Source organism: Haloferula sp. (assembly GCF_049672945.1).
Lineage (GTDB): Bacteria > Verrucomicrobiota > Verrucomicrobiia > Verrucomicrobiales > Akkermansiaceae > Haloferula.
Genome location: NZ_JBATWY010000088.1, coordinates 1 through 57,671, shown reverse-complemented (window position 1 = coordinate 57,671; position 57,671 = coordinate 1). Strand labels below are relative to the sequence as shown.

Annotated in this window: 47 protein-coding genes (1 of these 47 running past the window's edge); 34 read left to right on the top strand and 13 right to left on the bottom strand. The window is 58.5% G+C overall.

The features are described from left to right. The 6 genes from ureC to WBG04_RS07605 all read left to right on the top strand — a co-directional run. Nucleotides 1-1,438, top strand: partial view of an urease subunit alpha gene (gene ureC, locus WBG04_RS07630; RefSeq protein ID WP_424313808.1) — the 3' portion only. Its footprint begins 326 nt before the window's first position; the window shows 1,438 of its 1,764 coding nt (coding positions 327-1,764); its start codon lies off the left edge, out of view; its stop codon occupies nt 1,436-1,438. A 53-nt stretch (nt 1,439-1,491) separates the two neighbouring features. Further along, complete coding sequence (locus WBG04_RS07625) at nt 1,492-2,028, top strand: urease accessory protein UreE (protein WP_424313807.1); 537 nt, start codon at nt 1,492-1,494, stop codon at nt 2,026-2,028. Further along, nucleotides 2,025-2,771, top strand: coding sequence for an urease accessory protein UreF (locus WBG04_RS07620; RefSeq protein WP_424313806.1), 747 nt, complete (start codon nt 2,025-2,027; stop codon nt 2,769-2,771). The genes WBG04_RS07625 and WBG04_RS07620 overlap by 4 nt, the downstream gene beginning before the upstream one ends. Nucleotides 2,772-2,885: 114 nt before the next feature. Beyond that, on the top strand, nt 2,886-3,497 hold the full coding sequence (ureG, locus tag WBG04_RS07615) for an urease accessory protein UreG (protein WP_424313805.1): 612 nt from the start codon (nt 2,886-2,888) through the stop codon (nt 3,495-3,497). Between the two features lie 80 nt (nt 3,498-3,577). Beyond that, the gene (locus WBG04_RS07610; protein WP_424313804.1) at nt 3,578-4,405 is read left to right on the top strand and encodes an urease accessory protein UreD; all 828 of its coding nucleotides are present in this window, start codon (nt 3,578-3,580) and stop codon (nt 4,403-4,405) included. Nucleotides 4,406-4,440: 35 nt separating this feature from the next. Further along, on the top strand, nt 4,441-4,665 hold the full coding sequence (locus tag WBG04_RS07605; RefSeq protein ID WP_424313803.1) for a hypothetical protein: 225 nt from the start codon (nt 4,441-4,443) through the stop codon (nt 4,663-4,665). Nucleotides 4,666-4,849: 184 nt separating this feature from the next. Here the strand turns inward: WBG04_RS07605 and WBG04_RS07600 are convergent, their stop codons facing one another. Further along, nucleotides 4,850-5,380, bottom strand: a complete 531-nt coding sequence (locus WBG04_RS07600; protein ID WP_424313802.1) for a phospholipase D-like domain-containing protein — start codon at nt 5,378-5,380, stop codon at nt 4,850-4,852. A gap of 273 nt (nt 5,381-5,653) precedes the next feature. Here WBG04_RS07600 and WBG04_RS07595 point away from each other — a divergent pair, with 273 nt between their 5' ends. From WBG04_RS07595 to WBG04_RS07530, 14 genes are all read left to right on the top strand, one after another. Beyond that, on the top strand, nt 5,654-6,385 hold the full coding sequence (locus WBG04_RS07595) for a PEP-CTERM sorting domain-containing protein (RefSeq protein WP_424313801.1): 732 nt from the start codon (nt 5,654-5,656) through the stop codon (nt 6,383-6,385). Between the two features lie 340 nt (nt 6,386-6,725). Then, a complete protein-coding gene (gene leuA, locus WBG04_RS07590) occupies nt 6,726-8,438 on the top strand; it encodes a 2-isopropylmalate synthase (RefSeq protein ID WP_424313800.1) in 1,713 nt (570 codons plus the stop codon). A 446-nt stretch (nt 8,439-8,884) separates the two neighbouring features. Next, on the top strand, nt 8,885-11,233 hold the full coding sequence (locus WBG04_RS07585) for a DEAD/DEAH box helicase family protein (protein ID WP_424313799.1): 2,349 nt from the start codon (nt 8,885-8,887) through the stop codon (nt 11,231-11,233). 6 nt (nt 11,234-11,239) lie between these two features. Beyond that, entirely contained in the window at nt 11,240-12,253 is a 1,014-nt protein-coding gene (locus WBG04_RS07580; protein WP_424313798.1) for a type I restriction-modification system subunit M, read from the top strand. Then, a complete protein-coding gene (locus tag WBG04_RS07575) occupies nt 12,243-12,746 on the top strand; it encodes an N-6 DNA methylase (RefSeq protein ID WP_424313797.1) in 504 nt (167 codons plus the stop codon). Before WBG04_RS07580 ends, WBG04_RS07575 begins: the two co-directional genes overlap by 11 nt. After that, the gene (locus WBG04_RS07570) at nt 12,743-13,975 is read left to right on the top strand and encodes a restriction endonuclease subunit S (protein ID WP_424313796.1); all 1,233 of its coding nucleotides are present in this window, start codon (nt 12,743-12,745) and stop codon (nt 13,973-13,975) included. Before WBG04_RS07575 ends, WBG04_RS07570 begins: the two co-directional genes overlap by 4 nt. A 72-nt stretch (nt 13,976-14,047) precedes the next feature. Next, nucleotides 14,048-15,229 carry a hypothetical protein gene (locus tag WBG04_RS07565; RefSeq protein WP_424313795.1) on the top strand — a complete coding sequence of 394 codons (1,182 nt, stop codon included), beginning with the start codon at nt 14,048-14,050 and terminating at the stop codon, nt 15,227-15,229. Beyond that, nucleotides 15,226-16,095, top strand: a complete 870-nt coding sequence (locus WBG04_RS07560; protein ID WP_424313794.1) for an ATP-binding protein — start codon at nt 15,226-15,228, stop codon at nt 16,093-16,095. The genes WBG04_RS07565 and WBG04_RS07560 overlap by 4 nt, the downstream gene beginning before the upstream one ends. 13 nt (nt 16,096-16,108) lie before the next feature. Next, nucleotides 16,109-16,453 (top strand): STAS-like domain-containing protein, encoded by a 345-nt coding sequence (locus WBG04_RS07555; protein WP_424313793.1) that lies wholly within the window; start codon nt 16,109-16,111, stop codon nt 16,451-16,453. Continuing rightward, nucleotides 16,453-17,082 carry a hypothetical protein gene (locus WBG04_RS07550; protein ID WP_424313792.1) on the top strand — a complete coding sequence of 210 codons (630 nt, stop codon included), beginning with the start codon at nt 16,453-16,455 and terminating at the stop codon, nt 17,080-17,082. The genes WBG04_RS07555 and WBG04_RS07550 overlap by 1 nt, the downstream gene beginning before the upstream one ends. 17 nt (nt 17,083-17,099) lie before the next feature. After that, on the top strand, nt 17,100-17,324 hold the full coding sequence (locus WBG04_RS07545) for a hypothetical protein (RefSeq protein ID WP_424313791.1): 225 nt from the start codon (nt 17,100-17,102) through the stop codon (nt 17,322-17,324). A gap of 96 nt (nt 17,325-17,420) precedes the next feature. Beyond that, a complete protein-coding gene (locus WBG04_RS07540) occupies nt 17,421-17,663 on the top strand; it encodes an AbrB/MazE/SpoVT family DNA-binding domain-containing protein (RefSeq protein ID WP_424313790.1) in 243 nt (80 codons plus the stop codon). After that, complete coding sequence (locus WBG04_RS07535; protein ID WP_424313789.1) at nt 17,663-18,079, top strand: PIN domain-containing protein; 417 nt, start codon at nt 17,663-17,665, stop codon at nt 18,077-18,079. Before WBG04_RS07540 ends, WBG04_RS07535 begins: the two co-directional genes overlap by 1 nt. A 93-nt stretch (nt 18,080-18,172) precedes the next feature. Then, the gene (locus tag WBG04_RS07530; protein ID WP_424313788.1) at nt 18,173-19,237 is read left to right on the top strand and encodes an acyltransferase family protein; all 1,065 of its coding nucleotides are present in this window, start codon (nt 18,173-18,175) and stop codon (nt 19,235-19,237) included. Here the strand turns inward: WBG04_RS07530 and WBG04_RS07525 are convergent. The 8 genes from WBG04_RS07525 to WBG04_RS07490 all read right to left on the bottom strand — a co-directional run bounded on the left by WBG04_RS07525 (nt 19,234) and on the right by WBG04_RS07490 (nt 24,937). After that, complete coding sequence (locus tag WBG04_RS07525; RefSeq protein WP_424313787.1) at nt 19,234-20,142, bottom strand: MBOAT family protein; 909 nt, start codon at nt 20,140-20,142, stop codon at nt 19,234-19,236. The genes WBG04_RS07530 and WBG04_RS07525 overlap by 4 nt on opposite strands. After that, on the bottom strand, nt 20,139-20,579 hold the full coding sequence (locus WBG04_RS07520; RefSeq protein WP_424313786.1) for a hypothetical protein: 441 nt from the start codon (nt 20,577-20,579) through the stop codon (nt 20,139-20,141). The genes WBG04_RS07525 and WBG04_RS07520 overlap by 4 nt, the downstream gene beginning before the upstream one ends. Next, on the bottom strand, nt 20,576-20,980 hold the full coding sequence (locus WBG04_RS07515) for a hypothetical protein (protein WP_424313785.1): 405 nt from the start codon (nt 20,978-20,980) through the stop codon (nt 20,576-20,578). The genes WBG04_RS07520 and WBG04_RS07515 overlap by 4 nt, the downstream gene beginning before the upstream one ends. Nucleotides 20,981-21,002: 22 nt before the next feature. Then, on the bottom strand, nt 21,003-21,458 hold the full coding sequence (locus WBG04_RS07510) for a thiol-disulfide oxidoreductase DCC family protein (protein ID WP_424313784.1): 456 nt from the start codon (nt 21,456-21,458) through the stop codon (nt 21,003-21,005). Between the two features lie 163 nt (nt 21,459-21,621). Then, nucleotides 21,622-22,752 (bottom strand): ATP-binding protein, encoded by a 1,131-nt coding sequence (locus WBG04_RS07505; protein WP_424313783.1) that lies wholly within the window; start codon nt 22,750-22,752, stop codon nt 21,622-21,624. Nucleotides 22,753-22,926: 174 nt separating this feature from the next. After that, on the bottom strand, nt 22,927-23,376 hold the full coding sequence (locus WBG04_RS07500) for a DUF4405 domain-containing protein (protein WP_424313782.1): 450 nt from the start codon (nt 23,374-23,376) through the stop codon (nt 22,927-22,929). A 77-nt stretch (nt 23,377-23,453) separates the two neighbouring features. Further along, on the bottom strand, nt 23,454-24,170 hold the full coding sequence (locus WBG04_RS07495) for a uracil-DNA glycosylase family protein (protein ID WP_424313781.1): 717 nt from the start codon (nt 24,168-24,170) through the stop codon (nt 23,454-23,456). Next, nucleotides 24,167-24,937 (bottom strand): hypothetical protein, encoded by a 771-nt coding sequence (locus WBG04_RS07490; protein ID WP_424313780.1) that lies wholly within the window; start codon nt 24,935-24,937, stop codon nt 24,167-24,169. The genes WBG04_RS07495 and WBG04_RS07490 overlap by 4 nt, the downstream gene beginning before the upstream one ends. 216 nt (nt 24,938-25,153) lie before the next feature. Here WBG04_RS07490 and WBG04_RS07485 point away from each other — a divergent pair, with 216 nt between their 5' ends. The 4 genes from WBG04_RS07485 (at nt 25,154) to WBG04_RS07470 (ending at nt 30,988) form a co-directional block, all read left to right on the top strand. Then, nucleotides 25,154-27,583 carry a helicase HerA domain-containing protein gene (locus tag WBG04_RS07485; RefSeq protein WP_424313779.1) on the top strand — a complete coding sequence of 810 codons (2,430 nt, stop codon included), beginning with the start codon at nt 25,154-25,156 and terminating at the stop codon, nt 27,581-27,583. 167 nt (nt 27,584-27,750) lie between these two features. Continuing rightward, a complete protein-coding gene (locus WBG04_RS07480; RefSeq protein ID WP_424313778.1) occupies nt 27,751-30,132 on the top strand; it encodes a choice-of-anchor Q domain-containing protein in 2,382 nt (793 codons plus the stop codon). Nucleotides 30,133-30,387: 255 nt separating this feature from the next. Next, nucleotides 30,388-30,654: a hypothetical protein gene (locus tag WBG04_RS07475; protein WP_424313777.1), complete on the top strand. Its 267-nt coding sequence runs from the start codon at nt 30,388-30,390 to the stop codon at nt 30,652-30,654. Next, nucleotides 30,626-30,988, top strand: a complete 363-nt coding sequence (locus WBG04_RS07470; protein ID WP_424313776.1) for a type II toxin-antitoxin system PemK/MazF family toxin — start codon at nt 30,626-30,628, stop codon at nt 30,986-30,988. The genes WBG04_RS07475 and WBG04_RS07470 overlap by 29 nt, the downstream gene beginning before the upstream one ends. 48 nt (nt 30,989-31,036) lie before the next feature. On the opposite strand, the gene WBG04_RS07465 is transcribed toward WBG04_RS07470, so the two are convergent. Continuing rightward, complete coding sequence (locus WBG04_RS07465; protein ID WP_424313775.1) at nt 31,037-31,237, bottom strand: hypothetical protein; 201 nt, start codon at nt 31,235-31,237, stop codon at nt 31,037-31,039. A 323-nt stretch (nt 31,238-31,560) separates the two neighbouring features. Between WBG04_RS07465 and WBG04_RS07460 the strand changes: the two genes are divergently transcribed. The 5 genes from WBG04_RS07460 (at nt 31,561) to WBG04_RS07440 (ending at nt 37,193) form a co-directional block, all read left to right on the top strand. Further along, nucleotides 31,561-32,916, top strand: coding sequence for a hypothetical protein (locus WBG04_RS07460; protein ID WP_424313774.1), 1,356 nt, complete (start codon nt 31,561-31,563; stop codon nt 32,914-32,916). A gap of 168 nt (nt 32,917-33,084) precedes the next feature. Then, entirely contained in the window at nt 33,085-33,732 is a 648-nt protein-coding gene (locus WBG04_RS07455) for a PEP-CTERM sorting domain-containing protein (RefSeq protein WP_424313773.1), read from the top strand. 518 nt (nt 33,733-34,250) lie between these two features. Further along, nucleotides 34,251-35,057, top strand: a complete 807-nt coding sequence (locus tag WBG04_RS07450; RefSeq protein ID WP_424313772.1) for a PEP-CTERM sorting domain-containing protein — start codon at nt 34,251-34,253, stop codon at nt 35,055-35,057. 323 nt (nt 35,058-35,380) lie between these two features. Further along, complete coding sequence (locus WBG04_RS07445) at nt 35,381-36,214, top strand: hypothetical protein (RefSeq protein ID WP_424313771.1); 834 nt, start codon at nt 35,381-35,383, stop codon at nt 36,212-36,214. 100 nt (nt 36,215-36,314) lie between these two features. Then, a complete protein-coding gene (locus WBG04_RS07440; protein WP_424313770.1) occupies nt 36,315-37,193 on the top strand; it encodes a glycoside hydrolase family 16 protein in 879 nt (292 codons plus the stop codon). Here WBG04_RS07440 and WBG04_RS07435 read toward each other — a convergent pair. Continuing rightward, nucleotides 37,190-41,827 (bottom strand): PQQ-dependent sugar dehydrogenase, encoded by a 4,638-nt coding sequence (locus tag WBG04_RS07435; protein WP_424313769.1) that lies wholly within the window; start codon nt 41,825-41,827, stop codon nt 37,190-37,192. The two genes, WBG04_RS07440 and WBG04_RS07435, sit on opposite strands and share 4 nt — an antisense overlap. 378 nt (nt 41,828-42,205) lie before the next feature. Between WBG04_RS07435 and WBG04_RS07430 the strand changes: the two genes are divergently transcribed. From WBG04_RS07430 to WBG04_RS07410, 5 genes are all read left to right on the top strand, one after another. Further along, on the top strand, nt 42,206-44,419 hold the full coding sequence (locus WBG04_RS07430; RefSeq protein WP_424313768.1) for a histidine kinase: 2,214 nt from the start codon (nt 42,206-42,208) through the stop codon (nt 44,417-44,419). After that, nucleotides 44,416-45,045 (top strand): response regulator, encoded by a 630-nt coding sequence (locus WBG04_RS07425; protein WP_424313767.1) that lies wholly within the window; start codon nt 44,416-44,418, stop codon nt 45,043-45,045. Before WBG04_RS07430 ends, WBG04_RS07425 begins: the two co-directional genes overlap by 4 nt. A 144-nt stretch (nt 45,046-45,189) precedes the next feature. Beyond that, complete coding sequence (locus WBG04_RS07420) at nt 45,190-47,244, top strand: carbohydrate-binding protein (RefSeq protein WP_424313766.1); 2,055 nt, start codon at nt 45,190-45,192, stop codon at nt 47,242-47,244. A 338-nt stretch (nt 47,245-47,582) separates the two neighbouring features. Further along, complete coding sequence (locus tag WBG04_RS07415; protein WP_424313765.1) at nt 47,583-50,921, top strand: hypothetical protein; 3,339 nt, start codon at nt 47,583-47,585, stop codon at nt 50,919-50,921. 167 nt (nt 50,922-51,088) lie between these two features. Then, nucleotides 51,089-52,195: a lactonase family protein gene (locus tag WBG04_RS07410; protein WP_424313764.1), complete on the top strand. Its 1,107-nt coding sequence runs from the start codon at nt 51,089-51,091 to the stop codon at nt 52,193-52,195. Nucleotides 52,196-52,231: 36 nt separating this feature from the next. Here the strand turns inward: WBG04_RS07410 and WBG04_RS07405 are convergent, their stop codons facing one another. Beyond that, entirely contained in the window at nt 52,232-56,596 is a 4,365-nt protein-coding gene (locus WBG04_RS07405; protein ID WP_424313763.1) for a PVC-type heme-binding CxxCH protein, read from the bottom strand. Between the two features lie 132 nt (nt 56,597-56,728). Beyond that, nucleotides 56,729-57,628 (bottom strand): hypothetical protein, encoded by a 900-nt coding sequence (locus WBG04_RS07400; protein WP_424313761.1) that lies wholly within the window; start codon nt 57,626-57,628, stop codon nt 56,729-56,731. Nucleotides 57,629-57,671: the final 43 nt, after the last annotated feature.

Genomic DNA, 57,671 nt, shown 5'->3' with positions numbered 1-57,671 from the left:
CATTCAGGACGGCATCGGATCCATCTACCCCGATCCCGAAACCGGCCAGCTCAATCCGATGATCGTCGGCGCCGGCACCGATGTCATCGCCGGCGAAGGAAACATCGTCACCGCCGGCGGCATCGACTCCCACATCCACTTCATCTGCCCCCAGCAAATCGAGCACGCCCTCGCTTCCGGCGTCACCACCATGCTCGGCGGCGGCACCGGCCCATCGACCGGCACCAACGCGACCACCGTCACGCCCGGTCCCTGGTACATGCACCGCATGCTGGAAGCCGCCGACGCCTACCCGATGAACCTCGGTTTCCTCGGCAAAGGCAACGCCTCCACCGAAGCCCCGCTCGAAGAACAGATCCTCGCCGGTGCGATCGGCCTGAAGCTCCACGAAGACTGGGGCACCACCCCCGCTGCCATCGACACCTGCCTCACCGTCGCCGACAAATTCGACGTCCAGGTCGCCATCCACACCGACACCCTGAACGAGTCCGGCTTCGTCGAAGACACCCTCAAAGCCATCGGCGGCCGTACCATTCACACCTACCACTCCGAAGGCGCCGGCGGTGGCCATGCCCCCGACATCATCAAAGTCTGCTCCCACCCGAACATCCTCCCTTCGTCCACCAACCCGACGCGACCTTTCACCGTCAACACCCTCGACGAGCACCTCGACATGCTGATGGTCTGCCATCACCTCGACTCGAAGATCCCCGAGGACGTCGCCTTCGCCGAAAGCCGGATCCGCCCGCAGACGATCGCCGCCGAAGACATCCTCCACGACCTCGGAGCCATGTCGATGATCTCGTCCGACTCCCAAGCCATGGGCCGTGTCGGCGAAGTCGTCACCCGCACCTGGCAGACCGCGCACAAAATGAAGGTCCAGTTCGGCAAACTCGAATCCGAAGACCATCCCGCCGCCGACAACTTCCGCGCGCTCCGCTACGTCGCCAAATACACCATCAACCCTGCTCTCGCTCACGGCATCGCCCACGAAGTCGGCTCGATCAGTATCGGAAAACTCGCCGATCTCGTCCTCTGGAAGCCCGCCTTCTTCGGCGTCAAACCCGAGCTCATCCTCAAGGGCGGCATGCTCAACTGCGCCAACATGGGCGACCCCAACGCCTCCATCCCGACTCCGCAGCCGACCTTCTACCGCGAGCAATTCGGTGCCCACGGCGCCGCCCGCACCAGCACCTGCCTGACCTTCGTCTCCCAAGCCTCCCTCGACGACGGCATCGCCGCAAAGGTCAACTGTCAGAAGCAGTTCGTCGCCGTCAAAAACTGCCGCAGCGTCACCAAATCGGACCTCCTTTTCAACGACGCCCAACCCGACATCGAAGTCGACCCCGAGACCTACACCGTCAAAGCCGACGGCAAAATCCTCACCTGCGAACCGATGGCCGAGCTCCCCATGGCCCAACGCTACTTCCTCTTCTGAACAAGCCGTGGCATGACCGTCCCGGTCATGATCAATCACCTAATTCCAAACCCATGCTCATCACCACGCTCCCAGACAAAGTCGACGACTCCCTCCCCGAGATCACCATCGACCTCGACCGCCACACCCTGCTCAAACGCCGCTGGCGCGCCACCGCCTCCGATGGCACCGAGCTCGCCCTCGACCTTGAGGAACCCGTCACCCACGACACCACCATCGCCGTCACCGACAGCGCCCGCTACGTCGTCAAGCAGCGCCCGGAAGCCGTCCTCATCATCCCGCTCCCCGAGAACACCGACGACGCCGCCCGTCTCGGTTGGTTCTTTGGCAACCAGCACCTCCCGGTCGAAGTCCGCCCCGACTGCCTCCTCGTCGAAGACCTCCCGACCCTCGCCGACGCCATTCACCGCAACCACATCGCTCACCACCACGGCAACGAAGTCTTCCAAGCCGACCCTCACTCACGCTCCGCCGGCCACGGCCATGGCCATGCCCCTTCCCACAACCACGACGAGCACGTCCATTCCCATGGTGGCCACGAACACTCCCACGGCGTGGCGGCGGATTCCATCCGCCAAGCCAAACCATGAGTCATTTCAAACCAGCGAGCCTCGATGAACCGGCGTGGCGGATAAAACCCGCCGCCACTAGCTGGCTCCCCGCGCTCCTTCAACTTTCCGACTCGACCCTTCCTGTCGGAGCCTACGCGCATTCCTTCGGACTCGAAGGCCTCGTCCAAATGGGTGCCGTCTCTGACATCGGCGACCTTGAGCGCTTCCTCACACGAGAAATGCTCAGCACCCTCACCGAAGTCGAACTCCCCCTCATCCGCCATTCCCGCACCGCCCTCGAGAACAAGGACCTCGCCACCCTCACCCGCCTCGACCATTTGGCATTAGCCACCCGCCCCACCGCCGAGCTCCGATCCTCCTCCACCCGCATGGGCCGCCAACTCCTCAAGCTCGCCCCCCAGCTCCTCGGCGAAGAACTCACCAAGTCCCCCGCCTGGCAACTCGTCCTCGACTCCCTCCCCCACCGCCAGACCGCGACGGCAACTGCCATACTTCATCACTTCCGTGAAGTCCCACCCAACGCCGGCCTCCACGCCACCACCTGGCAGACCCTCTCCGGACTCGCCCAGGCCGGCCTCAAGCTCCTCCACCTCGGCCCCGCCGGCATCCAGGGCATCCTCGCCCGCTGTGCCGATGCCATCCCCAACGCCGTCGCCGCCTCCCTTTCCATCCCCGAGGAAGCCATCGGCTCCTACACCCCCCTCTGGGACATCGCCTCCTCCCGCCACGAACGCGCCCCCGCAAGACTCTTCATTTCATAAAAGAAAACTTAGCCGCGTCGCTCCAGCCGCACCCAGAATCCAAAACATCAACAACCCCGAAACCTTGGCGAACTTTGCGTCTTGGCGTTTCAAAACTCTAAATCCAACAACCATATGTCCCTTATCCGAGTAGGAATCGGCGGCCCCGTCGGCTGCGGAAAAACCACCCTTTGTCGTGTCCTTTGTGAAGCCTTTCGCGATCGCTGCGACATGGCCGTCATCACCAATGACATCTACACCCGCGAGGACGCCAAGATGCTCGTCGCCGCCTCCGCCCTACCGCCCGAGCGCATTCTCGGCGTCGAAACCGGCGGCTGCCCGCACACCGCCATCCGCGATGACATCTCCATGAATCTCGAAGCCGTCGACGAGATGAAAACCAAATTCCCCGACCTCCAGGTCGTCCTCATCGAGTCCGGCGGCGACAACCTCACCGCCACCTTCTCCCCCGAACTCGCCGACGTCTTCATCTACGTCATCGACGTCACTGAAGGCGACGACATCCCGCGCAAAGGCGGCCCCGCCATCGCCCACAGCGACCTGCTCGTCATCAACAAAGTCAGCCTCGCCCCCCATGTCGGAGCCGACGTCGAACTCATGAAGCGTGACACCATCGCCAAACGCGGCGACCGCCCTTTCCTCTTCACCGACCTGAGAAACGGCCAGGCCGTCGACGAGCTCATTGCCTGGTTCGACAAACACGTCCTCTTCACCGACCTCAAATAGGGGAGCGTGGGCGTCCCGCCCACTAATCAACCCCAGCTTCATCAACCCCGTTCTTCCACTTTTTACTTTTTACTCGGCACTTGGCACTCACTTCCAAATCCGTCGACTCCCAACTCACCCTCAAGTTCGAGTCGCACCAAGGCGTCACCCGCCTCACCCATCGTCAAGCCGGGGGCCTCTGCCACATCGGCAAGCCCTACTGGGATGGTCGGACTTTGCTCACCCAGCTCATCAACCCCACCGCCGGGCTCTTCGCCGGCGACCGCCTCGACGCCAAGGTCACCCTCGGAGAAAGCGCCTCCGTCCTGCTCAGTTCCCCAAGTGCCTGCCGCCTCCACACCATGGAAAGCGGCAGTTCGGAAGTGACCCAGGCCTTCCAGCTCGGCCCCCACTCCCACCTCGAAGTCCTGCCCGACCTGCTCATCCCGCAAGCCTCATCCCACGGCAGCATCCAGACCCGCATCGACCTTCACCCCAGCGCCTCACTCGCCTTCCTCGACATCCTCGCACCCGGTCGCCTCGCCCACGGTGAATCCCTCGCCTTTCGCCACTTCGCCACCGGCTTGGACATTCTTTGCGACGGCATTCCCCTCGTCCGCGAGCGCGCGCGCCTCACCCCCTCCACCGACGCCTGGCGACTCCAGACCTCCGACCGCCAACCCGCCTTCGTCGCCACCCTCTGGCTTCATCTGCCGCAATCCGAAAATTTCAGCGATCTCCTTGCTTCCAGTGAATCTCTGTTTTCAGCAAGTGATCTCCACATCGGGGCAACCCAACTTGGCTCCCATATCGGCGCCATCCGCCTGCTCACCACCAGCAGCCTCTTGCTTCGAAAAAGCTGCCTCCAACTCCGCGAACACCTCTCTCAATCCGTCCTCCAGCTCCGCACCCGCACCGGCAAGCTCTGACTGGTATGCCACCTGCTCTTCACCTTCAAAATAGAATGAAAACCACCATCCTTTCGACCGCCAGCCTGCTCGCCACAATCGCCACCGCTGCCGCCCACCCCGGCCACGACCACAGCAGCCTCAGCACCCCGGAATTCGCCTGGCACCACCTGCTCACCGGCGGCTTCGTCGGCGTCGCCACCATCTCCGTCGCCTGGTTCGGATACCAAGCCTTCCGCAAGCGCCGTGAAGTCGCGCCTGATAAAGTCAAGAAGCGCTAATCCGCCGGAAAAGCCCCGCCCCCGAGCGTTCGTAGTTCCGCCTTCAGGCGGTGGGATTGACTCCCTCTTTTCGAACCGACTCCATCACATCAAGGAGCCCCAACCCATCCCACCACCTAAAGGTGGAACTACAAACCACGCCAAACCGCCTTTGTAGCAGCTGCGCAACCCGGAGGACGAGCCGTCACTCCTCCCCATCCAGCGGATCCGGACACCGGCTCCGCAGCCGACACCGCCCGCAAAACTCTCCCAAAAAAAGCTCATCCGTCCACTCCATCAGCCGCGTCACATCCTCCCTCTCATCAGTCAGGAATCCCGCCTCGAAGTTCCGCTTATCCGGATGCTTCGCTCCCATCCCGGCTCCCGTTAAATTCGGTGAGCCAACGAATGCCCTCCGCCCATCCGCAATCACCGCCTTGGTGTGAACCCGCGGACATAGCGCCCGCTCAAAGAGATCACTTTCCACCAGCACGGGAAATCGATCGAAGTCCTTCCGAAACATCGGACCCGGCTCCTTCGCGTGGATCAACCTCACCCCCACCCCGCTCTCCACAAGATTGGCCAGCACCGAGAGCAGTGGCACCGCCCGTCTCCCGCGCACCACGTGCAGATCCTTGATATCCGCCGTCACGATCCACAGAAATTTCTCTGCCTCCACCATCAGCCCCTCCACCACCCGGGGATAGATCTCTTCGTTCAGTAGCAGCTCGCGCACGATATTTTCTACACCTAGCGCCCCCCGTCCACGAGAACGAAGGCTCTAGGGTGCGGTGGCAGAGCGTAGCGGCAACGAAGCATTGCGACACCCTAAAAACACCACTTCTAATGAAAGACTTCTCCAATCAAAGAGCCCTCTTTCGTCTTCAATCCCCAGGCTCGCACCGAGCCATACCTCATTGAACCAGCTCCGGTCCACCGATCGGAAATCTTTCGGTTTCGTCACAATACCTTTTTTGACAAGCTGAGGTCGGTATAGACCAATGAAGCTATGAGGAAGGGAATTATCTCGTTGTTACTCGCGCTCAGCCCGCTACAAGCCGCGACAGTCTTCAACATCACAGAAGTGTATTTCGGACTCTCGGACGCCGATGGCACCGTGGATTGGATCGAAATCACCAACACAGGCGATATGCCCGGTAGCACACTTGGACTCTCCTACAACAATGACCTGAGTTTTGGCAACTCTTCGGCGCCGCTCCCTGACATTTTGGTCAGTCCAGGCGACAGCGTTGTTTTTCTGATCGATAATCGCGATGAACCTGTGGGTGAAGCGGTCGCACGATCCAGCTTCGAATCGGTTTGGGGAACGGGAGTAAATTTGGGATACCTTCCCTTCCCCGCGGCCAACCCCAGCACATTTTCAGACCTGCTGAGGCTTCTCGATGGCGACGGAAACATCGTCGAAAGCGTGGCATACGGATCCCCCTTCGGAAACCCGAGCGACGGTTCTGACATGAGTTTTCGAAACTTCAATGCCGCCGGAACTGGAGACACCTTCTCAACCGTTCAATTCTCTAATGACGGAACTGCATCTGCCACGACATCCATTACGCCCGGAGCTTATGAGTCCAACAGCTTCGTCAATTTTGAACTGAGCGACGGGGACAATTTGATCAACCTCATCGGCTCTCCGGGCTTCGCGATTCCGGAGCCCAATTCGACAATCCTAGCTCTTCTCGGATTGTCCCTCGCCTTGCGCCGACGGCGGGCTGCGAGCTAGATTTCCCGGACTCCATTAAGTCCCAGCCGTTTTGCCTACGAAGGCGCGCTTACCTGCAAACTGCTTGCCGCAACCCTCTTGGGTTTGATCACCGTCCCCGGTCAAGCGGGGGCGGCGCTCTTGGTGTTCGCCTGTGTTTCGCCTTGGCAACCGACCTCGTCCGGGCCACCTTCCCCTCGCGATGACTCTCATCCTCAGCGGCCTCCTTGAACTCCCCGCCCTCCTTCTAGGGCTGGCCACCCGCTGATTTTCCCTCTTTCCTACCGCCCGTCAACACGGCCCGCCGCTCACCAGCGGCCAACCCCGCCTCATTGGCAAACTCTCGACTTTCCCATTCTCCATGAACCCATCCGCCATCTCAAAATATCGGCCTTTTCCCCCGGTCAAACTGTCCGACCGTACTTGGCCGGACGCCGTCATCGACCACGCCCCGATCTGGTGCTCCGTCGACCTGCGCGACGGCAACCAGGCCCTGCCGCAACCGATGTCGATCGAGGAAAAACTCGAGTTCTTCGACCTGCTCTGCCGCGTCGGCTTCAAGCAGATCGAAATCGGTTTCCCCTCCGCCGCCGACACCGAATTCAACTTCTGCCGCCGCCTGATCGAGGAGAACCGCATCCCCGAGGACGTCACCATCCAGATCCTCGTCCAGACCCGCGAGCACCTGATCCGCCGCTCCTTCGAAGCCATTGCTGGCGCGAAAAGAGCGATCGTCCACATCTACAACTCGACCTCGCCCCTGCAGCGCCGCATCACTTTCGGAAATGCCAGCCGCGAATCGATCCGCGACCTCGCCATCGAGGGCGCCAAGCTCGTCAAAGAGCTCGCCCCCACCATTCCCGACACCGAAGTCGTTCTTCAGTACTCGCCCGAATCCTTCTCCGACACCGAGCTCGATTTCGCCCTCGAGTGCTGCAACGCCGTCATCGACGTCTGGCAGCCGACACCTGAAAAGCGGATGATCATCAACCTGCCGGACACCGTCCAGTGGGCCACGCCGAACATCCACGCCGACATGATCGAATGGATGTGCCGGAACCTGAACCGTCGCGACTGCATCGACGTCTCCCTGCACACCCACAACGACCGCGGCACCGGCACCGCCGCCACCGAGCTCGGCCTGATGGCTGGCGCTGATCGTGTCGAAGGCACCCTCTTCGGAAACGGCGAACGCACCGGAAACCTCGACATCGTCAACGTCGCGCTGAACATGAACAGCCACGGCATTCAGACCGGCCTGAATTTCTCCAACCTCACCGACCTGCGTGCCGTCTATGAACGCGTCACCCGCATGAGCGTCAGCGAGCGCCACCCCTACGCCGGTGAACTCGTCTTCACCGCCTTCTCCGGATCCCATCAGGACGCCATCAAGAAGGGCCTCGACCTAAGGCAGGGGAGCGAGGGCGTCCCGCCCTCATCTTCAGCAACAGCGGGCGAGACGCCCACGCTCCCCTGGGCTGTCCCCTACCTGACCATCGACCCTCAGGACATCGGCCGGTCCTACGAAGCCATCATCCGCATCAACTCCCAGTCCGGAAAAGGCGGCATCGCCTACATCCTCGACCGCGAGCACGGCCTCGATTTGCCAAAAACCATGCACCCGCAGGTCGGCAAGACGATTTACGACCTCGCTGACGAACAAGGCCGCGAACTCACCGCCGACGAAATCCGCGACGCCTTCCACAAACTCTTCGCCAACGTCACCAAGCCGCTCAGCGTCACCGACTACGAACTCGTCCACCACTCGATCGAAAAAGGGCGCGTCGACTGTACTGCGTCCATCGTACTAGATGGCAAGGAAATGCGCATCACCGGCAACGGCAATGGCCCGATCAACGCCTTCGTCCACGCCCTGGAAAATGCCGAACTCAAAGACCTCAAGGTCACCGACTACCGCTCCCACGCCGTCCGCGGCGGATCGGATGCCAACGCCGCCGCCTACGTCCAGGTCCAGCACGACGACGGCCGTATCCTCTGGGGCTGCGGCATCGACCCCTCCATCGAAATGGCCGGCCTCAAAGCCCTCGTCACCGCCTGGAATCTCCTTCGCTGAAAAATGACCTGTGCCCTTTCCTCATAACGAAAAGCAGGATAAGATCCCCAAACGATGATCGATAAAACGCATCGAAGGTCGTCCCTAAAAGAGTTTCGGGAAAACCGTCCCGGAGCACAGGATCTCGACTACGTCTCGCGCCTCAACGCCATGGCGGTGATCTGCCGCACCCATCAAGATGAAGGATCAACTCAACGAAGACTTTCTCGCGTTCATCGAATTGCTCGAGGCAAAGAACGTTGAATACCTCACGAAACACTGCATCCCCACCTAAAACACCACTCTGCTGAGGACCAATAACCGACGGCTTCAACTTGAAAAAAGGATTCGACCTCGGAATCCGCACCACGGGAAGGGATCTGGCATGAAGGATTACGTCGTTTCAGCTCGCCGCCGGGGCACTTGAGAGCACAACCTGCCCTTAACTAATTCCTTCCTCCCTATCTGTGCCAAACGAAGCCCAAGCCCGGCTCACGATTGATCGTCTCCTCCGCGAAGTCGGATGGGACATCGAGAACCCGTCGCGGGTTTCAGTGGAAGAGGCCGCGGCGGATGGCAGAGCCGATTACGTCCTGAAGAATCAACGAGGCCAACCGATCGCTGTCATCGAGGCTAAACGCTTCACTACTGATCCCTACGGAGCCAAGAGTCAGGCAAAAGCGTACGCTGTCCAACTTGCCGCTCCGTTCGTCATTCTTAGCAACGGTCGTGATCACTACTTTTGGGAGCACGATCATGGCGACGCGAGACCAGTCGTCGGCTTCTCCAGCCCGGAAGATCTCGAACGCCGCGCCAACGTTCGCGTCCACCGGCTAGGCGACCTCGAGACTTCGATCCACGCCATACCCATCCCGCGAACTTTCCGATCTCAGGGGGAAGACTGCACCACACGACCTTACCAAATCGAATGCCTCGAAAAGGCCGATGAGGCTCTGATAACTGGCCGCCGCCGGATGCTCTTCGAGATGGCTACCGGAACGGGCAAGACAATGACCGTCGCCCTACTGATCAAGCGATGGCTTCAAGCCGGGGTCGTTTCTCGCGTCCTCTTCCTCGCCGACCGAATCGAACTCGCCCGCCAGGCTCACGAAGACTTCTCCGATTACCTTCGCGCCTTCCCTCTCAGCCTTCTCTTCAACGGAAAAAGAAGCATCGAAGGGCAAATCGTCGTCGGCACACTCGACACCATCGCCGGACAACTCGGTCCCGGTGGATTCGGCCACGCCCATTTCGATCTGGTTATCACCGATGAATGCCATCGCTCAATCTACAATACCCACCGCGCCACTCTCGGGCACTTTGACGCTATCCACATCGGCCTCACCGCCACACCGAACCCAGGTGAACTCCGTTGGGTAAGCCACCACGAACGCCAGCTTGTTCGCAGCACTTACATGTTCTTCGATTGTTGGGACAGCGCTGCCGAAGAAGGTCGCCCAACCTTCGGTTACACCTTGCGCGATGGCATCCGCGACAAGTTCCTCGCTGATTACCGCATCTACCTTGCAGAGACTCGCCTCACTTTCGAGGGAGTGGAATGGGACGACGAACAGTATCGTTTCTCCGACTGGGGAAAAACCGTCGAGTCCGTAGACCGCCTCAAACTGATCATCGAGGAATACTTTCGCGTTGAGGAAGAACGTCCCCAATCGCATCCGCGAAAAACCATCGTCTTCTCCGTCGGCGAACGCCAAGCGACGATCATTGCCCGTCTCTTCAACAAACTCCTGCCGGACGATGCCTGCCTGCGTATCGCCACCCAGACGAACCGCTCTCCCGGCGAAGTTCGTCAAAGCTTCGCCGAGAAAATCACCTGCTACTCGAACAATAACAATCCAAGGCCCCTCATCGACGCCTTCAAGTTTGATCCGCTACCGATTATTGCGGTTTCAGTCGACATGCTCGACACCGGCTACAACCACAAGGAGGTTGAAAACCTTGTAATGCTTCGCCCCACTTCCTCCGCACTGAAATACGCTCAGATGCGCGGTCGAGGCAGTCGCCTTTGCCCTCGGATCGGCAAAACAAGCTTCCTGATTTACGACTTCGTCAACAACCACGCCACCTTCAACGACTCAGCTCAGGAGTATCACCGCCCCCGCGCCGTCGGCAGACGCCCCGGAGAAGATGACGATGATGACACCGGCGGAGGCCCACCGCCGCCTCCTCCTACTCCCCCGCAACCACGTGAATTCGTCACCATTGCGGAAGGGGAGGTCAGCGATGAATTTCGAAGACGCGAGATGATCCTCGTCGGCCCCGAAGGTCTCGCCATCGACCGTCACGACTATCAGGACCGCTGGCGCGAGAGGGTGATTGAACTCCGCCAGACCGACCCCGTTGTCGGGCGTATTCTTTCTGGCGAAGCCGTCAGCGAAGACGAGTGGGAGGCACTCCGCTCGAAGCTTGCCAGCCCGGATTGGTATTTCGACGAGCACACTCTCAAAAAGGCCTTCGATCAGCCTTCCGGATCACTCGACGACTTCATCCGTGCTGCCCTCGGCCTAATTACCCTGCCCACCCGGGAAGAGCGGGTCGAACGCGCATTCAATGCTTGGCTCACTCAACATTCGGACGCCGAGCGACCGGAACAAGCCCACATTTTGAGCCTTTTGCGAAACGTCGTCCTCGCCTCCCTCAAGGAAACGAAATACCAAGTCCTCGACCCCATCATTTTCACCCGACCTCCCTTCACCTTCCTCGGGGGCCGTGTCCGGGCTGAAACGATCTTCGGCGGCCGCGATGGCCTCCGCGACGTACTCGAAGAACTCAACGCCATCATCACCGCAGCCTGATCCTAAATGGATACCACGTCCCTCCAGAGCCTCCTCAAACGCCTTTGCAAGCTGATGTGGGAGTCGAACGTCACCGACCCCCTCACCTACGTCACCCAGATTGCCTACCTCCTCTTCCTCAAAATGCTCGAGGAAATGGAAGCCGATCAGCCCAAAGGCAAACGCCGCGCCATCTTTGCCACGGTTAAGATTGACGGCGAGAAAGTGGACTTCGATAAACTCCGCTGGAGTCTGCTCACCTCCAATCCAGACAATGAGCGCATGCTCGCCACCTTGCGGGACCTGCTGCCCAAGCTTGGCCTCCATCCGGAACTCTCTCCCGCCGCCCGTTCCATCTTCGAGGACGCCCGAATCATGATTCCGGATGGCGCCACTCTTCGCCGGGCCGTCGACCTCATCTCGCCCGTCCACCTTCTGAGCGAGGATGCGGACGTCAAAGGCGACCTTTTCGAAACGCTCTCCAGCGACCTCGGCCAGCAAAAGAAGTCCGCCCAGTTCCGCACCCCGCGACATCTTATTCGCGTGATCGTTGAAATGGTGAACCCCACCATCGGTGGCACCGTCTGCGATTCAGCCTGCGGAACCGGTGGCTTCCTCATCGGAGCATGGGAACATATTCTTCTGGCCAATACCTCGCCCGAATTCGTTCGTGAAGTCGTCAGCCCGTGGGGCCAAACCGTCAAACGGGGCGTCGGCGACCAGCTCAAACCCAGCCAATGGAAATTCCTCCAGCAAGGCACTATCCATGGTTTCGACGGCGAACCGACCTTTGTCCGCATGACGGCGATGAATGCACTGCTTCATGGCTTCGATTACTCTCCCATCGTTCGCCGCGATTCCATCGGCGGCGGAGAAGACAAGTGGGATGAAGTCCAATTTGATTTCATTCTCGAGAACCCGCCCTTCTCCGGTGCAGCCCTCTCACCCAAGCGTTCCCTCCGGGTCGACAAGGGTGACAAATACGTCCGCCGCTCTCCGCAGTCTGCGTCCCGGTGGACGTGCTGGCATCGTGCTCCCTAACGGAATTCTCTTTGGCGATACGAATTCTCACATCGAAGTGAAGAAGCGCCTACTCGCGGAGTGTGATTTACAGGCCGTCGTCAATCTCCCCAAGGGAATGTTCGAGCCCTACACTCCGAATCCGACCTGCATCCTCATCTTCCAAAAAACCGGAAAAACCACTAAAAACACCTGGTTCTATAACCTCGAAGGCGACGGCTCCTCGCTCCGCAAGGCGCGCAAGTTCGGCCCGCAATTCCGCAACGACATCCCCGACCTTCTCAGCAAATGGCCGACCCGCGCCACCGAGGACGGCCGCGCCTGGCTCGTTCCGAAAAAGCGCATCATCGACAACGATTACAACCTCACCCTCGCAAGCCTCGGCCTCATCGAAGCAGATACGACCGACCACGCCAATCCTGAGGACATCCTCAAAAGCGTAGCAGAAAAGGAGAAGCGGATCCTGAAAATCGTCGAGGAAATGCGTAAACTCGTGACGGCGAAGAGGAAATGACGACAAAGCACGGGAAAGCCAAAAAAGCACGTAACTCCCTTCACGGGGTCCCAATGAGGCCCTTGGGCGAGTGCGGGAAAATCGTAGGTGGCGGTACCCCATCAAAAGGCAAGCCGGAGTATTGGAACGGCCACATTCCTTGGATCACCGCCAAAGAGATGTGGACTGACGAGATTCACGATTCGAAGCTCAAAATTTCCGACGCGGGCTTGGCGGCAAGCCCAGCAAAACTCATCCCTGCCAACTCCGTGCTATTCGTCGTTCGTGGTAGCATCTTGTTTAAGCGAATTCCTGTGGCAATTAGCCGCGTCGTTTGCACCATCAATCAGGACATGAAAGCCATCGTGCCGTGCGACGACCTACTACCCGATTACCTCGCGCTAATGATGCGAGCATCTAACGAGGAACTGAAATCACGCGTCGGTACAGCTGGCAATAGCGCGGGAAAACTCGACACGGCTGAATGGACCTCAATCGAAATTCCGATTCCGACGATGGATGAGCAACGCCGGTTGGTAAAGCGCATTGGCGCCATGACAATCCAGATTGATCAAGCACGCCAAACTCGGCAGGCCACCATCGACGAGGCAGCGACAGTTTTCAAACGTGCTCTTGAAATCGATTTTTCGGAAAAATCGTCTAAGAACTGGGTTGATTACACGGCCGATGAATTGTTCAAAATTGTAGGCGGACAGGTGAGCCCGCTCGACCCGGAATTCAGTAAATTGCCCTACCTCGGCCCGGAACACGTCGAATCTGGGACGGGGCGTATCGTTGGCAAGCGGCTATCTGTCGGCAAACTCAAAATGAAGAGCGGCAAATACCGCTTTTCCCCACAGCACGTCGTCTACTCCAAGATTCGCCCCGCTCTTCGGAAAGTCTGCACGCCAGATTACTCAGGTCTATGCAGCGCCGACATGTATGCGCTTAAACCAAACCTTGATCTCATAACCCGCGATTTTTTGAAGTTCCTTTTGCTCGCTCCTTCCTTCAGCTACTACGCCAACGAAAAGTCCGACCGCAATGCGATGCCAAAGATCAACCAAGCAGCGCTTCGAGGCTTTCGATTCCGTATTCCTGAGCATCCGGAACAAGTGCGAATCACTAATTTGTTGACCTCTATACTCGCCAAGCACGCGGAGCTCCGATGCCTCCAAATCGAAACTGAAGCTGAGTTAGCAGCCTTTACTCCAGCTCTTCTTGCTAAAGCCTTCCGTGGTGAGCTCTGACCTCTCCGAACCATGTCGTTCCTCCTCAATCCCACTTCCACCATTTCGATCGACGTAAAGTTTTACGACAATTTGGAAAAGAGCGACTTCGAAAAATGGGCCAACTCAACCCAGATCAAGTCAGTAGCTGGCCGCACCATCGAAGTACCAGGAGCCGAATTCCTCGCCTATTTTCTCATTCACAAAAAGGAACGCAGTCCAAGCCGATATCCCGATATTCAGGCAATCAAGCAAGACATCAAAATGGGCAGCGAAACACTCGAAGAGTGGGTGGACTACGACGGAAAGACTCTTCACGTATGTGACGACTGCGACTCACTGGGGAATACTTTCACCGAGCATCTTGGAGAAGCGGCAGGACTGGCGGTCGTCAATCGGATTCACGGACTCAACGAGGCTGACTGGATGAAGATCCCTGAGATCCCGGGCCGAAACGGACGAAAAACCCTCGATTGGAACTACGCCAGCGATGGCAAGGATTTCATCGAAATGGAGGCAAAGGGGGCCTTCACAGAGAAGGTAGATAGATTGGCAGAAATCTCTGGCCACAAAGCAAGCATCAAAACCAAGAAGAAGGATTCGAGCAAAACGTGCCACCCCAGATACAATCAGCGAGCGCTCCGCTATGGCACGATTACTAGCATCTCAAAGAACCCAAACAGCCTGCTAACCGTTCGACTTGTCGATCCAGAGGGCGAGGATTACGACCGAAACCCACACGATGCTCGTATTCTCAAACGCCTTTCGTGGGCATCTTGGCTCATTTGCCAGATTGCGGGCCGTACTCAGTTTTCTGTCGCTCTTCAGAATAGGTTGGCAGCCTTACTTCGCACCAACGACCTCGTTTCCTTCAATAAGCTTTCCCTCCTAGGAGGCACCGGCAAACCGATGGAAGGGTCGCAATTCATCGACCGATTCTTCGCCAATCGAACATCATCAAAAGAACTCCAATCCGCCGGAGTCCTCACACAGTTCGACAAGGAACACCTTCTCTTCATTGGCTTATCTCGCCGGTGGATGCTACCCATCATTCGTCAGCGTTTCGATGAAATTTCTAAGTTGAATTTCGAACCAAGATCCAAAGCGACTCAACTCGACTGTGTGTTAAGTCCCCATCAAATGGATACGAAATTTCCCGACGTCCCAGTGGAAGATTTGACAGAGGATGGAAATCTCCTTCGTTTTCGACGTAAAGCTGTCCTTCACCAAAGCGCCGGCGGAATGGTGTTCGGCCTCGTTTCAAAATTCGGATGACAACGATCACGGTCCCCCGTATCAACGACAGCCAGTGGGACTTTCGTACCCTTTGGCGAATTTGGGCAGACGCGACTCATGCAGGTGATAAAGTGACTCTCGATTTTCAGAGCTGTGACTTTCTTCGGGCCAATGCGGTTGCATTCCTTGGGGGGCTCATCCGTTTGCTCCAGTATCGCGGCTCGACAGTTTGGATCATCAACGTTGGACCCTCGATTCGCACCAACCTCCTTAAGAACGGCTTTCTACCCGCTTTCGCCGGAGAAGCTCACCCAGGCTATGGCAACACCGTTCCATTTCGCGAGGATTGGCAGCGGGACTCCGCAGCTTATCAGAACTACCTCGCAGATCACTGGCTGGGACAAGGCTGGGTAGAAGTGAGCAACGCGCTTCGGGACGCCATCATCGAGCGAGTGGCCGAGGGCTACCAGAATGCCTTCGACCACTCACAATCTCCGGTGGGAAGCTACACCTGTGGTCAGTTCTATCCACGAAAACGGGAACTCCAGCTGTCCATCGTTGATTTTGGGGTCGGAATTCCTTCAAACGTTCGTGAATGCGTCGGAGAGGCCGAAAAAGCCGCTGATTCCTGCATGGATTGGGCTTTTGTTAGGGGTAATACCACTGCCACGAAGCAAGGCCTAAGTCGTGGCCTCGGCCTTGATTTACTTCGGGATTTCATCCAGGTGAACGGCGGGAAACTTGAAATCCTCAGCCATGACGGCTATATTTCCGTTGACCAAGGGGGTGTTTCATCCCGTATTCTCCCCCACCCGTTTGAGGGCACGATGGTAAATATCCGCATCAGCTGCGATTCCCGGTTCTACCGTCTTGCCTCCGAGAATGTCGCCCTAGTGAACTTCTAAAACCTCTAAAACCATGAAGATTCAAGTCCGAGAATTGACCGGTGAGCTTTGCATGACCTACGAAGACGGCGAGATTCTTCTCGACCGGCTGAGGGAAGCGCTTGCCCATCCGGAAATAGTAGAACTGGACTTCGCGGGCACCCGTATCCACATGTCACCGTATTTTAACGGTAGCATCGCGGCCTTGCTTGCGGATCGATCACTCGAGGAGCTTCGCAGACAGTTAGTGATCCAGAATCTTCCGAGCCAAGCTGTGAGCACATTGCAGCGCTGTCTCGAAGTTGCCGTGGAGCACTACGCCAAACCTGAAGTGCGGGAGCGGCTTCAGAAGATTCTTGATGCCCACGCCGCTGCCTAATGCCGAACTATACGGTGCAAGCCGATGTCGTCGACATCGCCGGTGATCGACCGCGATCAACTGATTCCATCTGGGTGGATACAAATGTCTGGTACTGGCAGACCTACTCGCGGGCCTCGATGAGAACGAACAGCCCTCAGAGTTGGCAACTTCGGGTTTACCCTCGCTACCTCCAGAACTGCGTCATAGCCGGCTCTCAGCTCCATTGGGTTGGACTGTCGCTTTCTGAACTCGCCCATCAGATTGAGAAAGCGGAACACGAGATTGCAGAAATCTCCCGCTCAGTGCCTAGAGGAACCAGACCAAAGGATTTTCGCCACGACTACCCAGCCCTTAGAACTGGAGTCGTCACCGAAATTCAGAATGTGTGCGCTGACATCTCCTCAATTGCGACATTATTACCCCTGTCCTTGAATCAAACTTTGGTCGACCAAGCGATCTCTGACCTCCAAAATTGCGCCTTGGACGGATACGACCAATTGACCGCCCACGCACTTCGCGAGGCGGGAATTTCACAGGTCCTTTCTGATGATGGCGATTTTTGCACCGTCAGCGGAATCACCCTGTTCACCGCAAATCGAGGTGTCATTCAGGCAGCTCGAGCGCAGGGTCGCCTAATCACGAGGTGATCGAGGCGCCACCCAACATGCCCACCCCACACCGCTCCACCCAACTCGACGGCTGGCGTGCGGTCGGAGTGCTGGGCGTGATCTGGCTGCACTGGGCACCGCGATCATGGCGCGGTCCGCTCCCCTTCGAGATCGGCCTCTACTTCTTCCTCACTCTAACAGGCTTCCTCATCACCCGCATCCTTCTAAAAGAACGCAGCATCGGAGAGTCCGGCGTCACCGCCTGGAACCTGCTCCGGTAAAGGAGGGGCGCGTTACCACGCGCCATGGGTGGGCAAGGCGGCTTTCCAGCCGCGCTGCACTTGCCCTATGCCACTTTCTATGCCAATCATATTGCCATGAGCATTACCATCACCCTTGGTAAATCAGGTCGACTCGTCGTTCCGAAGCAGCTTCGCGACCGACTCGGCCTGCATGAAGGCAGCCGCCTCCGTCTGGAAGTGCTCGGCGGCAAACTCGAAGCCACCCCGGAAGCAGACGACCTCCGGATCGAGTTGAAAAACGGCCTCCCCGTCATTCAAGGCGCTCCACCATTGAATCAGGAAAGCATCCTCGACGCCATCAAAGCTGACCGCAAGTGATGCTGGCCCTCGACTCCTCCGTGCTCGTTGCCGCGCTCATCGCCTCGGCGCCCCATCATGATGCCTGTCGTCACTTGCTTCTTTCCGGAAAACACGCCGTCCACACGCATGCCTTCACCGAAACATTTTCCACTCTCACTGGAGGTCGCCTCGGATTCCGTATCTCAACAAGCGATGCCTCATCCCTTCTCCGCGATCAACTCGCCCCGAAAACAAAGCCGATTTCCCTAACAGAAAAGGCACTTTTGAGAGCCTATGCCGACGCCGAATCCCGCGGCGTCCGAGGCGGCGCGATCTACGACTACCTCCACCTCGTCGCCGCCAAGAAAGCAGGCGCGGAGAAATTGATGACCCTTAATCTCTACGACTTCCTTTCATTTCATCGTCCAGGTGATCCCGAAATCATCCACCCTTAACAGGTGAACCGCCGGCGATCCCTCCGGCGAGCTTACATCTCCCACCTCCCCAAGCCACCCACCCCGGGGATTGCAAATCCCCGCTCCACCTCGATGCCCACCCCACCCCGCAGCACCCAACTCGACGGCTGGCGTGCGGTCGGGGTGCTCGGCGTGATCTGGCTGCACTGGGCACCTCGTGAATGGTGCGGCCCCTTCCCTTTTGAAATCGGTCTCTACTTTTTCCTCACTCTAACAGGATTCCTGATCACCCGTATCCTGCTCAAGAACCGACGCATCGGCGAGGACTCCGGCCAGCTATGGAAATGGTCCTCCTTCCGCACCTTCCAATCCCGTCGCGCCCTCCGCATCCTGATCCCCTGCTACCTCGCGATGCTCTTCGCCATCGCCGCGCAGGCACCCGACATCAATCAGCACCCGTGGTGGTATTTCACCCAGCTCTCGAACTTCCACATCGCACTCCTCCCCCAGTATCCGAGCGGCACCGCCCACTACTGGACGCTCGCGATCCAGCAGCAGTTCTACCTCCTCTGGCCGATCTTCGTCTTTCTTATCCCGCGAAAATGGCTCGGAGCCTTCTTCATCACCTGCATTGCGATCGCGCCGATCTCGCGCGCGGTTCTCGAGAATCACTTTCCCTCAGTCCACCACCCCGGTGCCATCACCACCAGTGCGCTCGACTATCTTGGTGCTGGCGCCCTGTTAGCCCTGCTCTTCGACAATGGCATCCAGCCCGGCAATCGACGCATCAACATCGCCGCGTGGATCTGTTTCCTCCCCTACGCCATCCTCTATTGCCTCAGCGAAGCAGGGCATCACATCCCCGGCCTCGCCCACCTTCAGCAGACTTTTCTCTCAATCGCCATCGTCGGCCTGATCTCCGCCACGCTCCATGGGCTCCCCGGCATCCTCGGCAAGTTCCTCGAGACCCCGGCCATGCAGTACATCGGCAAGATCAGCTACGGCCTTTATCTTTTCCACGCCACCGTCCCCATGGCTCTTGGCTGGGTTCTCCCCTTCCTCTGGAACGGAGGCGACTCCCAACTCATGCTCGACCTCCGCATCCTCGTCTTCGCCCTCGCCTCATGGGCCATCGCCTGGCTCTGCTGGCGCTACGTCGAAGTGCCGCTGGCAAAGATCAAACAGCGCCTTCCCTAACAGTTCTCTAACAGGCCGAACACCCCGAGGCACGCCTCAATCACCTCGCTCTGGAAAGCCGGAGGGAAGAGCCACGGCAGCGGTAGCATTACCGCAACCAAAGCCGGAACTTTGCCAATCGGCTTCCCCCATTTCCGCTCCACCAGGGTCAGGATCCCGTGGAGGGTAAAGTAGAGCGTCGGAAGCCCGAATCCCGACCTCACCGGCAGCGTGATCGCCAGCTCGTGAAGCACACCCGAGCCCACAAATACCGCCATCACCCCCGCGCCTTGGCCTGCCATCCCCGCCACTGGCCGCCCAACCAGCCGCTGCATCATCTGCGAGTAGCCCACATTCCAGCGCCGACTCCAGAAGTCCCCCACACCCCTCGCCTCCAGCACATTGGGAAACAGCGTCCTCACCGGAAAGCCCGCCGCCCGCAAGCCTCCCTTCAGCACCCGCAAGGCCCCAAAGTGAAAGCCCAGACTCATCGGCAAGAACATCACCAAAATGTGTCGCCACTCCATCGCCCACACCAACCAGGCCCCGAGCGTCCCGACGAGCATCAACCCCGAACCCAACTTCACATCACCTTTCCAACTCAAGCCCACCCTCCTCACGCGGAAACTCCCCGGATCCATTCCGAACCAACAAAAAGCAAATACGAGAACCCTAGTAGCAGGAAGCTTCTCCGCCCGCGCCCACTCCGCATAGACCAATCCCTTCATCCCCCCAAGCAACACGCAGCAAATCCCCACCATCCGACCCACCGCACCAACATCCCTCAACACAACATCCGCACCCAAAACCAAACCTCCAAGCACCACCCAACCGACAATCCGCCTCAACCAAACCACCCGCAGCTTCGCCAAAAGCAACCCCGCCCCAATCCCCAGCACCACCAGAACCGGAATCACTCCAGTCATCCCCCGCCTCCTCCCAGCCAACCCAGATTCCAAAACACCAGGCCCGCATACAGCAGCACCAAGCCCACAAAGAGCAGCGTCAGCAAATGCTTCGCCACTCGGTTGAAACGGCTGCCCTCGACCTCACTCAGATCAAAGCCAAAGAACTGCAACCAAAGACGCACGCCCCACCACAGCAGCATGAAGGTGCACATCGCCGTCGCCGCGCCACTTCCCGCCATGAGCCAATCGCCAAACCCCAGCGCCAGCACCGCGAAGAACACGTGGCTTCCCCAAACGTAGATCGAATAGGTCCACCAGAGCTCGCGCATCAGCGGCGTCAAACCCGCCAGCTTCTCACGCCACTTCAGCGCCTTCGGGATCCAGAAACTCCCGAAACAAAGCGCCACCAGCGACCACCCGCCGATGTGCAAACCGATTTGCAATAGCTCCTTCATCGAAAAAACGCTGCCGCGGCAAACACCGCACTCAAAAATCCGAAGACTCCAAAGAAGAAGACATCCCAGAACCGATCCCTCCGCCGTGTCTCACGATCGTAGTAGGTCAACTGGACCACCACCCGGCTTGCCCAAAAAACCGCAAAGAAGCCACTGACAACCCGACCCATCCCGGGCTGCAAAAACAAGTGCGGCCACCCCAAGCACAACAGCGCCAGTGCCGCAATGATCGCCACGATGTAAGCGCAGTGCACATAAAAGACCTGCCGCACGATCACCGAACACCCTGCCAGATTCCCCGCATAATCCCACCGCCTCACCGCTACAAAATTCGCCACCACCAATCCCAACAAAACCAATCCCGCCACCCGCAAACCCAACTCCAAATACATCGCGTTCATCGTTCTATTCCCTCGTTTGCCCTCACTTCATCACACAAAACTCCCCCTCACACTCCGCCGCCTCCATCCGATGCAGCTCTTCCCGCACCTTCTTATCCTCGCTCCGGAAGAACACCTTGCTCAGCGCATGACGATTCGCCGCCAGCACACGGCAAGCATGAATCGCCACCGGCAACAGCCCCGGCCCACCCAGCCGACGCGCCGCCGTCTGATGGTTCGCACAACTATACAGGCACCACACCCAAGCCTCCGCTCCGCGGAAAATCCCACCCTCGCTCGTCCTCACCACCATCTCCCGCGCCGGATCAAGTGTCCCGAGTCCCGGAAAAACCTGCTCCGCATGCACCGCTTGGTAAGGAATAAACTCAATCCCAAACGCCCGCGGCTGCCGGTTGATCCATTCATGAAAGCTGCAGCACATCCCGCAGCGCCCATCATAGTAAACTTCGATTCCTTCAATTTGCTCAGGTAGTTTCATCGCGTTCTCTTTCTTTAGTTTCTGAAATATCTGAAACTACAGAAACAGCAAGCCAAATCTCTCAAGGCCCGGCTTCCCGCCTCAGGACCAGAGCCACCCGGAACGGAACCGGACCGCGCGACGCCGTCGCGCTCATCAACCCTACCTACAACCCCCGTTCAGCTCATCGCGACAAAGTCGTGCGGTCCAGGCTCCCAGCCATACCCAGCGCCTCCATCCCATCCCTGAGCGGAAAAGACGACTCGCCGGGATGCACCAACCAGACCTTTTCCAGCCCCAGGTCCGCCTTCGCAATCGTCATCGAATGCGTCACTCGCGGCTCGTCCGTCAGCTTGAACTCAAAACCAAAGCGCTTCCCCTCCCGCTCAACGACCAGATCCAGCCCTGCCCCGCCATGAGTCGCCCAAAAAAACATCTCATCCGGCTCCAATCCCAGCCCGGACACCAGCTGCTCCAACACAAAGCCCTTCCACGAGGCCTCGTGGATTGGATCAGCTCTCAGCGCATCCAGCGATTCGATCTCCAGCAGGCTGTGCAACAGCCCGGAATCTCGAAGGAAAACTTTCGGGGCCTTCACCACCCGCTTCGTTCCCCCGACAGGAAATGGCAGCAGCTGACGCAGCATGAAGGCACCCGTCAGAACATCCAGATAGGAGCGGGCGGTGGGATGGGAAATCCCGGAGTCCGCCGCGATCAAGGAGCCGTTCCAGGCTTCACCATGCCTCCTCGCAACGGCCGTCCAGAATCGCAGCATCCGCTCCGCTGGCACATCGATCCCCACAGCGGGGAGGTCGCGCCTCAATAATGTCTGCACAAAAACCTCCCGCCAGCGGACACTCTTCTCATCCGTATCGGAGAAAAATGAGCCGGAAAATCCTCCTCTCAACCACAGTCGCTCCTGATCACCCTTCGCAAGATGCCGATCGCTCAGTCCTCCGACCTCGATGAAATTGACTTTGCCGTGGGCGACTTCAGTGCCCCCCTTCATCAGTGCGGGCGAGACATTCGCAAGAATCAGCAACCGCGACGGGCCTCCCCAGCTCGTCACCAGATCCAGCAGGTCACGGAAACACTCCCCTTGCCGATGCAATCCCTCGACAAGCACCAGATTCCTCAACCCACCCAGCGCCTCCCTCGGATTTTCGAAGCGCGCCTGATCCATGGCGTCCTCTAGATTGAAGTAGTTTTCCTCCGCCACTTCGAGTCCCTCGACCAAGGCCCTTTTCCCAATCCCCCGCGGCCCCAGTAGCACCGTCACCTTGAAGTCCCTGATCGATTCTTCGATCTCATTCAATAAGTCCGGATAATTTGAAGATCTCACTTTTCATGAAAAGTGAAATCATAAGCTCTGATCTTCAAGCTTTATTTGTTCGTTTATCTTAAATTTATTGAACCTTGTAATGAACACTTTCATTTTTCCTGATTTTACAGCTTTCCTCCTCATCCAGCTGGCATCGATCGACCAATCTCATTCGTCCCTCTCCTCATGGTCCATCTCCCTCATCTGGCCCTCACGGTGCTGGCGGGGACCGCCCCGGTGGTCGTCTTGCCCGATCCGATCACGAACCGGCAGCAGCACCAAAGCAGCGATGATCACCACTCCGCCGCCGAGGCCCATAACCAGCGGCCAGCTTCGTTTCCTCGCCGCAATCTGCCAGAACCACCTCCAGTGCATCAGCAGATGGACCACCAGCATCAAGAGAAACCCGTAGCCGACCCAGCTGTGAAGATCACCCCATTCGTGGCGATCCCAGCCAAGCGCTGTAAGGCCCCGCCCACCGCGTGAGCCTGGCGGAAGCCGCCACCTCAGCAGCAGACCGGTCCCCGCCAAAGCGCAAAACATCAGCCAGATCAGCCCATTGGAAATCCGCGGCCATCGCGTCCTCGACGCCGGCTTCTTGGAAGCCCCCTCTTTCATGATGGATCGAATATCCACCCGCCTGCACCTATAAGTCTTCGCGGTGCAGACCAATCCCTCCGCCTATCTCGCCCACCCTACCACACCCCCATCGCCCTCAACTGCTTCTCAGCCGCCTCCGCCCAGCCACGGTTCGCCGCAGGCGAGGCCGGCGAAGGATGAAGGATCTTCCCAAGCTTCGCCTCATACCCGATCCGCTCCGCCGCCTCCTTGAGCTTCCCTTCCGCATAAGCCCCCACCCCGATCAGAAATTCCGGCCTGAGTGCCGCGATGACTCTTTCGAGATGCTCCTGACAAGCCGCCTCCACCGGCACCATCTCCTCCTTCGGAAGCTTGTCCGGCGTGATATTCGCACCCGTCTCGCTCATCCACACCAGCGGACAGTAGTTCGCCACAAAGTGTTCGGCAAAGAAGTCGTCCGCCTCGGGATACTTCTCGGAAAACAAGCCCCACAGTCTCCGTCCGCTCACCTCCGAGCGCGCGCAATCAAAGCCATCCACCGGCCGCTTCGGATGCTCCGGCTCCGGCTTCACCACCTTTGCCGAAATCCCCATCCAATCCCGCACCGCCGGAATCTCGCCGAAGGGCACTCCGGTCTGCGCCATGCCATACGGCCCCGGATTCATCCCCAGCATCAGCACCCGCTTCCGACCTTTGCCGAAGCGCCTCAGGTATTTCTCATGCGGAATCCGCGCGTAGTCGGTCGGCAGATAAACGTAGGCCGCCTTGGAAAAGGAAAGCGGCCGCAAACGATCCGCCTGCACCCGGGCTGCTTCGATCAATGCCTTGCTCACCCCCCGACTGAAGCGGGTCGCCGACGGCGAAGCAACACCAGCGTTCCCAACAGCGAGAGCATCGCCACACCCGGTTCTGGAATCGCCGAAAGCTGGAGCGAAAGGGTGCTCGTCGGGGGCTCATCGATATCGAGCCAGATCGGAAACCAGTCACCCAGAAAGCGGTCACTCGAGCGTTGGTAGAGGCGGCTGGGGTCCGTCCCCGCCCCAGCAGGGCCCAAGTCGGCCGCATCCTCAAGCTTCGGCCCAAAGCTTCCGCCATCCACGTAGTTGCTCAAGTTCTCAAACTTGATTGACCAGAACAAATCATCAGGCACCAGCGTATTGATGTCCGAGAACACCAGCGTGGTGAGATTCAGATTCGTCGGCCCATCACTCTCAAAGGTCACCGAGGTCGGGCCCGAGGTCCAAAGGGGATCCACGGCCGGCTTGAAGTCCGCCAGCTCGCCCGGCGTCACTCCCGGTTGGCCGACTTCGAAATCCGGCGGAAAGTTGAAATCCGCTGGGATCGCCTCATACAACGAAAAGGTCACCGTGCCGGTACGCGCGATGTTCGAGTAGATCGCCATTGAAGCCTCGGTCAGAAGTCGATTCGTCCCGGCGAGCTGGGCGCTGTCGCCATACTCGACCTGCTGCTCGATCGGCAAATAATTGAAGAGGCCACCGGTTTCACCCGGAAGGTCATACACGGACTCGGAGATGCTTTGCGAAAAGCCGGCAGTGGTGGCGCAAAAAGCCACCGCCACCATGAATTGGGGGGTATTCATTGGGGGGGGACCAGGGGGATTCGGAATGTGAATAAGCCATCTAACACCCTTTGGTCCAGCGAGAAGCATCACGGATGCGTGAACTTTCCGTCTTTGCGGAATGATCCATTCCAGCGACGATCATCCCTTGAAATCGGCCAGCGGCGGCTTGCAACCGCTCGCAACATCGGACACTTCTCCCTTCCACCCTCCTTCTCCTTCAGCTGATCTACCCCAATGACACCCGCCATCCCCGGCCCCAGCGACTTCGAGAAACTCGGCTCCTTCTATCTCGGCAAGGCATACGACCTCGAGACCAAGCAGGTGCAGGATGACCTCGTGATGTACGACTCGAAAGACCTCGTCACTCACGGCGTCGTCCTCGGCATGACCGGCTCAGGGAAAACCGGCCTCTGCATCGGCCTGCTCGAAGAAGCCGCGATGGACAACATCCCGGCAATCGTCATCGATCCCAAAGGCGACATCTCCAACCTCCTGCTCCAATTCCCCGAACTCGCCCCTGCCGATTTCCGCCCGTGGATCAATGAAGACGACGCCACCAAAAAAGGCCTCTCACCCGACGACTTCGCCGCCAAGACCGCCGACATGTGGAAAAAGGGTCTCGCCGATTGGGGCCAGACACCGGAGCGGATCAAGACCCTCAAGGAAAAGGTCGACATCAACATCTTCACCCCCGGCTCGAAAGCCGGCATCCCCGTTTCGATCCTCTCATCCCTCGCCGCCCCGCCATTCGAAATCGTCGACGACGGCGAACTCTTCGGCGAACGCATCGAATCCACCGTCTCGTCCCTGCTCTCCCTCGTCGGTGTCGACGCCGACCCGATCCAATCCCCCGAAGCGATCCTGCTCTCGAACATCTTCGCCCACGAATGGCGCGACGAACGCGACCTCTCGCTGGAAACCCTGATCCGCCACATCCAGAAACCACCCTTCGACAAAGTCGGCGTCATCGACCTCGAATCCTTCTGCAACGCCAGGACGCGCCAATCCCTCGCACTCAAGTTCAACAACCTGCTCGCCTCCCCCGGCTTCTCGACCTGGCTCGAAGGCCCGCCGCTCGACATCGCGAAAATGCTCCACGCTCCCGATGGAAAACCGCGCGTCTCGATCTTCTCGATCTCCCACCTCAGCGACAGCGAACGCATGTTCTTCGTCAGCCTGCTGCTCAACCAGATGCTCGGCTGGATGCGCACCCAGGGCGGCACCACCTCGCTGCGCGCCCTGCTCTACATGGATGAAATCTACGGTTTCCTCCCTCCGACGGCCAACCCGCCGAGCAAGAAGCCGATGATGACCATGCTCAAGCAAGCCCGCGCCTTCGGACTCGGCTGCCTGCTCGCGACGCAAAACCCCGTCGACCTCGACTACAAGGCCCTTTCCAACATCGGCACCTGGTTCCTCGGCCGCCTGCAAACCGAGCGCGACAAACTCCGCGTCCTCGACGGTCTCGAAGGCGCCGCCGGCTCACAGAATGCAAAATTCAACCGCAAGGAAATCGAAAGACTGCTCTCCGGGCTCGGTGCCCGCGTCTTCCTGATGAACAACGTCCACGAGGACCAGCCCGTGCTGTTCCACGTCCGCTGGGTGATGTCTTATCTAACAGGTCCGTTGACCCGCGGCAAAATCAAAGAGCTGATGGATCCGAAGCGGAATGCCTTCGAAACCGTGGCGGCGGATTCCATCCGCCAAGCCGAAAAGACCAACCCCATGGCCATGTCTACGGCATCCATCGTAGCACCAAGCTCACGCCCCATCGTCGGAACCGGCGTCATCGAGAAATTCCAACCCGTCGCCGGTGATCCGGAAGGCGTCACCTATCGCCCCCACCTGCTGCGCGTCGGAGCCGTCACCTTTTCCTCCACCAAAGCCGACGTCGAAGCCACCCGCAAAGTCCGCAAGGTCAACCCGATCACCGCGGATGGCATCGACTGGGACGAGCAGGTGCCCCCGCCGCTCAATCCCGAGAACATCGGATCCGAACCGACTCCCGGCGCGGGCTTCGCGGAACTCCCCGGCTTCGCCATGAACGCCGACAACTACAAACAGGTCGACAAGGACTTCTCCGACTGGCTCTACCGCGAAGAGCGCGCTGAAATCTTCGTCTGCAAGGACCTCAAGCAGTACTCCCAGCTCGGCGAATCCGAAGCCGAGTTCCGCACCCGTCTCGCCCATGCCGCCCGTGAAGCACGCGACGAAGCCGTTGAGAAACTCCGCGACAAGACCGAATCCAAACTAAGAACGCTCACCGCTCGCAAGCGCACTGCCGAAGGCACCCTCGCCCGCGAGAAAAGCCAGGCCACCGCCGCCAAGCTCGACGCCGCAGGCAGTGTCTTCGGAAGCATTCTCGGCGGCATCCTCGGTGGGCGACGCAAAAGCGCCACCACCTCCGTCAAACGCTCCGGTTACGCCCTCCAGCAACATCGCGACGTCGCCCGCGCCGAAGAGAAGGTCGAAGGCATCGAAGAGCAGATGAATGAACTGGAGCAGGAACTCCAGCGGGACATCGAAGAACTCACTCAAGCCTTCGCCCCCACTGCCCTCGAGCTCGACACCGAAACGCTCAAGCCCACCCGCGCCAACACCAAGGTCGAAACCATCGCCCTCCTCTGGCTCCCCTACGACGAACGCGGCGACCGGGCGTGGTGATTCAAATTGGACCGCGCGACGCTGTCGCGCCGATCTGTTCCGGAGGTAGGCTGGCTCGACTTGATAAGCGCGACAGCGTCGCGCGGTCCGGCCGCTCACACTGGCCGCATCTTTTAAATATCTTTTGTATTTACTTTATAAGTTTCCCTGTTGATGTGTTCTCCACTGTGAAGAGACTCCTCCCTATCCTTCTTTGCTGTTCCCTCCACCTTCAGGCTCAGGAACCTCCGGAAAACCCCACCCTAATCTTCGTCGCCGACGGGAGTCCGGGAACCTACACATCTCAGTCGAGCAACATTCCGACGAACTGGTTTCTCCCGGGTTCCGCGCCGCTGCGGAGCGAAGCCAGGTTTGGCATCGGTGGGCCGGAGCATGCTGCTGAAGTCTCCACGATCGACTTCTTCCAATCCATTCGCATGAAGCAGTCGTTCGATGTCTCGACGACACCCGCGAACCTGACCTTGTCCCTCAAGATCGAAGGCGGGCCGCTGGTGGTGTATCTGAATGGGGTCGAAGCGCTCAACCTTCAGGAAGCGGACCTGCCTCTTCCAAACGATCGTGGCTTCAGGGATTTCGATCTAAGCCCGCAAATCGGAGGGCTCCAAACGACGGGGAATCTGCTCGCCATCCTTGCGCAAAGCTCCGTGATCATCCCGATCCTCCACGGCACGGTTTCAAACGCTCAGGGATCCATCTTCGGATTGGACCCGCGAGAGACTCGCCTAAAAGAGGGCGGCTCACCGCTTAGACTCCGTGTGTTTCGCCTAAGCCAAACAAGTGCAGCAACAAGGGTTTTCTTCACCCAAAACTCCGGTGGGTCGGCAACCCGTAGCGACTTCGCTGTACTCCACAACGGAATCGAGTTACCGCTGACTAGCAGCGACAACGGCGATTACTTTCGCATACCTTTCGAAGGAGCGGAGCAAAGCAAGGTGATAGATCTTGTTCCCAACGACGATCTTCATGCAGAAGCTCAGGAGTCGATTTCCCTGAGCAGCGACTACTCTTCTCAGCCACCGCTGTCGCTCATCATCTCGTGGAACGACACCGTAGTCACTCGCACCACGGCGAGTGGCGAAGGATCCCTTCGCCAAGCCATCGAAAACGCCGAGTTGGGACCGGGAATCGAGATCATTCGTTTCGACAATGCCGAAGGCGTTCCCTTCAGCCTCGCCCCGGTCACCGTGAACCTGGATTTCGGGAGTCCGGGGCGATACGGCCTGCGAGAGGGCTTCACGATTGAAGGTCCGAAGTCCCCGGGAAGGGTCACCATCCAAGGGAACGGAGGACCCTTGTTCCATATTTCGGGTGCAGGAGGAGCCGCAAGAACTCAGGATCTCACGCTTCGCCGCTTGGTCATCCGAGGATCTTCGCTTGTCGTCGAGTCCGTCCGCTATTCCGGAACGATGCTCATCGAAGACTGCGAGTTTATCGACAACGAACGGGTCCTCGATCTCTACAATCGGGATAACGCTGCGGTCATTCAACGCTGCCTTTTCACCGCGAACACGGGGGACTCCATCAGACGGGGTTCTGGCCTCCCTCCTTCCATCGAAAATTGCACTTTTGCCCACAACGGCGGCACGGACCTTACCTTGGGAGGCGCCGCAGAAGTCTCTCACTGCAGCTTCATCGGAGAAAATCGATTCGCATCAGGCAGAGCCTCGTTCCGGAACTGCCTTCTAGCAGGAACAGGAGATATCAAAATCATCAACAACGACTACGATCAAGGAGGCAACTTGTTTGCTGGAATTTCTGAAGGAGGGGAGCCGGTCCTCGCCAGTCACCCCGGTAGCCTTTCCACTTCATTGGGGGAGACAGCCTTGGGCGAACTCGGCTTTCACGGCGGCTTCACCCGCACCATTCCGATCCTATCTAACAGTCCGGCGCTTGATCTCGGCCTCCCAGTGGATTCCGAGTCGGCGGAGTTCGACCAGCGTGGCGCCCCTTATTTCCGTCGTGTTGGGCCCGAGCCCGATGCCGGTGCCTACGAACTTCAATTCGACTCCACCTACCTCGCCATCGGCCTCGAAACTGAAGCTGTTTTCGACGAACTCGCCGGTCTCTATTTTCAGTTCGCCATCATTCACAATACCTCCCCATGGACAATATCCGGCGCTCGTCTGCAAGTCACAGGTCTGCCCGACAACGCCGTCCTCTACAATGCCTCAGGCGGGGGATTCGTTGACCTCGCTGGGCCGATCTCTCCCATGGGATACCGAATCGTTGTCTTGCAGTACCTTGCCTCTCGCCCCGATTTGAACCTTTCCCCCGACTTGCAAATCGAGCTGCTGCCGGATTGGGACTCGATGGATTCAAGTGCCCCACCCATTCCTGAGATCGCAATGTTCTTCGGAACCGACGGGAAGCCTTGTCTCGAATTCAGAACGAATCCGAACAGCGACTACCAAATCGAGATTTCTGAAAACCTGAGGGAGTGGCGCACCCTTGGACCCATCCTGTCGGCAGAATCGCAATCCATCACTTGGAAAAATCCAGAGCCCAAAAACGACCCGCAGCAATTCTACCGCGTGGTAACAATCGATTAATCGAGACCCAAAAGCCCACCCTCGCCTCCATCGCCCTCCTCTGGCTCCGCTAGGACGAACGCGGCGACCGGGCGTGGTAGCAAAAAAGGACCGCGCGACGCTGTCGCGCTTATCCGTTCCGGGGCAGGCCAGCCTGGGGTTGATCAGCGCGGGAGCGTCGCACGGTCCGCTTTCTTTTCCCTACCTCACTCCCATGTCTCGCTACACCCCGGCATCGATCCTTGTCATCGCCCCAGATGTAATTACAGTAAGTCCATGGACAAGATCCAGAAACCGATCCAAATCGGCAACTCCAGGGGAGCACGGATCCCAGCCAAGCTCATCCGTTCCTACCACTTGGATCGGGGATTCGTTATGAAGCCCGTTCAGGACGGCATTCTGATCACACCGGCGGCAGGCTCCAAACTCACTCTCGAGGAATCCTTCGCCGCCATGGCTTCCGATCAATCCGACTCAAGGAACGCTCTCGAATGGGCCGAATCCGGACTTAGTGATGGCCTCGAAGAAGACTCCGGTTTCTAAGTCCCCACCGCTCGTCCAGCGCTACGAGGTCCATTTGGTAAGTCTCGACCCCACTGCGGGGAGAGAAGTCAGGAAGACGCGCCCGTGCGTCGTGATCAGTCCCAATCCGATGCATCAAACCGGAATGGCGGTGGTCTGCCCCCTGACCACCTCGCTCCACCCTCAATGGGCTCACCGACTCCAAATCTCCTGTGCGCGAAAAGCCGCCGAAATCATGGTGGATCAAATCCGGGCGGTCAGCCTCGCCCGCTTCGTCAAGCGGATCGACACCCTATCAGCCAAGGACGCCGAGGCCCTGCGTGACCTCATCGCCTTGCTCTACGCCACTCCGTGAAAATCAGCAAAGCTGATCTGCCCACCCCGCTTTCCTCGGGCAACTACTTCACACCGCCCAACTCAATCTACGTCGGCGTCGTGCAGTCGTGAATCGACGGTGCTCTGCGGGTTTCAGCATCCTGTCGCCCACGATGCCACCAAGCTTGAATAGCGTATCCGGTTGGAAGCCATCGCCGGGATGGGTCGATTCAATCTGGTCCGACTGGCGCAGTTCCTTACGACGCGGGTTGGAGGCTTCCATTCGCATGGTTTTAAGGGATTCGAAATGGGTGGCCCGATCAACTCGCCTCCTCTGGCTCCCCTACGACGAACGCGGCGACCGGGCGTGGTGATTCGGAAAAGGGCCGACCTCAAAACGTTCGTAGTTCCTCCTTCAGGAGGCCGAGGCACCCCAGGGAACCGCCTGAAGGCGGAACTACGAACGCGAAAAAACAGCTCTTCACTTCAGAAACGAGATCAGGCCAAACCTTTTGACCTTCATCGATTTCCTCAAGCTCCCGGGATAAGGCTAGCGAGTTCCAAACTCGCTTTCCCGATTCCACCTTCGTAAAAACCTTCCAGGAGTTTCCCATGCGCGCCCATCCGCTCATCATCGCCATCGCCGGGCTTGTCCTGTTCGGTGCCGGATACTTCGTCGGCAGCCACAATCCAGCATTGGAGCTCCAAGCCAACGCCAAAGAAGTTCCGAGACGCGAACAAGCCCTCTCACCAAGCAGCGCGCCATCCTACCGACCACCCGCCGATTTCGCCTCGCAGCTCACGACGTCCGATTATTCCGGTCGGGAGAAAATCCTCGAAGCCATCGACTCCGAAAACCTCTTCGCTCACTTGGAACAACTGCTTGCCGAAAGCAGTCCGGACGGACTCGACTACGATCTCAAGTCCTCCATCGAAACCATGCTCAAGCGGTCCATGGAGGAAGATCCCAACGGCACCATTGCCTGGATTCTCGGCATCGAGCACACGGGAAATCGCGACTACCTCTTCAAGGAAGTCATCGACGAAAAGGAAAACGCGGAGTGGGTCGCTCAGAATTTCGACCAGCTTCTCAACTCCGCCATGTCCACCGAGAACCCGCACGAGCTTCTCAAATCGGTCATCGGCACCAAGACTGACACTTCACCAGAGGAAGCGATCCGCCTTTCGAAGGAAATGCTGCGCAAGGACGATGGCCAGTTCGATTTCCCGTCCGGCCTTGGTGAAGCCTCCGCAAAAGCCGGCTGGACCACCCTGTTCGAATACTACAAAGATAGCTGGCTTCCCGATCACGGCTCTTCAGGTTGGACATGGGGCGGGGAATTCCCACGTGACTTCGATTTCGCCTCGTTTGCCGCCGCTTGGAAGAAACATGAAGACTCCCTGCAACTTCCTAAAAGTGGTCGCTTTTACGAGCCTCCGGAGATGCTCTGGCAAGCATGGTCCGAGCGCGATCCCCAAGCGGCCCTCGAATTCATGACATCTGGTGGATCGAGGACCTTCGATCTCGATACTTTTCTCTCGGGTTACAGCAAGTCCGCCTCGCCCAGCGAATTTCTGGAAACTTCTGCGGGAATCCTGGCGAATGACCCGCAAGCACGCGCGACAGTCGGAAGAAAAGTCGGCGACTACCTCGAAGATCGTCCCGACGCCCTGCCGGAATTCACCACCAGCATCGCGCAGAACCAGGCCGACCCAGCTTTGGTCTCAGGTGTCGTGGCACGCTCGCTCGAATCCGAACGAATGCTCGCCAGGATCGGTATTCCCATTCTGGAATCGGTCCCGCGCAGTGAACAACTTGGGCTCGTGCGGTCAGCCTTCACCAGCCAAACAAGCGACGGTTTTGAAAGCTACTACATCGGGGCCAGCACCCTCGAGCGCATCATTCCCGCGCTGGCGCAGTTCGGCCACCGCGAAGCGGAAATCCGCGCAACGCTCGAAAACGATTAAAACCGCGACCATCGGGAAAGCGGCTTTTCAAGCCGCCCGCCTGTGATGAGGTCTGGCGTGCATTAAATTGCACAATTGTATTGACGCCGGGTGTCGGTGGTATTCAATCGCCCGGCAAGCTCACAAGAGCCGAGACCTAGGAAAACAAGACAAACACCAAACCATTTAATGAAAAAACCACTTATCGCATCGCTGGCCGCCCTCGGCTTGCTGGCAATCCCTGCAACTGCCGCTGTCACTCTGGCAAACGGAGGATTCGAAACCGGTGACTTCTCCGGATGGACCACCAACCCGTTCGCCTCCACAGTCGGAGCACCGGGCATTGGCGCTCAGGAAGGAAACTTCGCCGCACAATTGACAACCGCCGCCACTGTGAATGGCGTCCCCGAAGTCAACCAGTCCTTCGCAGCAGCCCCGGGAGAGGTATTCACCCTCTCCGGCTACATGCTTACGGAGACTGCTCTTCCGGCAGGTGCAAGCTTCGGTCTCTTCAAGATCGTCTTCCGCAACATTGGTGGTGGTGACATTGTCCTTCCTAATGAAAATGTCTTGATTGGTAATAACAACGTTGCCAACCCGGGAGCAGAATCCGACCTGCTCAATTCCGCTTCGCCAGTCAACGAATGGGTCTTCGCCCAAGTGCAGGCCATCGCGCCGGCTGACACTGTGGAGGTTCTGTTCCTCGCACTCGATGTTGAGTTCAACGGAGGCGACAACCCAGTCTGGTTCGACAACATTCAGGCGGTTCCTGAACCATCCAGCGCCCTGCTGCTTGGTATGGGTGCCTTGGGACTGCTGTTCCGCCGTCGCAACTAATCCAAGGATTCGTCCTTAAACACTTCTTACAGGCCGCCCTTCCGGGGGCGGCCTGTTTTTGTTGGCAGAATCGGTCAAAGCGGAAGCCCTACCGATAGAGCTTGACGCTCTCGTCTAGCGCATGAAGCGCCCCGATCCGAGCAGCGGCGCTCGATCTCGAAAGCCACTTCAACTCGGCAGACCGGACTTGGACAAAGCCGGGCGCGGTCGTTTGCTATTGGCAATTCCTGCATGTTCCGAGAACAAACCGGTAACATCCTCGTCCGCCCGCGAATCAGACTCGCCAACACCACTTGCTCAGACAACCAGCGGCATGGTTGCATGCCTCGTCGATTAATCCGCCAGCGCCCAGCAATCGGGCCGATCAGACTGGATTTCAAAAGCCAGCGTTTGAGACACCACCCCTCGATTGAGGGATGCATGTCGTCATTCGATTCATCTAGATTGGTAAAATCTTGACACAGCGAGGAAATCCGACTCAATACGATACGACAAAAATAGACTCAAAAAACAATCCAATGAAAAAAACGACCAGTAATCTCACTAAATTCGCGCTGGGTGCCTTCGCTTTTGGAGCCCTATCCAGCGCCAACGCAACCCTCGTTAGCTACGAATCATTCGACTACCCACCACCGGGCGACCCGTTTCTCGATGGTAGCAATGGCGGCCTAGGGTTTTCCAGTTCGTGGCGCGGTTCCGGGCTCATTGACGCAGGCAGCCTGACAGGAACCGCTGGAACTCTGACGCCCGGTGGTAATAAAGGGCTGATGGACATCAACGGTCGGGCATGGAGAAATCTCTCGACTAGCTACAATGACTCGGTGACGCAGACCATTTATGTGAGCCTGCTGATGCGAGATGGGACCCTCAATGCCACTGACTACACCGTTTTTGAAATGTTCAATGGAGACGATGGAGATCCCAGCCGAGCTTTCCAACTTGGTTTGATCGCCGGCGACGGACCGAACGACGGCAATATTTACTCCAAGGTAAACAATACAGCGCTATCCTCTAGCCTTGGTGCCGCCACGACCAACTCAGATTTCTACTTGATTCAATTCGATTTGGTCAATGGAGCCGATGATACCGTGAGCGTTTGGAGAAACCCGGGGATCACCCCCGGTTTGGCTGATGGCACGATCACCGTTCCGAGCATTGCCTTCGATCGCATTGCCTTTGCAGCCTTCGGTGGGAATCCCGATCAGGCCTTGGATGAGTTCCGCCTCGGAACCGAGCTCGTGGACGTTTTGGCAGTTCCCGAGCCAACTTCCGCCAGCTTGGTGATTTTGGTAATGGGAGCTACACTACTTCGTCGCAAGAGGTAGAAATCCAGCCAAACCCCTCGCCTTCCTCTCACCCCGCCTTGCTTCAAGGCGGGGTATTTTTTTCCGTGGCTCAGCCGATCTGTTCTTACCCGTGAAGTCCCCAGGAAGCCGCGGGCAGTTATCCTTTAAGTAGGTTGGTCGCTTCTGCTTTTAAGACAACAAACCCCTCGATTGAGGGATGCATCTTGAAATTATATTTGTCTACTTTGATGGACTCTTTCGTCAGCGTGAAACAACGACTTGGAATAGAGTAAACCACAAAAAAGTCATCCGACTGCGGATACAAGGCGGAATGGGCGGCGGAATTGAAACCAATTAACGTCATGAAGACAAAGACACCAACCATGGCCCAACCTTGGATCAATTGTGAAGGCAGGTGCTTGGCGGAATTCTCCGCAGGGAAAGCCCTCGTCACCCTCACCAGCACCCTGATGCTGCTCGGCCAGCAGGCTCAGGGCGCCTTGATCTTTTCGGATGCCAACGACGGATTTATCGAAGTAAGGGATACCTTGCCTCCGGCCGATCCTTGGCCTCAGGTCCATCCTGATACTTTCGGAAATTTCCGTGCGGCCATCGGAGAGTGGTTTGGCCCCGGTTTGACGGCCGCAGTCCTGCCATTCCAGCTACCGGACTTCGGAGCTGTGGCCAATCCGTTCGTCAGCGCGGACCTGGGCGTCATGCTCTTCCAAACCGGAGGCGCGACCACCGTGACGGACATCGATCTCTATGCGGTGAGAACCGACGCCAGTCCCCTGATCGCCACCTCAGACTATTACAACGGTTCCGCGATTGATCCGAGTGCCACGCTGATCCAGGAGAGCTTCCTGACGCCTGCGAGTCCGGTCGGCTTTGTCGGAGCTCCCAACAACAATACCGATGCAGGTGGCGATGCCGCCCTACTGTCTTACCTCAATGGTGCGTATGACGGCGGAAACGGCGCTGGCCAGTATGTTTTCCTACGCTTGAGCTATGCGGGAGATGCATATGCCACCGCCTATGACGGCTACAGCATCACGCTTCGCGAAGCAGGCCAGGAGGGCGAATGGCCGGTGATCAACTACACCGCCGTGCCCGAGCCTACAGCCGCTGGCTTGTGTGCCCTCGGCTCTCTGATGTGGCTCGGTCACCGCTCCCGACGCAAAACGACAGGTGCCTGAGCCACGCAATTCACTCCTCAGCCCGATTCGATCCGCGTGTCGAGTCGGGCTTTGTTTTCCTTGATCAACTCTCCCTTTTGAAACTCACCCACCAAGACCCATGAAACCTTTTTCATTCACCGTCGTTCTCGCTTCAGCTTTGCTTTCTTGTGCCTGCTCCGAACGCCAGACAAGCCGTGAGTCGAGCGAGCCGGAGGCGAAAGGCGAACCAAGATTGACCAGCGGCTGGCAGGTCGACTTCTTCGACGACTTCGACACCTTCAATCCCGACAACTGGCAGGACCAGATGCTCTGGGTGAACAACGAATTCCAATGCTATGTCCCCGACAATGAATTCGGCACCCGGGAAGTCAGTGACGGTTCACTCAAACTGAAGGTGATCAACATCGGCGAGGCCTGCCCTTGTGATAACCTCGACAAGCACGGCAACAAGCACCCGGATACCCAATACGTCGCGGGGCGGATTGCCTCCAAGAACCGCAAGGAATTCATCAAGGGCAAGTGGACGGCGCGCTTGAAAGTTTGGGACAATGGTCAGGCCAGTATGTTTCCCGCCTGGTGGCTGCTCGGTGCCCGAAACAACGAGCCACCCGTGCAGGAAGCGGACGAGAACGTCCCCTGGCCGATGCCGGGCTCCGGTGAAATTGATATTTTCGAGCACCATGGCGATCATGGGGCGGATCATTTCACGACCGGCGCGATCAAGAGACTTGATGAAGACAAGGGCGATTGGTGGTCCTTGCGGACGGCGGTCGAGGCGACTTTGGGCGAATACCACGAGTATTCCGTCGAGTGGGTCGGAAGCGATCTCGTCTACCGGGTCGACGGCGTCGAGGTCCATCGCAACGTGGGCGAAGGCGACAACTACCCCGAGCCGATGTTCGCGATCCTCAACTTCGCCAAGATCACCGACTCACCGATGAGCGGCGAATGGGTGATGGAGGTCGACTGGGTGAAGCACGAATACTGGCAAGACTAGCGTTCCTTGATTTCGAAGCGGTAGAACTCCCGCTCGAAATCACTGGGTCCGGTGAGCGTATGGACACTGTCGGGATTGAGCGGCAATCCGTCATTTCCATCGACAGGCCACGCGGACCAGTGGGTGAGATCATCGGAGCGTAAAACGGTCACAGAGCGGTTGCCGAGGCCGGTGAAATCAAAAGCCACGCTGCTGCCTTCCTTGCGGAACACCGGTTGCCAGATGCTGTCCCGATCCTTGGGATCGGTGTTGGTGAACCATTCAAATTGATTGTCGCCCTGATCCCCATCGGGATTGGCCCCGGGTTCTCCTTCCGCCGAGGTGCTGCTGCCAAATCGGGCAAGCCGCCACTCCTCATAAGTGGTCTCCTCCTGAATCTCACCAGCAATCCATTCGGCGAGCAACTGCGCTCCTTCCAAGTCGATCACCTCCGTCGCAAGCGGAGGCATGCGGGAGTAGCCATTGGCCGCGGCGGTGCGGTTGTAGATGATGGAAGCGTCGGGATGACCCGGCACGACGAGCAGGTCGCCGGGCGAGAGCGGACCATCGACCGGGATGCCATTGACGAGACCGGTCTCGGCGAGCGTGAGATGAGCACGGCCATCCCAGTTGCCACCGCCGGTGCCGCCCGCCTGATGGCAGTAGGCGCAGTTGACTTCGAGGTAGGAGCGCACCCGTGCCTCGAGCGAGTAGGTGGTCTCATCAGGTCGCAGATGGCGCGGCAGCTCGGCGGGGTCGTCGTCCAATCCAGTGATGTATCCCGCGACGTCGAGCAGACCGACGAAGTTGCCGGGCACGTCGGCGATGATGCCTTCGGTGTTGAGTTGCGGCGTGTTGAAGGAAAGCGCGTGGCCGGCCTCCGGGGTGTGGCAGGTCAGGCAGGCACTACGGGAAGGAATATTCCATGGAATGCTGCTCGGTGAATCATCGATGGTGATGTTCACCTCGAAGGTCTCCCCGTTGTTGTCCGCAAGCGCCGCCTCGGTCTGGGGGCCACTGTTGAGGTTGTTCCAGCGATAGGACACGCCGTAGGAACCCGACGCAGTACGCACGAGGAAACGTGTTTCAAGACGACGACTGGGCGATCCGTCGACCGGTCTTCGGTCCGTCACAGCCTGGCCATCAATCACCCGCGAGAAAGTCTCCCACTCGGTCGGGTAATCGAAGTGCTTCACCCAGACCATGCCTTGCGGGAAGCTCCAGGGATTGCTCTCCGAATAAGATACGGTGTCCGTAGTATCATTGAGGAGGAACCAGCGGGACTTTTCCGCAAAGTCCGACCAGAAGCGCAGATTGGGCTGGTAGAACACCCCGCCGGGATTCGGCGTGAGGTCGCTGAGATCGGCAAAGAAATTCGTTTGCGACAAGCGATCTGGGAAAGTGGTGTCAACCGTGCCCAGCGTGAGCCGCTTGATACTCCCGACACCCGGGTTGCCCCCGGTGTTTCCACGATCGAGAAAAAGAATGTCCCCACTGGCAGGGTCGGTGGTCAGGGCGACGATTCCCACTTCGCCGGCGAGGCGGACGACGGTCGGCTCCGGAAGCGTGCGCTCAAGGCTCCAGATGTTGCCTGAGATAAAGTCGGCGAAGACATACTTGCCGGTAAGCTCCGGGAGGCTGGTGCCGCGGTAGATGAAACCACCAGTGACCGAGTTTCCCTGGAGGGCACCGCCTCCCCGCGTGTAATCCCAGAGAGGTTCGGTCAGGGTGGCGGCGGCTTCGTTGGCACCGTTGATCACTTGTCCACTTCGAGCACCTGCCAGCGTTCCCTCACGCCAGGCCCAGCCACCATTCTGTCCGGCAGTGTAGACGCCGATCTCTTCACGGCTGGCACTACCCACATCAGCGACCCAGACTTCATCAACGCTGCCGTTGCCATCAAGGTCCTCAGGTGAAAATTGCCACGGATTGCGCATCCCGGTGAGATAGATCTCCGTGCGAACTTCGCTGGGATCGACGACGACACCATTGAATGAGGTCGCTCCGACAAAGGGATTGTCGGCCGGAATCGAAAAGTAGGCCTTACCGCTGCCATCGCGTGGAATGTCCGGGTCCACGTTGGGTTCGAGGTTTCCCGGGAGCTTGTCGACATCGAGCCGCATGATGCACGACCAGAGATTTTTGTCGATGTGCTGCGAATTGTTCTCGTTGTCATTCTGGCCTCCCGAGTCGCCATCGCCAATGCCGACATAAAGGTAGCCGTCCGCCCCAAAGCGGCAGCTCGAGATGTTATGGAACGAACTCGGGTCGGCCTGGTCGATCAGGATTTGTTCGGAGCCCGCCGTGTAGGGAGGGCTGGTCAGGCAGGTGAGACGCGAGACCCGGACGGTGCCGGCACTGGAGTTGTAAGTGACGTAAATATAGCCGTTGTTTTCCCAATCCGGATGGGCGGCGATTCCCTTCATCGCCTTCTCGTTGTTGTCGTGATTCACCTGTCCTGTGAGATCCGCGACGAGAATCTTGTCGGCATTGGTCGGCTTGGCAGCAAGATTGGGGACGAGGTAGATCCGTCCCTCGCCCTCGGCGACAAAGAGCTTTCCGCCGTCTCCGGGGACACCCGAAAAGCCGTGGGGAAAACTGAAGGTAAGTCCAGGGAAGGCGTCTTCAACCGTCAGCGCAGTGGCCGGCGCCGAGGATGGCATGTCGACGAAATTGGTACTAAATCGGTAGTTTTTCGAGAAAGTGACCGTCACGGTCGCGCCCGTGGTGAGCGTTCCCGAGGCATTCGAAACCTCGTATTCGAAGCTGTCATCTGGCGGCGCTCCGGTGGTGTGCTGGTAAAGGATCGAGCCATCTGGATTTGCTGTGGCGGTGCCAGTACTGGGGGCGCGGGTGATCGTCAGCGAGGCGGGGTTGAGCGACCCGGTGTCATTGGCCAGGACCTGGAGCCGGGCTTTCTTGCCGTAGGCCATTGTGACGCTGTCGTCGGCGGTGACCGGCGGGCCATCCTCGAGGGCATCCCATGTGGTGGCGACCCGGACCCCGTCCCACTCGACGTCTCCACCGCTTCCCGACCCGAGCCGGATGCCGGTCGACCAGTAGCCGCTGGTATGCGCATAGGTGGCAACCGGCGTATTGAACTCTTCGGCTTGGGAGAGATCGGGATCGAGATAGAGGGCGGCAAGGTTCGCATCATAGTCGAGCTTGGCGACGATGGTATAGGTCTGATCGGTAACGGCTTGAATGCCGGAGTAGCCGTGGGCATTGGTGTCGAGATCGTGAATGGCGAACTCGCGATTCCCTGTAGCCGGATTGGCGGTATTCGGGACGCCGAAGAGGTAGCGTTCAGTGCCGAAATCGAAGGAACTGGCCCCGCCCCAGGTAGCGCCGGCCCGACGGGTCATTTCGAAGCGGTAGTAAACCGCCCGGCGGTCGTTCTGACCGGCTTCTCCGATGGCGCCCGATGCCTCGTCCGTGCCGAAATAGTTCCGCTTGGCGCTGCTGTTCTGGGTGACGAGCACCCCGCCCACGACTTGCGGACTTCCCCCCGTTGCCACCCAAGGCGCGCTCGGCCCGGTGTGGCCGAGAAAGGAATCATTGGCCGTGGAGTTGTCAAAATCCCAGTGCGCTCCGCCGTTTGCACCCGCAATGGCACCATCGTCATAATCGAAGCTGTCCCTGCCGATCAAATCGGGGTCGGGATTCGATCCCGGATAGCTGCCGCTGTTGCGGGGATCGGTCTCCGCGGCAACCTCGGCACCATCGTTGAATCCATCGTTGTCACTATCGCTGTCCTGCGGGTCAGTACCGTTCTGATACTCCTCAAGATTGGTCAAGCCATCTGCCCCACCGTCAGAATCTTCATCAAGAGCCGAGTCGTCGATGCCGACGATCAATCCATTGTCGCGTTCCCAATCATCCGGCATGTCGTCGTCGTCCGTGTCGTTGTCGACGATCGTGAGATCCGACCAGAGGGTGGCCACGGTGAGATTGTCCCAGGTGACTTGCCCCGCCGAAGCCAGGCGCACCGAACTCGTCCAATCGCCCGTAGTGTAGACACGTGAAACGTCGGACGTTCCTCCCGAACTGTTCCAGACATCGGTGTCATCGGGGTCGATGAACAGGCCGATGCGGTTGTTGTCGAAGTCGAGAACCGCGACGAGATTGTAAGTCTGGTTGTCGGCCAGTTGGATGAGGCCGTTGGTCGTACCGACTCCCGATTCCTCCACTCCGATGGTATCGCTTCCCGCTTGATTCCCGGGGACTCCGAAGAAGATTTCTTCGCTTCCGAAATCGTAAACGCTTAGTCCGCCCCAGCCCGCGCTCGAACTGCGGGTCATGTCGAATTGATAGAACAAGACTCCACTCGCGCGAAAGCTACCCAGGCGCTCGTCGGTGGGGGCACCTTCGCTACCGCGGCCCTCGCCCGGTCCGTTGAACTCGCGCAAGGCACCACTGCCATTGGTGACGAGTGCGTTGTTGGCAATCGTGGTTCCGCCAAAAAGATTGTTCCAATCCGAAGACGTCCCGGTGTGACTCCCAGCGACGTTGTCCCAGTCGAAATGCTGTCCGCCCTTCGATCCGGCGATCCCACCATTCGCATAACTGAATGGCTCGACCCCGACTAGCTCCCCTTTGGCAACATGGCAAACAAAGGAAAAGCAGACGAGCAGGAGTGTGAAATTCGCAAACAATGGGATTGGGGGTTTTAACAAAGGAAGCCCCTGCTGGCCGAGGCTTGCCGACAATACGATATCAGTCTGCCGAAGTTCGCGAGACGAGGAAAACAAATGGGGCTTTGATGGTTGCGGGGACTCCGAGCATATTTTAGCAGCCTCCCCTTCCGTCAAGGATCGGGACACCCCTCGATCGAGGGATGCTGGCAGGGGAGTGTCGCTCCATTCTGAGATTTATCCATCGCTGATCCATGGGGGAAATTACGATTCACCGTTCCGCGAGCCCTCCACCCCTGCTGTGGGCATGTCGGACGCAGACGCCAAATTGGATCGACTTCACCTCCAGCAAGCCCACATTGGCGATTCTCCGGACTCCCAACGGATGAGGAAAAGACCATGCCGCGCCACCCATTGACGATCGCCCTGCTTGCCTGTGTCCAGTTGGCCACAGCCCAATCCGATGGCGAGGTTTTGACCAAGATCCGCGATGTGATCTCGCTCTCCGAGGAACGGGCATCCAGCGAGATCCCGGTTTCCGTCAGTGGGGTGGTGACGGCAGCGCCGCCGGACTGGAATGGCCAGTTCTTCGTGCAGGATGACACCTCCGGAATCTTCGTTTCGAATTATGGCAGAGAGGGCCCGCAAACGGGCGATGTGGTCGTGATCAAGGGGGTCAGCAATGCGGGAGGATTCGCCCCGATCATTATCCACCCGGAGTGGGAGAAGGTGGGAACAGCCCCGCTGCCTGCTGCCAAAAAAGTCTCGATCGAAGAATTGATGACCGGCATTGAGGACAGTCAGCGAATCGAAGTATCGGGCATCGTAAGGATGGCGCTGTTAGAAGAACGCGCGCTTGTCCTGTATATCAAAGCTGGCAGCCATCGTCTGCGCGCGGCCGTACCACTCGGGGTCGTCGATGATCCCGGGTCCCTCATCGGTGCCCGGGTGCGACTCCGAGGCACCGCAGCGACGAACTTCAATCCCGAATCAAGGCAGATCATCACGGTGAACCTGATGGTTCCTCTCGCCGAGGACTTCGTGGTCGAAGCAATGGAACCCAGCGACCCATTCAAAAAGGATGCAATCCCGATCAACAAGCTGGCGCAGTACAACCGGGACCACCTTGCGGGCCAGAGGATCCGGGTGCTGGGCACGGTGACCTATCAAAGGCCGGGCAAGGATCTGTTCATCAATGATGGCACCGGCGGGCTTCGGGTTCGAACCCGACAGAACCTCACCGTCAAGCCCGGTGATCGCGTCGAAGTGGTCGGCTTTCCCGAGTTCGATCAATTCTTACCCATTGTTCAGGATGCCCTTGTCAATAAAATCGAAGCTCCGTCCGATGGCATGACCCCCGAGTTTCTCACCGTCGAAGACCTGCCAAAATTCCACCGGCATGCGGATCTGGTAACCCTTCAGGCTCAGGTCCTCGACATGATGGTTGGCAGCGCCGGGACGGCAGACGAACCACCATCGGATGTCGAGGTCTCCCTCGTCCTGCAGGCGGGAGAGCACGTCTTCACAGCCGAAGGCCCCGCCGCCAAGTCCAACGTGGCGCTTCTCGACGTCCCGCTGGGCAGCACCGTCGAACTCACCGGAATCTGTATGCTTCAGGTCGAGGAAAACGGGGTCGTCCAATCGTTCCAGATCCTTCTTCCCGAGGTCGGAAATGTGAGAGTGCTGAAGAAGCCGAGTTGGTTCACTCCCGGGCGCCTGCTCGCAGGTCTCGCTCTTTTGACCGCAGTGCTGGTGCTTGCCTTCGCCTGGGTCGTCACCGTCTCCCGAAAAAACGCCGCTCTGAAGCAGAGCATCAGTGACAAGATCGCGGCCCAGAACGACCTTCAGAAAGCCCACGACAGCCTCGATCAGCGCGTTCAGGAGCGCACCGAGCAATTGAAATTTGAAATGAACGAGCGCAAGGAGGCGGAGGTTCGTTTCAGGGCGACCCTTGCCGAGCGGACGCGCCTTGCCCAGGAGCTTCACGACACCACCGAGCAGAGCCTCACCGGGATCGGCCTGCAGCTGGATACAGCCGCAAAACTGTTCAAGAAGGATCCAGACGGCGGCCGCAAGCCTCTCGAAATGGCGCGGAATCTCATCGACCGCAGCCACATCGAACTGCGCCGGTCCATCTGGAACCTGCGTTCCCGCGAACTCGAGCAGTTCATGCTTCCCGATGCCCTGAAAATGAGCGTGAGGGAAATGGTCGAAGGAGCCGAAATCGAAACGACTTTCAAGATCATCGGTGAAGTCCGACCACTCTCCGAAGTGATCGAGGAAAACCTCCTGCGACTCGCCCGGGAAGCGAGCGCCAACGTCGTCAAACATGCCAAGGCAAGCAGGCTCGACCTGTTCCTGAAGTTTGGTCCGCAGAGCGTCAGCCTGGTGGTCGCGGACGATGGATGTGGGTTCGATCCCGACAAAGCGCCTGGTGCCGGAGAAGGGCATTTCGGCCTGCTGGGCATGTCCGAACGCGCCAAACGTTTCAATGGCACCCTGCGGGTGATCAGTTCCCCTGAAAACGGAACCCGGCTGGAGATCGAAATTCCAACGAATCAGACGAGTGACCGCGAAACCGTCGGCGCCACAGGCATCCAGACCCCATCATGAAAGAAGACGCCAGAATTCGAATCCTCATCGCCGATGACCACTATGTCGTGCGCATGGGATTGGTGGCGCTGGTGAATACCGAGGCCGACATGGAAGTCGTGGCCGAGGCCGAGGACGGGGAAAAAGCCGTCGAGCTTTTTGACCAACATCAGCCGGACCTGGTCTTGATCGATTCCCAGATGCCCAACATGAATGGAGTGGAGGCGACGATCGAGATCCGCAAGCGCTCTCCCGAAGCGCGGATCCTGATGCTGACCGCCTATGACGGCGACGCCGATATCCGGCGCGCACTGGATGCCGGGGTGAACGGCTACGTGCTCAAGCGCTCCACCGGAGAGAACCTGATACCCGCCCTGCGCACCGTCGCCGCCGGTGGCCGATGGCTTTCCAAGGCAGCTGCCGGTGAGCTTTCCCTGAGAAAATCCTACGAGCAGCTCACTCCGCGCGAGGTTCAGGTCCTCGCACAACTGGCGAAAGGCATGGCCAACAAGCAAGTCGCCGAGGCGCTGCAGATCAGTGAATACACCGTCAAGGATCACGTGAAGAACATCCTCGCCAAACTCCGGGTCGGCGACCGGACCGAGGCCGTCACGGTGGCCATCAAGCGCGGATTCATCCGCCTGTAGGAGGTCCCTGCATGTCGCCGCATCCCTCACCCCCCTCCAATGAGGGATGCTGGTCGGCGGGTATCGATTAAGCTCCGCATTTACCTCGATCCTCTTGACCGCCCCTCGAAGCTCCCCACCTTAAAAAGTGTTCCCGGAAACCCAATGAGAATCCCGACCCAAGACCGGCCATTTGCCAGGCTGAGAAGCCTTCCAGCCGTCGGCCTGGCCATGGTGGTGATCCTCTTTCCGGCAACCGTCCTTGCCCAATGGAACCTGGTCTGGAGCGACGAGTTCGACGGCAATGGCGAACTCGATCAGTCGAAGTGGAATTTCGAGGCCTTCGAACCCGGCGCGAACAACAACGAGCTTCAGAAGTACACTTGGAACCGTTTGGAGAACTGCCGTCGTGAGAACGGTGTGCTCGTGCTCGAAGGTCGGCGCGACTGGTGGTGGGATGAAGGCAATCAGAAGACTTACGAATACACCTCCGCCCGCATTCAGACTGCCGGAAAATTCACGATCAAATACGGCAAGATCGAGATGCGTGCGCAGATGCCGTGGGCGAACGGCGGATGGCCGGCATTCTGGATGATGCCGCAGAACGGCCTCTACGGGGGGTGGCCCGATTCGGGTGAAATCGATATCCTGGAATACGTCGGTTGGGACAACGACATCGCCCATGTCAATGCCCACACCCGCGACCGCAACTTCCTCATCGGCACCAATTACGGTTGGAGCGGCTGGGTGGGTGGCATGGAAAACAGCTACCATACCTACGGCATCGAATGGTGGCACGACCGCATCGACTTCTACATTGATGGCATCTGGAGATATGGCTTTAGAAACGAAGGCAACGGCCCCGGCGATTGGCCGTTCAATTCCGAATTCTTCATCATTCTGAACCACGCCATTGGAGGCTGGGGCGGTATCCAGGGTATCGATAATGAAGCCTATGGTACCGCAGGAGACAATTATGGCGTGGGTTACTTCGTCGACTGGGTGCGTGCCTACAAATGGGACTGGCCGGATCATGACATCCCCGCCCATGTCGAGGCCGAGCACTACGAGGGCTACGGCGGCGACATCAGGGAAGAGAAGTGCAACGACGTCGGGGAAGGCTGGAGTGTCGGCTTCATCGATACCGGCGACTTCATGCAGTACAATTTCAATATCCCCGCCTCCGGATGGTATCAGGTCGACTACCGGGTTTCGTCAGACAGTGCCGGGGGCATTCTCACCCTCGGGAAAGAAGGCGTGGACCTCAAGCGAACACGGATCCCCGACACCGGTGGCTGGCAGAACTGGCAAACTGTCAGTGATCGCGTTTGGCTGGATGCCGGCGCTCAGACACTCGATGTTTATGCCACCAATGGCGGGTGGAATCTGAACCATTTCAAAATCAACAGCGCTCCGCCCGCCACCCAGGTCGAGGCGGAATATTACGCGGCCATGTCGGGCGTGCTGGAGCAGCCCTCGGAAGACACCGGTGGTGGCATCTCCGTCGGCTGGATCGATACCAATGACTGGATGAGCTATCCGGTCGTCATCCCGGTGGCCGGGACCTACGAGCTCACCTACCGCGTTGCCAGCGAAGTTGGTGGCGGCATCATCACCTTGGGCAGGGATGGGGTGGATCTCAAGCAGACCCCCGCGCCTAACACCGGTGGCTGGACGAACTGGACGACCATCACGGACACCGTCGACCTTGAGCAAGGACCACAGACGCTCACGCTGTTTGCCACTTCGGGAGGCTGGAACATGAACTGGTGGCGCTACGAACTGCTCGATCCCGACTACGCGGTCTGGGAAGAAAGGAACGAAATCACGGGATCAGGTCGCAGCAACGACCACGACCGTGACGGTTGGACGAATGAGGCCGAATACTACTTCGGGCTGAATCCAAACAGTGGTAGCGAAGACCCGACGCGGATTCCAAAGGCTGGATTTCACACCACCGGTGGCAATTACCCCACTTTCACCTACACCCGCCGCACCCTGGCTCCAGACGTCACCTACACCGTTGAGATCTCGGATGATTTGAGCAAGTGGACACCCATCATCCAGGCGGATGGGGGAAGCGCTCCCTACACCTACACCTTGTTCAACGAATCCGACGATCACGGCGACGGAACCCAAACGGTGACGATTCGCTACAATGTCGACGTGTCAGCTGCCACCACCAGCAACTTGTTCTTCAGGCTGGTTGCGACCGAATGACAGGCGGTGCTTTTGGCCCACTCATTTCTCACTCAGCAGCACCATACAGCTGCAATGATCAAAGCGAATTCATCGCTGCGGATCTGATCCTGGTCCGCTCGCCGATACCGCCAGTCAGCAGCCACGCGGTCCGAAGATAAACGAAGGACGTCCCCGCCAGACATCGGGGTCAAGGTCCGGAGAAAAGCTGTCAAATTGGTCCCCACTCACGGATTGATCCGCCTCCGGTCCAGCATGCTCGTGACCGTGGAATCCCTCCAATGAGGGATGGCGACCGGTCGACACTCGATTACCTTCTAGACCAAACCCTTCTCTTGAGCCTTACTAGATCGAAACCCATGAAAAAATCCAGAGCACTTATTTTTGCCTGCGGAAGCTTTATGCTGCCGCTCTACGGTGTCGAAATCGGCAACGATGACTTTAGCGCTTACGCTGACGGACCGATCGACGGTTTTGAAGGTGGCAACGGCTGGTCCTACAACGGGGAGCTGATGGATCAGACCAACCCCGGGGGTGAATCCTTCTGGGAAAGCCCCGGTTTCGGTGATGCGAATGACCAGACCGTTTCCTCCGGCACCCTGATCACCGGGCAGTCGATATCGACCGGCGGCGGTGGTGGTTCGCTCCGCCGCTTCGGCCAGGACCGCGTGAATGCCGCCATCCGAGGGACCGGCCAGGTCTTCTACAAGGTCGAAATGACTCGCAGCGCCGCTTCGGTCTGGAGCGGCCTGAGTCACATGGATTTTGGCACCGAAAAGGTCCAGTTCGGCGTCCCCTTTGCAAACGCTGGAACCGACACCATTGGCATCGAGGTCTCCAACACTGCCGAAAACGGCGTCACCTCCGGCACCATCAACCTCGTCGATGGCACCACCTACACGCTGGTCTGCGTCCTCGACTTCTCCAACAACAAGGTCGCGATGTTCGTCGATCCGCCTGCCACAGCCTACTGGACCGGCGCGGGCAACAACAACGCCGACGTCGTCCGCACCTTCAACAACGACAACTGGGCCTCTGATGTCCGACTCGCCTCCGACGGCGACACGACCTGGGACAACCTCGTGGTCGGCACCTCCGCCACGGACGTCGGCCTTCAGGATTTTGTCGATGCCGACGGCGACGGACTGCCTGGCGACTGGGAAATGGCCAATGATCTGAATGATGATGACGACGGCGAGGTTGGCGAGACATCGCCGGGCGCCAAGGACGGGCCCAACGGTGCGCTTGGCGATCCCGACATGGATGGCCTGACCAACCTTGAGGAGTACGACGGCACCGGCATCCTCGGCTTCGACGGGGGCACCGATCCTCAGGAAGCGGACACCGACGGTGACACCCTGCTCGACGGTCCCGAAGTCCTGACCAACAACACTGATCCGCTTGATCCCGACAGCGACAACGACGAGCTCAGTGATGGGGCCGAGATTAACACCCACTCCACCAATCCCAACGTGGCTGACACCGATGGAGGTGGCACCAACGACGGCACCGAGATCGCGCTCGGTACCCTGCCACAGGCCGGCAATGCCAGCGACGATCCTGCCACCAACGGTGATCTCGACCTGATCGGCATCGAAATGTTCGATTACCCGGATGGTCCGATCGATGGCAAGACCGGCGGCGATGGCTTTGACTTTGACAATCAGGACACTCCCGACAGCTTCACCGGCCACACCGGGACCAGCTCCGATTGGGACAAATTTGACGGCCTCAATGGCGATCCCCAGATCGTTTGCCAGCGGCTCCGCACAGACGGCAGCGGCGCGCTACGCCAGTTCAACGGACTCGGCGAGGGCAATACCCCCGGATCCTCGGAAGCCAGCGGTGGGATCTATCCGACCCCCACCGGCACTCAGGTTCACAGCGTGTTCTGGGTCAAGTTCGACATGACCCGTTCGTCCGCAGCCGCCTGGTCCGGACTCAGCCTCTACAGCTTTGGCGATGAGAAGGCCTTCATCGGCGTGACCGGAGGAGGGGCCGCCACGGATGCCTTGAGCTATGAAGAACCGGGTGGCGCGAATCAGCAGATCACCAACCTCATCCTCAACGACGGCGAGACCAATACCATCGTCGTCCGCGTCGAACCCGCAGAAGGCTTCGTCGATGTCTACCTCAATCCCGACCTCAACGGCGGCGACCCGTTTGTGGCAGATCCGAATGGTTCCGACATTCTCGCCGTGATCACTCCCACCAGCATCACCGCGATCCGCTGTGCCTCCGCTGGCCAGGCCGAATGGGACAACATCTCCGTCTCCGGCACTTGGGATGGACTCTCCACCACACCGGCGAACACCGGAGGTCTGCGCGATAGTTTTGCCGCCGGATTCGGCCTCACCGACGGTCCTTCTGGAAATGGCGACGGCGACAACTTGACCAACCTCGAAGAGCAGGACAACAGCACCAGTCCGATCCTCGCCGATACGGACGGAGACAATGTCAACGATGACATCGAGCTCACCGGCTCATCGAATACATTCCCGAATCCCGTCACCGACCCTTGCAACGCGGATAGCGACGGCGATGGCATCGATGACGGCGATGAGATCTCCGGTGTGCTCAACATCGCATTCAGTGGCGAGGCCACCGACCCCAACGTCGCCGATACCGACATCGACACCTACAGCGACCTCGCGGAAGTCCAGCTCGGCACCGACCCGAACAATGCCGCGAGTAATCCAGGGGCTGAGGGAATCATCGTGATTGATGGAGTGCGCGATTCCGCCTACGGAGCACCGACCTCCATTCAGACCATCAACTCCGCCTTCGGTTCGAACGAGATCGATGCCGCCTACACCAAGGTTGAAGACGGAAAACTCTTCCTGATGATCACCGGCAACCTTCAGAACAACTTCAACAAGCTGGAGGTCTTCTTCGATACCGGGGACCAGATCACCACCAATGTCTACACCTCTGCCGGAAACGATAACTCCGGCAACATGAACGGCATGAGATTCGATACCGATTTCAGCCCGGAATACCAGATCATCATGCGCCGCGGATTCGATGGATCCACCAACCTGTTCGATCTCGACATCTCCAACCTGGCGACGGCCCAGTCGGACTTTTACGGCAATCTGTTCTCCAATTCGCAGACCGGCGCGGGATCGACGGGAACGGGAACGGTCAACAGCAATCCAATTGAGGTAGCCTACGACGACAGCAACACCGCCGGGATCACCGACGGGGACAACAGCGGTTCCGCAGCCGACCAGGCGGCGGCGGCGGCAGTGACCACCGGCATCGAGCTCTGTATCGATCTTACCGATCTCGGCAACCCGAGTGGCTCGATGAAGATCATGGTGCTGCTCAACAATGACAGTCACAACTTCATGTCGAACCAGACCCTTGGCGGACTGCCAGTCGGCACCGACAATCTCGGCAATCCTGCCAATGTCGACTTCAGCACCTATGCAGGCGACCAGTATTTCCCCGTCGCTGTTGCAAGCACACCGACATTGAAGATCGAAGTCGTCAGCTACAACGGAACCACCATGGTGGTTGACGTCACCGGCGCGGAACCAGGCAAGACCTATGATATCACCAGCTCGATTACCTTGAGCGGCTTCGCTCCGACCGGGGTGACGTTCACAAGTGAAACCGCCACTGGTATCAGCATCCCCGCGAATGCATTAACGGTTCCAAGACAGTTCTTCAGCGCTGCGGAGCAGTCTCCGTAATCGAACAAGAATTGAGATCCCCTTACTGGCCCGCCGGATCATCGGCGGGCCTTTTTCGTATCAAGCCACCCTGCTTTCAATCCCGGTGACCACCTCGCAGGTTGGCAAACGGACATTGCTTTGCCACAGTTTCCGGCATGAGGCCAATTTCTCTCTCAATCGCAGCCATGCTGTTCCTCAGCGCGGGAGCCCTTGCGGAAACCGTCGACCTCTACATCGGTAGCACGGCTCCTGGCCCGGATGGTGGGATTTATCTCGCAAGTCTGGACGAAACCACCGGGGCACTCAGCGAGCCGAAGAAAATCGTCGAGTTTCCCGGTGCGGGTTTCCAGGACCTGAGCCCGGACGGCAAGTTCCTGCTCTCCACCAGCAAGGCGGACGGCAAACCCAGCGGCCAGATCACCCTCTTTTCCATCGGAGACGACCTCTCCCTCACTTCGCTTGGAAACGCCTCCGCCATGGGGGAAGGCACCTGCCACGTGAGTTTCGACCGCAGCGGAAAAGTCGCGATGTTCGCCAACTACGGCAGCGGCAGCGTCGGCAGCGCCCTGATTGGTGACGACGGAAGCTTTGCGGATTCCACTTTCGGGAAAACCGCCTCCTACTTCGAGCACGAGGGCAAAAGCGTGAATCCAAAACGTCAGAATGCTCCTCACGCGCACTCGATCTATCCCGGCCCGGACAACAAGTTCGCCTACGCTCCCGATCTCGGAACCGATCGGGTCGAGATCTACAAGATCGATACCACCACCGGCAAGCTGAGCCACGCCGGCCATGCCAAAACACCCCCGGGTGCCGGACCGCGTCACCTCAAGTTCAGCAAGGACTCCAAACAGGTCTTTGTCTTGAACGAGCTCACGACCAGCATCTCGGTCTTCAATCGCCTGCCCGATGGAATGCTCGAGAAGATTCAGGACATCTCAACGCTACCCGAGGAACCCGTCCTCGAAGGCATGACCTGTTCGGAAATCCGCGTGCACCCAAACGGGCGGTTTGTCTTCACCGCAAACCGTGACACTCAGGGAAAGGGCAACGACTCGCTGAGCGTCTTCGAACTCAAGGACGGCAAGCTCGAGCGCCTCTCCACCGTCCCCGCCGAAGTCTCGATCCCGCGAAACATCAATCTCTCCCCGAGCGGCAAGTGGCTGATCACCGGGGGTCAGAAATCCTACGATATCGCCATCTTTTCAGTCGATTCCGAAACCGGAGCCCTCAAGAAGGTCGGCGATAACATCCCCTGCCCGGGACCGATGTGCTACGTGTTCCTCCCTTGAATCGACCGTAGTGCGGCTGCGCAGAATTCGGAGGCATCAGCCCTCGGGGGTGGTGAGGGCCCGCTTCTTGTTTGGAAACGGATGCTCAGCAAGAAGCTCCTCGGGCGTGTAGAAAATCTTCCGATCCTTGGTCTTCTCTCGAATTGCCTTCACTTCCTCCTCGGTCACCTTTGAAGCCGCATTGCCCCAACTACTACGAACATAGGTCAGCACTGCGGCGACTTCCTTGTCATCGAACATCGCACCCACGGCCGTCATTGGCGGCACCCCTTTCTCGGGATCGTAGGTCTTGCCATTCACCTCGATCTTACCCCACAGCCCGTGAAGGGTAAGCTTGATCAGGCGATCCCGATCACCCGTGACCCACTCACTCTTGGCAATGGGTGGGTAGATATCCGCCAGGCCTTCTCCCGTCTCTTGATGGCAGGTCACGCAGGAGCCCTCCTTGTTGAAGACCTCTCTTCCCAACTTGTAGGCATCATGGAACGCCTTGTCAGACTTCGCGCGCTTGCGGACGGAGCGGGTCATGTAGTCTCGCTCGAGCTCGGCACCCTTGAGTTTCCCCGCCAGCAGAATATCCAAACTCGGCAGACCCTCATTGTCGAAGCCTCCTTCATCAAGAAGCACTTCCACCTCAGGCTTGAGAAGCTTCATTGCCGCATTCAATGAATTGTTGATCCATTTTTCCCGAGGCTGGGAGGCCACTGTTAGCAGCACACGGGCCCCATCCGGCCCACCCAGCCAGCTCACTCCCGTCAACGCTTCGATCCGTACCCGCGGATGCTCATCAGTCGCTGCCAGAAGCAGATACTTCTCCGGATTCTCTAACAGATGCAGGCTATGCCGCACCACGCGGACGGCGGCACTTCGGACCCGGTGGTCGGCCGCCTTCAAGCAGAGCTCCACGAGCTCCGGTGAAGTCTGATTCTGCCCCCAGGTCGCCCACAGTGCCTCCAGCACGAGGCGCTCATCTTCTGCATTGTCTTTGGCAAACTTCAGTGCGGCGGCGACCACCTCATTCTGGTCCCGACCACGGAGCTCAAGGTGGGAGCGCTTGCGAGCCTGCAGTTCAGGGAGCTTCATGTTCTCGAAGAGCTCTTCAATCGATGCCCCGGCGATCCTGGGAATCGTCGCCAGTGGTCTCGACGGATAGGTGATCCGGTAGATCCGGCCATATTCCGGCGAGCGGTTCGGATCACGCGCGGAGTGCTGCATGTGCCCGATCAGCGCATTGTGCCAGTCGATGACATAGAGCGAGCCATCAAAGCCGAACTCCAGATCAGCAGGCCGGAAGTTTCCGTCACTCGAACTGATCAGATCCTGGCGATGCTGCCCTTTGATCTCCGGCCCGTCCTCAACCACCTTGTACTGCTTGATTCCGAGAAAGCCGACGGTGTTGGCGTAGAGGTAGTCTCCCTGAACGTCGTCAGGGAAGTGACTCGAATAAACGAACTCACTCCCGGAGGTTGGGCGGGTGTGGTGCTCGTAGTTGAATTTCTCAACTTTGGACATCCCGTCACCGTGCGGCATCTTGATCCCGTAGCCGCCCACCCAGTACTGGCTGCCACCGGAAGCATCGTTGAGAATGTTTTGACCGTATTCGTCGTGAGCCATTCCCCAGGGATTCGCCAAAGCCGTCTGCACCACCCGCTCCAGCTTCCACGAATGCGGATCCCATCGCCAGACACCCGCAGCCGTGGTGCGCTGCGGTCCATAGGGCGTTTCGATCTGCGAATGTAGAAAGATCCCCTCCAGCATGAAAATCCCGCCACCCTGATCCACATCGAAAGCGGAAATGGCGTGATGGGAATCATGAGGATCAAAGCCATCAAGCACATACTCCCGGCTGTCGGCCCGATCATCACCGTTCGTGTCCTTGAGCAGGAAGAGGCGCGTTCCTTCCGTCACGTAGACACCCTCTGGTGCGAACGCAAAGCCGATCGGGATACTCAAGCCATCGGCCCAGACCGTCTCCTTGTCGGCACGACCGTCACCGTCGGTGTCTTCATAAATGAGGATCTTGTCGTCGGGCTTCGGATCGCCGGGGCGATAATGCGGATAACTCGGCATCGTCGAGACCCACAGGCGCCCCTTGTTGTCGAAGCGCATCTGCATCGGATTGGCGAGATTCGGAAACATCGCCTCCGTCGCAAAGGTGGAAACCTCATAGCCATCCGGCAGCGTGAATTTCTTGAGTGCCTCCGCTTCTTCCAGATAGTCCAGAGCCCCATTCTTTTTACTAGGAGCATAGTTGGTCACGATTTCTGAAAGCGGCCGGGTCACACTGTCGTCCGGCTTGATCTCTTTCCCCTTGGCCGCCTCCCAGATCCTCCAATCACGGAGCACCGTCATCTGCCGGACTTTCTCGATTTCCTCAGGGTAGTTTTCATTGCCATACGGTGTCCAGCGTCCGCCATAGACGTGAACGCCATTGGGTATGCGGTAATCGTTGTGCCAGAACCAGTTCTTGTCTTCGATCGCCTTCTTCAAAAGAGGCCCGGCTAGTTGCTCGGGCTTCTTCCCGAAGAGCTGCTCGAAGAGCAGTGGAGCCAATTGGGAATACCCCGACTCGTTGAGGTGCACGCCGTTGATGGTGTAGCCCGACCACTTGCTGCTTGGTTCGAAGAGCTCGACAAAGCCGACTTTCTTCTCGGCCGCCACCTCCTTCACCACCTCGGCATAGGCCTTGAGGATCTCATTGCGCCGGGCCGCGTCAGGAAGCGAGTATTCCGGCAGATTCTCGGTTGCCGTAGGGGTCGCCAGCACCAGCCTTGGCGCACGCTTGTAGTTGTAACCTTGTTTCAAGGTGTGATCGACGAAGCCCGCCAGCTCGCCACGGAAGTTTTCCAAGCCCTCCATTCCTGCGAAGGATTCGTTGAAGCCAAAGAAGGCCACAATGGTATCGGCGCTGAGGATCGTCAGCCACTCGTCCGGATGCGGGTAGTGTCCCTTTCCCTGATGCCTCAGGATATCGGGGCGGAACTTATTGCCACCCGGAAAGGCCCAAGGGTTCTCGTTGCCGGCCTCCGGGCGGAAAGCCGGAGTGTGGCCGGAAAATCCCATGTTGCGAAAGGTAATGTCCTTGTTGGGAAAATTCGCGTAAAGAAGCTCCTCGAAATCGCTGAACTGATTCATCCGCTCCGCAAGCGAGTTTCCCAGCAGGACGATGCTCTCGCCCTTCGTAAGCGTCAGTGGCAGCTTGACCGCCTCGGCCGGACTGGCACCCAGATCCTTGGGCTGGTGATACTCCGGGCGCTTCCCTTCCTTCCGCTGGACCTCGCTTGGCGTGATCGTGGAAATGATCTTCGGCCCGGGAATATCGGCATATCGGGAAGTCTCCTTCTTGGGTTCCTTCTTGGCCGCCTTGAGACTGCCTTCGATCAGGCCCTTCATCGGCGACCCGGTCATCGGCGACTTCCCATAACCGAAATCCGCTGGCTTGAGCCCAAGTTTCTTGAAGTAGTTCTTGTCCTTGATGAATTGAAACCGGCTCGGTTCGAACGGATCCACATAACTCACATCCGCCTTCGCCGGCACTTCGAGTCCAGTCAGGTAAAAGACCACATTGATGAACAAGCGGCGGAGCCCCTCATTATCAAGATCGCAGGACGAACCCATGGTGCTGCAAACAGCCACGCCTTCCTTCCCCTGCGGCGCTTGGTAATCACGAATCCAGACCGCGGGCTGGGGAGGTTTGCCCTCCACGTCGGCGGAGTCCGGCAGCAGCGTCTCGGTGACCACGCCATCAAGGAGAATCGTCGCGTTTTCATCCGACACACGCTTCACGGTGTAGACATCGCTCTCGGCAAAAACGTCGGAGACTCCGTTGAGAATCGGATGGTCGGCATGCTTCTCATTCGGGACGCCGCGCGCCCCTTCGACGGCATGCTTTCCGTGGTGACTCACCCAGCCTTCCCCGAGGATATCAATCCCGAAGTTCGTCCAGTCGATCCCGCCCAGCTGATTGCCCTTGGTCTTGAAGGCATGGGTTGAAGTACGGAATCCAAAGATCGGCTTGCCGGCGTTGATGTAATCGGCGAGTGGCTGAAGTTGGGCGTCGGGAAGATCACGGAATCGAAGCCCCATGATGACCAGGTCAGCAGTCTTGATCGCCTCGGTCCCTGGGATGTTTTTCTGGTTGTTGGGGTCGATATTTCCATCCGCATCGAGGGAGAAAAGCACCGTCGTGTCGAAACCGTGGTGCTTGGAAAGAATCTTTGCCAGCATCGGACAAGCTTCTTCCGAGCGGTATTCCTCATCGCCCGCCATCAGCACGATGTGCTTGCCGTTGCCGGGCTTGCCCTCAGCGCCCTCGAAACGCAGTGGCTCTGCCTGAAGGCACGAAAAGCTCCACATCAGGGAAACGAGTGAAAATAGACGGGTAACAGCTTGTTTATTCATCGGATGGTCCTGACAACTCAGGAAATTGGTGGGCGTCAAATACGCCGATATCTCGGGCCTTCTTGCTGAATCGGCGGATTTTATCCGACAACATCATGGGATTCGATTCCCATCGCTCTCAAGTGGCCTCACCTAACGCAACACCCGCCGCAGCATCATCTCCACGCCCTCACCCGTCTCCCGCGCATTGGCCAGCCATTCCCTCGCGAAACCCCGGAAGCCCATGTCATCGGAGGCGAGGCACATCAAGCCCACCAGAATCAGCAGGTTCGCCAGGTAAATGATCGTCAGCGAGAGAAAGGTGCCGTTTTCCCGCAGGTCCGGCTGATCCCGCGGTATCATCCACAAGGTCCACAGCAGGTGGAAGGCCCAGCAAAAACCCAACAGACCGAACAAGCACTTCATGGCCGCATCCGGAAGATCGACGAAATAGCCAACTGCCGCGAACACCGCCACCACCAACGCGGCCCAGAGCGGCACAAAGTATGGAGCGAGAGCGATCACAATGTTCGATTTATCGGTCGTCACATAGCCGCCGTCCACGCTCACCCCCCAGTCACTCACCTTTCCTCGAAACATCCAGATGAACACGATGTGGGTCAGCTCATGCCCGAGCACATAGAGGTAGAGAAAATAGTCCTTCAACAGACCCGTCGCGAACCACCCGGTCATCAGCAGACCTCCGGTCGCGAAATACCAAAAGGCACTCGTCCGCCAGAAATCAAGGCGCAGCGCCACATCCGAGAACTGACTGAAAAACGTCCAGCTCGTGACCCCGCAAAGCGGCAGCAGCATGAGTGCTAACAGCCAGCGGCCCATCCGCAGCATCAGACCCGGCGTCTCCTCAAGATCGATGGTTCCGCTGATCGCCGCACGCACCGACTTCAGCGCACGGCGGTTGCTGGGTCGGTTGACCTTGGCCCTCGCCCGGGCGTTCGCGAGCTTCAGGGCTTCCGAAAAGGACGGCCGCTTGCGCCGACGAGTGTTCGCCGTCTTCGATCCCAAAGTGACCTTTTTCCTCTTCACCGCCATGCGCGGAGAAGGAAATACTTAGGATTTCTTAAGGAATCAAGAT

Bases quoted from the DNA above. Each gene is read 5' to 3' on its own strand.
- WBG04_RS07625 (WP_424313807.1), top strand. From the start codon at position 1,492: ATGCTCATCACCACGCTCCCAGACAAAGTCGACGACTCCCTCCCCGAG.
- WBG04_RS07620 (WP_424313806.1), top strand. From the start codon at position 2,025: ATGAGTCATTTCAAACCAGCGAGCCTCGATGAACCGGCGTGGCGGATA.
- ureG (WP_424313805.1), top strand. From the start codon at position 2,886: ATGTCCCTTATCCGAGTAGGAATCGGCGGCCCCGTCGGCTGCGGAAAA.
- WBG04_RS07605 (WP_424313803.1), top strand. From the start codon at position 4,441: ATGAAAACCACCATCCTTTCGACCGCCAGCCTGCTCGCCACAATCGCC.
- WBG04_RS07595 (WP_424313801.1), top strand. From the start codon at position 5,654: ATGAGGAAGGGAATTATCTCGTTGTTACTCGCGCTCAGCCCGCTACAA.
- leuA (WP_424313800.1), top strand. From the start codon at position 6,726: ATGAACCCATCCGCCATCTCAAAATATCGGCCTTTTCCCCCGGTCAAA.
- WBG04_RS07580 (WP_424313798.1), top strand. From the start codon at position 11,240: ATGGATACCACGTCCCTCCAGAGCCTCCTCAAACGCCTTTGCAAGCTG.
- WBG04_RS07570 (WP_424313796.1), top strand. From the start codon at position 12,743: ATGACGACAAAGCACGGGAAAGCCAAAAAAGCACGTAACTCCCTTCAC.
- WBG04_RS07560 (WP_424313794.1), top strand. From the start codon at position 15,226: ATGACAACGATCACGGTCCCCCGTATCAACGACAGCCAGTGGGACTTT.
- WBG04_RS07555 (WP_424313793.1), top strand. From the start codon at position 16,109: ATGAAGATTCAAGTCCGAGAATTGACCGGTGAGCTTTGCATGACCTAC.
- WBG04_RS07550 (WP_424313792.1), top strand. From the start codon at position 16,453: ATGCCGAACTATACGGTGCAAGCCGATGTCGTCGACATCGCCGGTGAT.
- WBG04_RS07545 (WP_424313791.1), top strand. From the start codon at position 17,100: ATGCCCACCCCACACCGCTCCACCCAACTCGACGGCTGGCGTGCGGTC.
- WBG04_RS07540 (WP_424313790.1), top strand. From the start codon at position 17,421: ATGAGCATTACCATCACCCTTGGTAAATCAGGTCGACTCGTCGTTCCG.
- WBG04_RS07535 (WP_424313789.1), top strand. From the start codon at position 17,663: ATGCTGGCCCTCGACTCCTCCGTGCTCGTTGCCGCGCTCATCGCCTCG.
- WBG04_RS07530 (WP_424313788.1), top strand. From the start codon at position 18,173: ATGCCCACCCCACCCCGCAGCACCCAACTCGACGGCTGGCGTGCGGTC.
- WBG04_RS07525 (WP_424313787.1), bottom strand. From the start codon at position 20,142: ATGACTGGAGTGATTCCGGTTCTGGTGGTGCTGGGGATTGGGGCGGGG.
- WBG04_RS07520 (WP_424313786.1), bottom strand. From the start codon at position 20,579: ATGAAGGAGCTATTGCAAATCGGTTTGCACATCGGCGGGTGGTCGCTG.
- WBG04_RS07515 (WP_424313785.1), bottom strand. From the start codon at position 20,980: ATGAACGCGATGTATTTGGAGTTGGGTTTGCGGGTGGCGGGATTGGTT.
- WBG04_RS07510 (WP_424313784.1), bottom strand. From the start codon at position 21,458: ATGAAACTACCTGAGCAAATTGAAGGAATCGAAGTTTACTATGATGGG.
- WBG04_RS07500 (WP_424313782.1), bottom strand. From the start codon at position 23,376: ATGAAAGAGGGGGCTTCCAAGAAGCCGGCGTCGAGGACGCGATGGCCG.
- WBG04_RS07490 (WP_424313780.1), bottom strand. From the start codon at position 24,937: ATGAATACCCCCCAATTCATGGTGGCGGTGGCTTTTTGCGCCACCACT.
- WBG04_RS07485 (WP_424313779.1), top strand. From the start codon at position 25,154: ATGACACCCGCCATCCCCGGCCCCAGCGACTTCGAGAAACTCGGCTCC.
- WBG04_RS07475 (WP_424313777.1), top strand. From the start codon at position 30,388: ATGGACAAGATCCAGAAACCGATCCAAATCGGCAACTCCAGGGGAGCA.
- WBG04_RS07470 (WP_424313776.1), top strand. From the start codon at position 30,626: ATGGCCTCGAAGAAGACTCCGGTTTCTAAGTCCCCACCGCTCGTCCAG.
- WBG04_RS07465 (WP_424313775.1), bottom strand. From the start codon at position 31,237: ATGCGAATGGAAGCCTCCAACCCGCGTCGTAAGGAACTGCGCCAGTCG.
- WBG04_RS07460 (WP_424313774.1), top strand. From the start codon at position 31,561: ATGCGCGCCCATCCGCTCATCATCGCCATCGCCGGGCTTGTCCTGTTC.
- WBG04_RS07455 (WP_424313773.1), top strand. From the start codon at position 33,085: ATGAAAAAACCACTTATCGCATCGCTGGCCGCCCTCGGCTTGCTGGCA.
- WBG04_RS07450 (WP_424313772.1), top strand. From the start codon at position 34,251: ATGAAAAAAACGACCAGTAATCTCACTAAATTCGCGCTGGGTGCCTTC.
- WBG04_RS07445 (WP_424313771.1), top strand. From the start codon at position 35,381: ATGAAGACAAAGACACCAACCATGGCCCAACCTTGGATCAATTGTGAA.
- WBG04_RS07440 (WP_424313770.1), top strand. From the start codon at position 36,315: ATGAAACCTTTTTCATTCACCGTCGTTCTCGCTTCAGCTTTGCTTTCT.
- WBG04_RS07430 (WP_424313768.1), top strand. From the start codon at position 42,206: ATGCCGCGCCACCCATTGACGATCGCCCTGCTTGCCTGTGTCCAGTTG.
- WBG04_RS07425 (WP_424313767.1), top strand. From the start codon at position 44,416: ATGAAAGAAGACGCCAGAATTCGAATCCTCATCGCCGATGACCACTAT.
- WBG04_RS07420 (WP_424313766.1), top strand. From the start codon at position 45,190: ATGAGAATCCCGACCCAAGACCGGCCATTTGCCAGGCTGAGAAGCCTT.
- WBG04_RS07415 (WP_424313765.1), top strand. From the start codon at position 47,583: ATGAAAAAATCCAGAGCACTTATTTTTGCCTGCGGAAGCTTTATGCTG.
- WBG04_RS07410 (WP_424313764.1), top strand. From the start codon at position 51,089: ATGCTGTTCCTCAGCGCGGGAGCCCTTGCGGAAACCGTCGACCTCTAC.
- WBG04_RS07405 (WP_424313763.1), bottom strand. From the start codon at position 56,596: ATGAATAAACAAGCTGTTACCCGTCTATTTTCACTCGTTTCCCTGATG.
- WBG04_RS07400 (WP_424313761.1), bottom strand. From the start codon at position 57,628: ATGGCGGTGAAGAGGAAAAAGGTCACTTTGGGATCGAAGACGGCGAAC.